Origin of the sequence: Nocardia asteroides (assembly GCA_019930625.1) — a bacterium.
Taxonomy (GTDB): Bacteria; Actinomycetota; Actinomycetes; order Mycobacteriales; family Mycobacteriaceae; genus Nocardia; species Nocardia sputi.
On sequence record CP082844.1, the window covers coordinates 5,516,673 to 5,574,343 of the forward strand.

Below are 57,671 nucleotides of genomic sequence, written 5' to 3' on the forward strand. Positions count from 1 at the left end.
AGTTCCCGCGAGGCGCTGCTATTGGTCACGGCACTGCGCTATCACTGGTGCGCCGATGGATTCCTCGGCTCCGGGCGACGCTGGATCGACCGCGCCCTACGGATTGCCGCGGACTCGGATGCCGGGCGGATCTCCGCACTCTGGGTAGCGGGATGGGTGATGGTTCTGCAGGGCGACCTCGACGCGGCTGAGTCGGTGCTCGATGAATGCGTGGCCCTCGCCGCAGAAGCCGGAGACCGCCGTGCGCTCGGCTGGGCCAGTAGCCTGCGCGCCACTGCCGCGGGCTTCCGTGGAGATCTCGCCGCTGCCGTGACAGGTTTCGAACGAGCGGTCGAGAGCTTCTCCGAGGATGACGAGCTGGTCCGGATGACCCTCTTCCAGCTCGCGGTCGCCTATACGCACGCGCATGATCCGAGAGCATGCGCGACGGCTCGGCGAGCGATAGAGCTGGCAGACCGGTGCGGCGAGCAGTGGACGAAGTCGTACGCGGTCTGGGCACTCGGCTACGATCAGCTGGTCCGGGGCGACTACGACCAGGCGATGGCTTCGGCTCACGCCGCCCTCGAGATCCAGCGCGAATTCAACGACCATGTCGGTGCAGCGCTGATGATCGAGCTACTGGCCTGGACCGCGGCCGCCCGCGGCGAGCACCGCCATGCGGCTCGACTCCTGGGAGCGATCCACACGATGTGGCGGCGAATCGGTACCTCCATCGCAACGTTCGGGCCTTATATGTCCGAGCGGCACGCAGCGTGTGAGCACGTCGTGGCCGATGCGCTTCCTGAGGCGATCGTGCATGCGGAACGGGTGCGGGGCGAAGGACTCGATCACGGCCAGGCGATCGCCTACGCCCTCGACCGGAGTGCGGGCGCCCCGCAACCTGCAACGGTGCAAGCGGGGGTGCTGACAGCACGCGAGCGGCAGGTCGCCGAGCTACTCGCACAGGGCCTGAGCAACCGGCGGATCGCCGAGCGACTGGTGGTGTCGCCTCGAACGGTCGATCGGCACGTCGAGAACATTCTCTGCAAACTCGGCTTCTCTTCTCGCGCGCAGGTCGCGGCCTGGACCGCGCGTCCGCACTGAGCCTGTTGTTCTGGCGCACCGGGGCACTCTACGACGCCCTGCCCCCGGCTTCTCACCAACGAGATCGGCGCCGGACCGGGTCGTCGTTGCCGGGCACATGACGCTTCAGGCGCCCTCGAGCTGCGCAAATGGGTAATCGAGTGGGTGTTTCCACCCATGCCGTGCGGTGCCGGATCTGTGATGCTCGACAGATCTCGACGAGCAGGAGGTCGGCTTTGACAGTATTCGACATCGCCGCGGAGCGCCGTCGGCAGCCGAATGGGGCCGGAGATGAATGACGTCCGTCGAACCGAGGCAGAGGGCCTGGGCGTCACGTGGCGCTTGCTGCAGGACCATTTGATTTCGATTCTTGCGGTGCATAATGCATGCGATACAGCGCCGATCGTCTCCTTCGGCCCCGACACCTACCCAGATCTCGTGCAAGCACGAGAACTTTTTCCAGAATTGACGAATTTGTGGGACGCGGTGCGCCACGAATTCTGGGCATGGCTCATTCCGCCACCACCTCGATCGCCGCAATCAGGGCGATAAGCGCATATAGTGCCTACCTGCCCGGTGGCCGGGCAAACAGTGATTCGCCGCCCTCGATGGGGGAGCGGTCACGGGGCGGTCCGCGTCGGCGGCCCACCCCGTGACCGCTCCTCAACGGCTCGGGCTACCTGGAGTCGCTGATGAACGAGTTGAAGCCGCCCTCACGGTGGCCGTCGTGGGCATGCGCCAACTGACGTTCCAGTGCGGAACGCAGCGCGGGGCTGGCGACGGTGCGTCACCCTGCGGTGACCTGCTCTGAGCAACTGCACCACATATTGCTCGGGAAGCTCGGTAACGGTCCGATCCCAGTCGATCACGCGGCACGCCGAATGGCGACGAGTGCCCACAGCCTGCAGCGGGAACTGGCGGGCGAAGGCACCACATGGCGCCGCGAACTCGACCGTGCTCGCCGGCATCCGCGACCACACCGAGAAGCGGCCCAGCACCGGCCCCGCCTGCCTCACCACGCTAGAGCCCACTCCCATCGCTACCTTTCGCAGCTTGCCGCTACACCCGAACACCACGCTGATGGGATTGCTACCGACTGGCCGATCGACCCCCGCCTGAGCGTAGATGCCCAGCGCCCTGTTCGAAACGGCCCACACCGAAAATTAACTTTTCTGACAAAAACAAACTCGGGATAGCGAGAACCGCTCTCTTCGCCCGGCACCTCGGCCTGGACGGCTGGCAGCACTGTCCGGCCGATCATTCCAGCCGGTCCTCCCGGGCAAGCCGGATCAGATGACACCCGTCCGTGCGGCAGTCCTGGTCTTGCGCTGGTTGGCATTGAAGCGCGCCTTCTTCTGACGATTCCCGCACGTGTTCATGTCACACCATTTGCGGGTGCGACTCTGGCTGGTATCGAAGAAGGCGGCTCGGCAGGTTGGCGATGCGCACAAGGCCAATTTTCCGTCTCGTTCGCCTGCGATGATGCTGATCGCGTCGGCGGCGATCACGCCTAGGGCATCTTCTACGCTGGAAGCCGAGCTGAGTCGCCATCGACGGCTGCCCTCGGGCGTCAGGACGGCCGCCGCCCGACCCTGAATGCTGCAGTCATTGATGACTTGAACAGCAGACGCAGGAAGACCGTCTCCGATCGCGGCCGCTGTCGCGGCGGCGTGAATTGATTCCCTCAGTTCCCGAGCGAGTTCGAGCTGGGCTGCGGTGCAGGCGTCCACGGCCAGGCCGTTCACGACCAGCCAGTCGACGAGTCGCTGCGGCGTGGGAATGCGTTCCACCGGGTCGCCATGACGCTCCGACAGAGTCCCCGTGAAGCTGGTCGCTAGCACGTTACCGAGGCGAAAGTCAGGGAACCCAGCAGGCATGGAACCACCTTAGCGGGTTGCCGGCCGCCGCCGGGGCATGTTAGAACCGTCTTAGCCGGTTCCAGGTAAGCCGTTGCCGGTTCCGCGATGACCAGGAGGTCTCATGCCCACACTTGGCCACCTCGACCCCGTTCTCACGCCCGCCCCCGTAGTGGTGCATGCATTCGAAGCCCACGCACCTGACGCCGACCTCGACGATCTGCGCGCGCGGCTGGCCGTAGCGCGGCTACCGGAGACCGAGACGGTCTATCGCGCCGCGCCCGGCCCTCGCCGATGGGAACAGGGCGTCCCTCTCGCCGACCTCGTCGATGTCGTGAACTACTGGCGCACCGGGTACGACTGGCGTTCGTTCGAAGAGCGCCTCAACCGGATCGGCCAGTTCCGCACGACCATTGATGATCTGGGGATCCACTTCCTGCACCGCCGATCCGCGCGCGCAGACGCCACTCCTTTGATCTTGACGCACGGCTGGCCAGGCAGCATCGCCGAGTTCATCGATGTGGTAGACGAGTTGGCGGATCCGAAAGATGCGGGCGCGCCGGCATTCCACGTCGTGGTCCCATCGCTACCAGGCTTTGGTTACAGCGATAAGCCGGCCACCACCGGGTGGGGAACCGAGAAAATCGCGGCCGCATGGGTGGAACTGATGGGAAGGCTCGGCTACAGCAAGTTCGCAGCCCACGGTGGCGACTGGGGAGGTGTGATCACCACAATTCTCGGCGGCAGGTTTCCAGCGCATGTTCTCGGCATCCACACAACGCTCGCGCAGGCACCGCCCGGTTTGACAACGGACGGGCTGACGGCGGTCGAGCGCGAGTGGACCGAGGAAACCCGCGATTTCTGGCGGCACCGCGCGGCGTACGCGAAGCAACAGGCGACCCGACCGCAGACCATCGGCTACTCGCTCGTCGACTCACCGGTCGGGCTTCTTGCCTGGATCCTCGACAAGTTCGCCGAGTGGACAGATACCGAAGACAGCCCGTTCGAGGCGATTTCCATAGACCGCGTTCTCGACGACGTCACCCTGTATTGGCTGACGCGGACCGGCGCATCGGCGGCCCGCATCTACTACGAAAGCCACAACTCGCTGGACCCCGAACTTCGGGTCGACGTCCCGTCAGCAATCACCATGTACCCCCGCGACATCGAGAAGTGTCCGCGCCCCTGGGCACAGCAGCGGTACCGACAAATCGTCCGATGGAGGTCGCCCGAAACCGGGGGACATTTTCCGTCGCTGGAGGTTCCCGAGTACTTTGTCAAGGACCTGCAAGAAGGCCTCGCGGCAGTGTTGGCCGCTAATCGGTGAACGCGGCTGGGTACCGGGCACTCGGAATCGGTCCGAGGATCCGAGCTGTGCGCCGAATGCTCGTTCCGGCGAGCGTCCCAAATCCTAGCCACCCGTAGATCTGGGAAGAACCGGTCGACCGTGCCGGTCCCGGCGGTCTGCGGCCCGGCGTCCCCGTAGCGAACGGTTACCGGGCCCACACCGCTGAAGCCGGCAGCAACGACTCGACCAGACCTCGCAGGTCGCCGGGCACAAGACAGCTCGATGGCGAGTCGAACATCATGCGGCATAACCGGTCCGGCAAGATCCGTTGCGCCGCCGAAGATGTCGGTGCCCTGTGCGAGTATCTGGGAACATATGACGCGAGGAGCTCGGTATGGCGACTGATTTCGCGGTGATTTCGGATGACTTCTTCCGATTCACCTCCGACATCGTCTGGTGCACAGTCACCACGGTGGACAGTGACGGGAGGCCCAGATCGCGAATTCTGCATCCGATCTGGGAATCTGTCGACGGCCGCCCGGTCGGCTGGATCGTCACCGGCAAGACGCCGGTCAAGGTCGGACATCTGGCCGCCAACCCGGTGGTGGCGTTCTCGTACTGGTGTCCGGATCAGCACGCCGTGCAGGGGGAAGCGACTGCTACCTGGGTCGAGGACCCGGAGGACAAGAAGCACGTGTGGGAGCTGTTCATGGACACGCCGCCACCGCTCGGCTACGATCTGCGCGCCTTCGGCGTTCCAGGGCCGGACAGCGTCACCGCCCTGCGCCTTGATCCGGACAGGATCCAGGTGCTCGACGGCACCCAGATTCCGAAGAACTTCACCCCGCGTGTAGCCGTACTCTGAGCGTCCCGCGCATTCGTTGTTCGAACAGAAGCCAGCTGATCGATGTTCGCCTCGCGTTCAGCGCGGGCAGGGGCTGGAGTCTCGCATCTCGATGATCACCAGGCACGGCCAAGGCCTGCTACAGCGCTGACCGGCCGTGCCGAATATGCCAACCGGGACGTGTTCGGCGAACATCTGCTTCACCATCTCGAGGGAAGTCCGCACAGCGGGATCGTCACGGTAGCCGGGTTCGTGCTGCTGAATCAAAGCCCACACTTCCGCGCGAACGGCCCGGCTGCGCTCGTCAACCCTCTTTCTTGCTCACCGGTTACGCCGTCTCTGCGGCCGATTTGTTCAGCCTCTTTTGGTGCAGCCGATTCTCGCGTCCTCGAAGCCATTGCGCGACAACAGCCATAGCGGAAAGTGTAGATCGCAGACCATGTGAGGCTGTAGGTGGCGTAGGAGACCTGGCGGAACTCCGGTGCCGGATAATTGTCGTGGCCTCTGGCCCATCGGATCAGCAATCCGATCTGGGTCCGCGGGTCCCGGGCCGCGCCATAGGAAACCACTCGCGTCAGTTCGTCGCCCTTGCTGTTCAGGTAGAGCTCGGTGGCGATGGTGAAGATGGCGACGAATACCGTGGCAACGATCACCAGGTGCGTGAGCGCCGCGGTGCGGGCCACACTGTTGACCGCCACGCTGCACACCGTGATGACAATCGCGACGCTGGTGAGGATGCCCCACGTTCCGCTGGCTTTCGGATTCGGTACCGATGTTTGCGCCCAGAGATCAACCCAGAAGGTAGTGACGTGAATTCGTCCGAAGGCGTTGGCGTGGATCACACCGTCCGTCCCGCCGGTGCCAGTGGTCAGCCACGGCTGAAACAGAAGGACAAAGGTGATCACGCTGCCGACCGCGGCACACAGATAGACCCAGTTCCCGCGGAATGTAGCCACCCGCCACTTTCCTCCGAGGGCTGGTCAAGGAATTCGGCGTCCGCCGCGAAACTGTCTACGCGTAAATGCGGGCCGATGCCGCCAGGGCCAGATCTGCGGATTGTCCCGTTTCAAAGAGTCTGCCTGTTCCCTGGCCTGGGCCTCTCTACATCCTCGCCTGTTCTTCCCGCGGCTCCTACCGCTGCCGGGCACCAGCCACCGCGCCCGCACTGGCCGGCCAGTCGCAGTACTGGCCAGTCGGGTTCCAATTCAGGCCGTCCGGACACCTCTGAACGGTCGGGACGTTGTTCGAGCACTGAACGTACCTCGTCACGTCCCCGGGGTAAGGGAAGAGTCCGTCGGGATGGGGACAGCTGAAGGCCGCGACGTCGAGTCCGGGGCCTGCAGCGAGGGCGGAGGACGAGCCGGCGAGCATGAGGCCCGAACCGAGCAGCGCGACGGCGGGCAGAACCAGAAGGCGGGTGAGTCGCACTGTTGTCTCCTTCGGGTGAGCGTCAGGCCGTCCGAATCGACCGTCGAGCACGGCAGCACAACGGACCGAGCCACGCGCGTCTTGCGGTCAGCAGTTGAACGGGAAGCACGACTTCGGCGGGGGAGTCGGCTGCGCGGGCGCGAGAGACGAGGGCACCACAGCGGTGTCGGCCGGCCTATCGGGAGATCCCATGTGGGTGAGCGCCAGCACCACCAGCACGAGGACCGGGACGCCCACGAGCGCCGCGAGGCCCCACAGGATCGGCATAGGCGCCGCACTGCGGTAACCGTGGAAGTACGGGGATCGGTAACGCCCCGGCCGCTGCGGTGCGCGCCGGTCGGTAAAGCGGACCGACCCCCTCACGTAACTCCCGCCTACCCGTCCTCTGCGTGAATGCCCCCGCACGGTTTCGTACCCCATGACCGTCAGTATGACGCGAAGGCCCGACACGATCAGCCAGTCAGCGAACCCGCACTACGGATCTTCTGGATCCGCAGATCGGTTTTCTCGGGGCGTCAGCCGATCAGTCTGGGTCCGGGGGCGTGGGGATGAGCATTGAGACATTCATCCCGTTGTGTGGAGTGGCATTTCATGCCCTGTGCTGGAGAGTTGGCCCACTGCCGACGCTGTGACCTGGAGTCGGCCGTCCTCGATGGCAGAACGGGTGCGTGAATTCACCAATGCAGGTGGTCCGTTCGACTTTCCCGTTGTGCGAAGCACCATTTTATGTCCTCTGCCGCAGGCTAATAGCGTCGAATTCATGGAGCGGAATTTTCAATCGGCCGAAGAACTCGCGGCTGCTTTGCGTGTCGGTGCGGTGACCTCGGTGGAACTGACCGACGAGGCGATCGCCCGTATCGAGCGCGACGACAAGATGATCAACGCGATCTGTGTACCGGACTTCGACCATGCGCGGGCTGCCGCACGCGATGCCGACCAGGCGCGCGCCAGCGGCGAGGATCGGCCGCTGCTCGGTATTCCGGTAACGGTCAAAGAGTCCTACGATATCGCTGGCCTGCCCACGACCTGGGGCATGCCGGCGCAGCGGGACTATGTGCCGGCCGAGGACGCGGTACAGGTGTCGCGGTTGAAGGCGGCCGGCGCGGTGCTGCTCGGTAAAACCAATGTGCCGTTGATGCTGCGAGATATCCAGAGTTTCAACGAGATCTACGGCACCACCAACAATCCGTGGGATCACGGTCGCACGTCGGGTGGGTCGTCCGGCGGTTCGGCGGCGGCCCTGGCGGCCGGATTCGGCGCGCTGTCCATCGGCTCCGACCTCGCCGGTTCGCTGCGCACCCCCGCGCATTTCTGCGGTGTCTACGCGCACAAGCCGACACTCGGGCTGGCGGCGACTCGCGGCATGGTCGCGCCGCCCGCGCCGGCCTTGCCGGTCGACCTCGACCTCGCCGTCGTCGGCCCGATGGCGCGCACCGCCCGCGACCTCGCGCTGCTGCTCGAGGTGATGGCCGGACCGGACCCGCTGACCCACGGCGTCGCCTACGACGTCGCACTGCCGCCCGCGCGCCACGAGCGGCTGTCGGACTTCCGTGTCCTGATCATCGAGGACCATCCGCTCATTCCGACCGGATCGGCGGTGCGGGCGGGCGTGAACCGGGTCGCCGAGGCGCTCGTCGACGAGGGCGCCCGCGTCGAACGGCGCAGTCCGCTGCTGCCCGATCCGACCGAAGCGGCGACGCTCTACATGCTGCTGATGCTGTCGAACGCCGCCGCAGGTATTTCCCTCGACGCGTACGAACAGCTGCAGACCCACGCCGCCGCCCTGAGCGCGGACGGCCGGAGTCTCGATGCGGCGCGGCTGCGCGGCATGGTGCTGAGCCACCGCGACTGGGTCGAGGCGAGCAACCGTCGCGAACTCCACCGCCACGGCTGGCGGCAGCTCTTCGCCGAGTTCGATGCCGTGGTGTGCCCCATCACGCCCACTCCCGCCTTCCCGCACGACCACAACGGAGGTCTGGAGAACCGGCACATCGACATCGACGGCGTCGAGTGCCCGTACTTCGACCAGCTCGTCTGGGCCGGTGTGGCCACCATGCCCGGCCTGCCTGCCACCGCCATACCCGCGGGCCGGTCGCCTGAGGGGCTGCCGGTGGGAGTGCAGCTCATCGGTCCGATGTTCGAGGACCGCACCCCGCTGCGGCTGGCCGAACTGCTCGAGCAGAAGATCGGCGGCTTCCAGGCGCCGAAGTAGGGCGCACTCCCGGGGTGTCGACCCGATGGACCTTCGGCGCCGTGCGGTGGTGCGAGCCGGACTTGCACTGCCGCACGCGGCTGCTTAAGCTCGGTGCCGCGACCTCGCTCGCCGTAAGCGTTTCACGTCAACCAACGCACCGGCCCGCCACCAGGCGGCGTCGTTGACTGACGAGATGTTTACGGAGCGACCGATGAATTCCGCGAATCCCCAGTCCCGCACCGGCTTCGGCAAGCTGCCCGCCCGCTACACCTCGGTGATCATGCCGATGCTGTTGTCGATCCTGATGACCTGCATCGTCTCGTTGATCAGCACCCTGATGAGCGACGGCCTCGCGATCGGGGTCTGGTTGCGTTCCTGGGCCGTATCCTGGCCCATCGCCTTCCCGACGCTGCTGCTGGTATTGCCTGCGGTGCGGCGTATCACCGCTGCACTGGTGCAAGCACCGTAGGCACCATGGACGGCCGGCCCATCACACCGTCCGATCGCGTCCCCTCGTCCGCGCGAAGTAGCGTCGCTGCCACGCCCGAGTGTACGAACAGAGCCAGATGGGCCGGGTCGTTGGTGGCCCGGTAGTCGGTGTCGACAAAGCACCCGGCGCCGCCGCTGCACCATCACCAGTTCCTCCCGGCGGCATCGGTGCGGCGAAATGCCACACCGACAGCAGATTCCCCTTTCCGCGAGACATCGTGCCGTCACCGAGACCCGGCCGCCACCGGAAGTGCACCAGGTCCGTTCATCCGGCGCTCCCACAGACCGTAGGGTTGGCGACGGTGACCCTTCCCAGCGACAGCAGGCAGGAGTATTTATGCCGTCGAACAGTGGCACCCGTCGTCCGACACAGGAGCGCGCGAAGGCGACCCGGGAGCACATCCTCGACAGTGCCGCACGCCTGTTCGGAGAACACGGGATCGCCAACACCTCGGCCAACCGGATCGCCGCCGAGGCCGGAGTGAGTGTCGGCACTGTCTACCGTTACTTCACCGACCGCACGGTCATGGTGGACAAGCTGATCGAGCGGCTGCTGGAAAATGCCGAACAGCGCTTCACCCAGCGTGTGTTCGGCCTCGCCGGACAATCCACCGCGGAGCTGGTGGCGTCCATTCTGGAGGTCATCACCGACGAGTTGGTGGCCAACGCCCAGTTGATACGCGCGCTCTCGGGCGGGGTCTCGTTCTATGACACCGGCATCCCCGAACTCGAACTCCGTCTACGTCTTTTCGCCAAAGTGCTGGTCATCCAGCTGCTCGGCCCAGGCGACGACCACAAATACGACATCATGAGCATCGTGTTGATCAACACCGGGATCGCGGCAGCGCTCCGCGCGTCGGTACTGGAGATCGACGACCAGCAACGTAGACGGGCCCTCACCATCACCGCGCGTGCGGTCGCTGCGTGGATCGAATCCGAACGCACGAGAGACTCGGCATGACGCAGGTCGAACGCGCAACGATTGGCCCACCGTCAAGCCGCACAACATCGAGCCTCCCGGGCCGGCAGACAGGAGCGGGTAGGTGACCCCGCAGAAGAAGGCGACTCGTCGTCCGACACAGGAACGCGCGAAGGCGACCAGGGAGCACATCCTTGATACTGCCGCACGCCTGTTCGGGGAACGCGGGATCGCCAATACCTCGACCAACCGGATCGCTGCCGAGGCCGGGGTGAGCGTCAATACTGTCTACCGACACTTCACCGACCGTGGGGTCATGGTGGACGAACTGCTGGAAAGGCTGCTGGAAAGTATCGAACAGCACCTTATTCGCAGCGTGTCCGATTCCGCCGGCAGAACCGTTCTGGAACTGGCCATCACCATCCTCGAGGCCATCACCGACGAACTGGTGGCCAATGCTTCACTGGTGCGGGCGTTGGCGGGAGGGCTGGCCTACTACAACAGCGGCCTCCCAGGATTCGAACCACGCCTGCGCGCACTACTGAAAGTTCTGCTGATCCAGGTGCTCGGCCCCGGCAATGGAAATGCCCACGACGCGATAGCGTTCGTTCTGATCAACGTCGGTTTCGCGGCGGCAGTCCGCGCCGCGCTACTCGACGCTGACACCGGCGAGCGCCAGGAAGTCATCGTCATGACCGCCCGCCTGATCGCGGCAGGGGCCGAAGCCGAAATCGAGGCATCGACAAGCTCTGGATAGCCACTGCGCACTATCAGTCACCGGAGCGGGTAACGGCCGCTCGGCTGGTAGCGGTCACATTCAGCGACTGACACCGCGCCGACGATCCTGCTCACAACAGGAGCAGACAGATGAATTGCCGCGTATGTCCGCCTGAGACATGGATCGCCGAGTCACCGTCCCACCTTCGATCACGGCATACGGCTGAAGCTGAGCTGGCTGGTCTCCGGCTGAGATCGCGATGTTCGTGCAACCACACAACTTCGTCACACTCGAATATGAAGCGGGCGTGTCCGAATGGTCGGAATTCGCAATGGCAGTTTTACACGGCGTCGACCTGGATATCGGGTTGGCTGCGCTTGCTGAACGTGCGGGCGATGAGCGCCGAACGTAGCTGCCACACACCCGACGTAGTAGTGGGATCGAATCCGGTGAGCTGGCTGACGCGCTTGAGCCGATAGTCGACGGTGTTGGTGTGGATCTGCAACGAGCGGGAGGTGCGTTGGCGATTGAGGTTGTTACCGATATAACACTGCAAGGTTTGGAGCAGTTCGGGGTGATCGTCGAGGGGGTCCAGCAGCGACCCGAGACTTTCACGACCCGGACCCGGCCGGGTCAGCTGGTACTCCAACGCCACATCGGTGAAACGGTACAGGGTGGGGGCACACTGCAGCCGCCGCACCGTGTCGAGCAGTTCGTGAGCGCGGTCGGCTGCACCGGGCACTTCAGTGGCCGATGCTGTGACAACGGCCGCTGTCAGGGGTACGCGCGCGGCGGCCGACAGCTGGGCGAGCAGTTCGTCGAGACGCCCGCCGCTCAGCGTCGCAGTCGGGATCAGGATCGTCCCACCGTCCACACTGAGCAGCGCGAGTGCGTTCTCGCCGCAGCGGGTAGCAAGCTCGGCCTGCAGGCGGCGCAGTTTGCGGCGGGCGACGACCTTGCCGTCGAGCATCGGATGCTGCTCGTCGGGGTGTTTTGGAATATCCACTGCCAGAACCGAATACTCGTCGGCAATGCCTATTCCGTGTTCGCAGGCCGTTGTTGTGGTGGCGTATCCCCCCAGCAGCGCGGAGGTCAGAGTGTGTACGGCGGTGTGGTGCTCACTGACTGCCGCCTTGTACTCACGGACATAGGCACGGGCGACAGTCGCGCTCATGATGTCGAGCATTTCCACCACCAGCTTCACGCCGTCTACCAGATTGGCGTAGTCCTTCACCGTCACGTTCGAGAAGATGACATCCATACCGAGTTTCAATCCTTCGTGGATGGAATGCAGGATCGTGTCGATCGACACGCCCTCCCGGGCCCAATCGGCCGCCGCTTCGGCCAGCCGGCCGGTCTTCGCCGGAAGATCCTGCCCGTCCAGCATGCTGGCTGACAGCTCGAAACAGACCCTGGTGATGGCGGCGGCGTCACCAGGGACGACGTCACCAGGGGCCAGCTGCCGAGACACCTCCCGCACGCCGTGTGTGGGTAAGGGCATCGGTTTGCCCGAGACGGTCAATCCATTCCCAAGTGCCCCGTCGGCTGTCATCGTCGACTCCCTTCCGCCTGGTTGCTGCGGCTCTACCGGCCGATGGTGCGGTCGGCAGCCGTGCGAGGCGGCCGAACTCCCGGCGAACGCATTCGACCTGGCCCTACATCGGTCGTGGTCCAACGATAAGAGGATCCCGAACTCACCTTCCACTCTTCTTTGCCCGACCCCTCGATGTCGGTGAACCATGGCGATGACATGCGGCGGAAGACCATTCATCACACCGTCAAAAGGAATTCTTCGGTGGTTACGCGACACGTTTGCTCACTATTTGCGATGGCGCTCACAAGCCGCGCGAGCAGCGAACGTCGGCCAGGAGTTGCGCGATCCTTCGGCCACTGGATCCAGCGGTGGACGCCAGTCGTCGGAGGTCGATCAGGGTGGAATGCCCGATTCGGTGCGAACAACGAATCGTCAATCAGTCGCAGAAGATGGAGCGGCCGGCAATGAACGCATGGAGCATTGGATCGCTGACAAGCCGGTCTGGCGCTCGAGCGGTTTGTTGCCACGCCATAAGCCTCCGAAGAGGCGGTGAGCTGGGGCACACTCGATTCCAGCCGATCGGCACACACTCCCGGGATTACCGGCAGGACGCGCTGACACAGTCCTGAGCTTCGCTCGCTTCAACTTCAGCTGTCGTATATCACTGCCGCTTGTTGTAAGTTGTTAGACCGTTGAAGTGACGGCCGACGTTGCGGGAACGGCCGAAACCAGCGACGGGATACAGGTCATGGGTCGGCCCACGGAGGTACTGATGGCGGCCGGTCAGCTGCCCAGAGGTCGACTGGCGCGGGGCAGTCGGCTGGGCCGACTGGTCGCGGGGCAGGCTGCGCGTGGAGTCGGGACTCGGTTGTCCATGATCGGTCGGCCTGACGAAGCCCGGCAGATACTCGCTGAGCGTTCCGCTCTGCAAGCCGCGCAGCAAATGGTCACAGTGCTCGGCGGCATGAAGGGCGCGGCGATGAAGCTGGGCCAGATGCTGTCGGTTCTCGATGTCGACCTCGTTCCCGAATCCCACCGTGAACTGTTTCGGGTGAAGCTCGCCGAACTTCGAGATCGCGCACCGGAGGTTCCGTTCAAGGCGATGCGGAAGGTCATCGAGAGTGATCTCGGGCCGATGTCGCGAGTGTTCGCCGATTTCGAGGAGACGCCCGTGGCCGCAGCCTCGATCGGCCAGGTGTATCGGGCGAGGTTGCATGACGGGCGCATTGTCGCGGTGAAGGTGAAGTACCCCGGTGTGGATGAGGCCGTTCATGCGGACATGCGTAACTTGCAGTTGTTCGCCAAGGTGTGGAGATCCGTGCTGCCGAGCGCGGCCGACGTCGCCGTGCTGGACGAGATCGCACGCAACATCGGCGGTGAACTAGACTACCTTCGCGAAGCGCGGACTCAGCATGCAGTCGCGTCGCGCTTCCACGAACATCCCTTCATCACCGTCCCCGACAGTGTCGGAGAACTCTGCACGCACCACGTTCTTGTGACAGAGTTCGTCGAAGGGAGGTCCTTTCAAGAGATTCAGGCTCTGCCCGCGGCCGACCGGGATCGGATCGGTGAGCTGATCTACCGCTTCTACATCAGTTCGCTGTTCTCCGACTACGAGTTCTGCGGTGACCCGCATCCCGGCAACATCCTACTGGACGGGGGCGGTCGACTCGCCTTCGTGGATTTCGGGCTCTATTACCGGATGAATCCCGCGGACGCCGAGTTCGAGCGTGCGTCCCTGCTAGCCGCCGGAGAACACCGGGCAGGGGATCTGTACCAGGCGTGGGTCGGACGCGGCATCATCGACCCGGACGCGAGCGTCACACCACAGGAATGTCTGGAATACGTATGGGCTGCCTCGGGTTGGCATCTGCTCGACGAGCAGATCACGATCACCCCCGAGCTCGCCACCGCGGCAGTGGTGCTCGCCGTCGACCCGAGGGCGGACGAATTCCGGGGTATGCGCCATCAGCTGCTTCCGGCTGAGCACGTGTTCTCCAGGCGGGCGGAGTTGTTCACCTTCGCTGCGCTCGGTCAGCTCGAGACGACCAACAATTGGCATCGCCTGGCCCGTGAGTGGCTCTACGGCGAGCCTCCGGTAACTGATATCGGGCGGGCGACGGCACGGTGGCGAGCCGGGCAACTGTCGGGGCCACCTTACCGCCGCTGACCAGGTCATCACCGCGCTGCGCGGAAGTTGATCTGCCTTTCGACTCATCCTCGCCGATGTTCCTGGCCCGGCAGATGACGGCGGGCAGTGCCACGCACTCGCGCGGTGTGCCAGAACGGCGGGGCCCCAGTGGAGAAAGGGTAGTGGGCGGGCTCACCTTGCGGCGGCGTACGCGGGAATTCGGCGATCGACGTGTGGTCCGCATGGTGTCGGCACCACCACGCAGCGTGAGTTCATCCAACGGACCGGCGAACTCGCACCCGACCGGTCACGATGACCGGTTCGGCGACCTGGTCGGTGATTTCGCTGATGCCGTCGGTGGTGACCTCGAGCACGCGGGCGGTGGAGATGTCGAAGAACAGGCCCGATACTGTCAGGCCGCGGGCAGCGGCAGCCTGGCGGATCACCGGGTGGCGTCGCAGGGTCTCGAGCTGGACGGCGACGTTGACCATGCTCAGCTGGGCGGTTTCGTCGTATCCCGCGGCCGCCGCAGCGGCTCGCACCGGGTGCCCGGCACGGTAGGCATCCAGGCTTGGGCGGGCATGGGTGAGCCAGGTGTCCAGTCCCGGTCCCGCGGAGGTGCCGGCCAGCAGGGCCTTCATGGCACCGCAGGAGGAGTGGCCGCACACCACCACGTTGTGCACCTTCAGGTTGTCCACCGCGAAGGACAGGGCCGCCTCGACCGAGGCGTCCGATCCGTCTGCGGGGTGCAGGTTGCCGACGTTGCGGACGGTGAACAGGTCACCGGGACCGCTGTTGGTGATCACATTGGGCACGATGCGTGAGTCGGCACAGGTGAGGAACAGCGAGTGCGGATCTTGCCGGTCGCGCAGCTGATTCAGGTGCGGCCGCATCACGTGGGCGTGGCTGCGATGGTAGGCGACCACGCCGGCTGCGACCGCGTCGCCGTCGCGCTCGCGCCACGGGACGAGCACCTCGTCGAGAATGCCGCGCGCCCGGCCGCGCCGAGGCGGGCCGGTCATGGCGTGTTCCATGCGCGCGGTTCCGATCTCGACGAATTCCACGTTCCCGCCGGTACTTTTGTGCTGGCGGACCCAATCGCGGATGGCCTCGTAGCCGGCGTGGTCGAGGAAGTCGACGGTCAGCTCGACAAGTACGTCGGAACCCGCCGGCACCGTGGCCAGCTCCTTGGTCAGCTTCGGCAGCGCCAGGAACGTGCACGTGCCGTCGACGCGGACGATCCAGCGGTCGGTGCCCGCCACCGGTGTGGCCTGTACCGATACCTTCACCACTCGCCACAGCAGAATCGAGAACGCCATAGCCAGGCCGATCAGCACGCCCTCGAGCAGGTTCAGAAACACCACGCTGACCATGGTCACCGCGTATACCGCCAGGTCGCCGGTGCGATGGGCGAGCTGGATGTGGGCCAGCTTCACCAGCTGGACGCCCACCACGATGAGTAGTCCGGCCAGCGCCGACTTCGGGACCTGCTGTACGACGCCGACGAGCGCAATGGAGAACACGAGAATCCACACACCGTGCAGAATCGTCGAGGCCCTGGTGCGCGCACCGGCGGCCACGTTGGTGGAGCTCCGCACGATCACACCCGTGACCGGGAGGCCACCGAGCATGCCGGAAGTCATGTTGGCCGCGCCCTGGGCCAGCAGCTCGCGGTCGAAGTTGGTGCGCCTGCCAGTGTGCAGCTTGTCCACGGCCACTGCTGACAGCAGGCTCTCCACGCTGGCGATGAGGGCGATGGTAAGCACCGCCGACACCACCCCACCCCAGTTGCCGCTCGGCAGGTCGGGCAGGCCGATGGCGGTGAACAGCGAGCTGTCGATCTCTATGCGGTCCGGATTGCCAGGCAGCACCAGCGATAGCACCGTACCCACCAGCACCGCGGCCAGCGGGCCGGGGATCAGGCGAACCTTGTCGGGTACCCGGCGCCAGGCGACGATGATGCCGATGACGATCAGGCCGATGACGAAGTCGTCACCGTGCGGGTTGAGCAGCTGACCGGGTAGTTCGCTGATGTTCTCGAAGGCCGAGCTACGCGATGCCCCGCCCAGCAGTACGTGCACCTGCTGCAGTGCGATGGTGACACCGATACCGGCGAGCATGGCATGCACGACGACCGGTGCTATCGCCAGCGCGGCACGCGCGATCCGGCTCACTCCGAACACGATCTGCAACAGGCCGGCTGCGGCGGTAATGAAACATGTTGTCTGCCAGCCGAACTGGTCAATGATATCGGCGACGACCACGGTGAGGCCGGCCGCCGGCCCACTGACCTGCATCGGGCTTCCACCGAGGAAGCCGACCACGATGCCACCGACCGCGGCCGCGATCAGGCCGGCGGCGAGAGGAGCGTCGGAGGCGATGGCAATGCCCAGCGACAAGGGCAGGGCAACAAGGAACACCACGATCGAGGCGGGCAGATCATGGCGGGAGATCGACGAAAGCCGTTCGGGCCAGGGGCTTCCCGGTGGGGTGTCCGATATAGGGGTCGCATCGGTGTCGGTGGACATATTTCTCCTTCACCAGGCCTACGGGCCGGTCCGGTCGGTGGAACATGTTCTCCAGGCATCGAAAGCAGCTGCGGGACGACGGTTCCGAATGTCCGGCAGCCTCTCAGGCATGAGGAGTTTTCCAAGATCAAAGTACTGGCAATAGCGCAGCGAAAAGCGGGCCGAACGGATTTTTGTGACAGGCTCTATTTCGAACGACAGCCTCTTCCCTGGCGTCACAACGCACCACCGACAAAAAGTCGGTTTCAGGAGCAAGTTTCTATGTGACGGCGGGCGCGGTGACAAACCAGGGGAATGCTGCACGAACAACATCTGCACAACTGCCGTGTGGTCCGCATCGCGTCCACTGCGGACGTCCGCATGCGACGAATGGGCGGGTTGGCACCCGCCGCCGTGCAGAAGTTCCCCCTATCAGCGCAGGTCCGGGGTGTGACACGGCAGGGCTCCTGGCGACCACGGAGATATTCGATGCCAGCGACGAAATGCCACAATCAATGGACCGAACTATCGTGTACATTCGGGTCACAGCAAGTGTGAATGCCACTTGATACTGTGATGATCCACGACGGGTTCGGAAAGAGTTGATCTATATATACAGAGTCTGGAAAACGACGTGCAACGGCTCCCGAGTTCGTGATCTGATCGTTCCGTCCCGAACCCGGGAATTCCACATGAACACGACTGAGGATGACTGTATGAACTCGAGAATTATTCGCCCGCTCACCGTCGTCGCATTCGCGCTGTCCGCCACCGCCCTCGGCGTCGGCACGGCCTCGGCGGATACCTCCGCGGCAACCCCGGTCGCGGGCTCGGTGGAAGTATGCATCCCTATCCCGGTCGGCCCTGTCGAGTTGAGCTTCTGCCTGTAACCGGCCAGCCCGAGTAGCACGCGGCGGTGGCGGCATGGTTCATGGTGAGCACGACGGCGTGTTTTTAGTTCGACGTCGTCACCGCCGCGCAGCCTGCACAGCGAGATCGATCTGGCGTCCGGTCGAGCGACTGTCGGCAGGGCGCCGGAGTGGCCGCGTGGGTTCGATACCACCCGCCGGGCGGGTGCTGCAGAGCCGGGATCCGGCGAACAACTCGCGCACCCGCACGGCATCGAGCGCGATCAGGGCTCCCTGTGGCCGCCCATCGTCCCTCGACGACGACCAAGCACTCGTCGCGACGTTGCCGAGGCCGGACGCCACCCATGGATTGTCCCGCTCGGGTGAGTAGGAGTTTATGTTGGCCGTTGATACCACGGACGCCACAGCACTGGCCGCCACGGCGGCGCGTCTGCGCATTGCATTGACCGTAATTCTGCGGCGCACCCGGAGGGATCCGAACGAGTGTCGATTGTCCGCGACGCAGTGGGCTGTGCTGGGACGCTTGCATCGATGCGGAGCCATGGCCGCTGTCGATCTGGCTCGCCTGGAGATGTTGCGCCCGCAGACGATGCGCAATGTCGTCGACGGGTTACGAGATCAGGGACTGATCGTCGGCGTACGCGACCCGATCGACGGACGCCGGGTGAACCTGATGCTCACCGACGATGGCGTGGCCTGGGTGCGCGGGCAGCAGGGGTCACCGAACAACGCTCTCGCGCAGGTTTTGTCGGAGAGCTTGCCGTCCGGCGAACTGAACAAGGTGGACGAAGCGCTGGATTTGCTGGAGAGAATCGCCTACGGGTGACTATCCATGCCGTGCACCCGCCTACGGCAGGCGAGCGCAGGGCCGACAGTGTGCGCCGCACTGTTCACCGGCCAGTCGGTAAATCAGGTCGTCACGATCCCGCTGCACACTTCGTGACCAACCACGGGTGAACACTCACCCCAGCAGTAGGTTGCCCACCGCCAGTGCCACCGAAAGGTCCGCGGAAGCCGCACACATCACCGCGGCCCACGCCCCGAACCGGGTGTGAAATCGAAACGCCGGTGGGTCAGCCGATTTAAACTTGGAGCTTGTCTGTTTCGGATCTCGGAATGGTCGCTTGGGTAATATGCGAATATTGTAGAACGTGCTCTCTCGCAACGCCTTTCCCCGATACTGTGACGATGGAGCACCTGAGTGATTTTTCACCGAGCAATGGCTTGGAGCCCACTCTCGCGGGGCAGGCAACGATCGGCGACGCTGCCATCGCAAAGAGGCCGTCGAGCGTGCTCGTAGTGGGTGCGGGTATCGCGGGATTGACTGCGGCACAATGTCTTCAGAAGCGGGGCCATGCGGTGACCGTGCTGGAGGCGCGCAGCCGGATCGGCGGCCGGATCTGGACCGACAGCGACGGTGTCGACCTGGGCGCGCACTGGATACACGGTACGGAGGGCAATCCGATCACAGAGTTGGTCGAACAACTCGAAATCCCGCATAGCTATGTCGGCGGCGACAGTTCCTATACCGGTGGATTCGATAGCCTGACGCTGTTCGGACCCGATCGGCAGATCAGCCCCGCGACGGTGAAGAACCGGACACTGGAACTCGCCGACGAATTACTCCACGAACTGGAGCGACGCGCGGAGATCGCCCGGCGCAGCGGACATCCCGATGTGCCGCTCGCTGCGGTCATCGACCAAATCATCGCTGAAGCGGGCCACACTGACGACGATGAACAGGGCATCCGCTATCACCTCAATGTGATTCTGCGCGAGGACGTCGGTGAGGATCCCGGCGGCCTCTCGTTCAAGTTCTGGGAAGACGGCTACCGCGTCTACGGTTATGGCGACAGCGTCCTGCACGGCGGCTACCAGGCGGTGGTCGATGCACTCGCCGAGGATCTGACCATCGAACTGGAAACCGTTGTGCGCCGGATCGAGACCGGCGACGGCTCGACGCCGGTGCGGGTGACAACCGACCTCGGCGTCTACGAAGCCGACAAGGTTCTGGTCACCGTACCACTCGGCGTCCTCAAGTCGAATGGGATCGAGTTCAGTCCGCTACTGCCGGAAACCAAACGTCATGCCATCGACCGCGTCGGGTTCGGCGTGCTGAACAAGATCGCCTTGCATTACGACCGAATCTTCTGGCCTGCGGAGCAATACGTCTTCGGTTATTTGTGCCGTGAGACCGACAGTTACCCGACCGTTGTCATCAGCATGTGGAAGTCGCACGGTAAGCCGATTCTGGTGCTGCTGCTCGGCGCATCGCTCGGGCGCGACTCGGAGTCTTGGACCGATTTCGAGGTCCAGAATTACGCTGTCGGCGTCGTGCGGGATATCTTCGGCACGAACACTCCGGAGCCCAGGCATGTTTCCCGAACGGCGTGGTCATCGGATCCCTACGCGCTCGGTTCCTACGCCTGCATCGGTGTCGATGCTTCCCCGCGCGACCTCGACGCGCTCGCCGAACCCGTCGGCGCGCGCCTGTTCTTCGCGGGCGAGGCGACCAACAGTTACCACTGGGGTTGCGTCCACAGTGCCTACGAGTCGGGTCTACGCGAAGCGGCCCGAATCGCCGATGACCCGTCGATCTACAGCCCGCCGAGCACCGAGACCTCGCGCCGACAGCGCCGCGATATCGACCGCATGAAACGCTTCGCGCGAATGCGTATGAAGCACCTCGGCTTCGACTGTCTGAGAGCTCGCGTGGCGTGCCTCAGCGATGGTGTGGACCCCTTCGGCGTGCCGTTGTTCGCGCCCCTTGTCGACGCCGACCTCGAAACCCTTGCCTCCATGTTCGATGAACTCACCTACGCCCCCGGCGACCCCATCTGCCGCGAAGACGACACCGCCCACGGCGTCTACGTCGTCGCCGAGGGTGACGTGGAGGTCGATTTCGGCGGTGTCTACGACCGCGCCGTACTGGCCAGAGGCAGTATCCTCGGCGGCCACGACCTGTTCTTCGACGCCAGAACCGCCGCCGTCACCGCCGTGACCGCAGTCCGTCTCTACTACCTCGACCACTACCGTTACAAAACGTTCCTCTACGCATTCCCGGATGTCATGATGATGATGCTCGCCGACCTCGTCACCCGCTGGGAGCAACTGGAACAGGTCCTCGGCGCCGCGGCACTGACGGGGGCACGCCGAATGCTGCAGTCCAGGCACAGCGGCGACATCGCGTTCTGACGCACGCGCCGTCCAGAGGAGCAAGCCCGTTTCAGGTGTAGCGCCGGTCCGACCGCGGAGAGAGGTATAGCCAGCGTTGCTCGCCTCTGCCGCCTGGTCGTGTGCAGGCCCGGCCGGACTGCGAGTTTCCGGTCGTCTCCGCAACGCCGCGGGGCGTGGGGAACCGGTTCCGCGGTCGGTAGCCGGTTAATGTCTGGAGCGGACGTCAGGCAAGCAGGAACGACCAAGGAGACGCATGTTCACTCGATATCGTCTGGCCGGAGCCGTTGTTCTCGCAAGCGCGTCGCTCGGGGTGATCCCGTTCGCAGCCCCGGGCATCGCTGCGCCGCCCGGTGGCACTACCGCGGTCCCCATCATCACCTGCACCGAACACGGCACTGTGAACTGGGCCGGATCGGGGTTGGGTTCGTTGCCGTCGAAGGTCGAGTGGACGGCTACCGCCCAATTCACCGACTGTACGGGGACTGCCGTCGACGAGGGGCAGCCGTACCCGGTGAGCATGGACGAGCAGGGCTTCGAAGTCGCATCGTGCGACGGGAAAGTCAACATCCACCAGGGCACCGGGACCATCACTTGGTCCGATGGCAGCACCAGCACGATCAGCAGCGCGGCCGCGGGCAATCAGAGCAAATCCAAGGGCTCGGGTCCGGCCTTGTTCCCGATCGTGATCGTATCGGGTACCTACGCGGGACATACCGCATCCGATGACAACACCGTGACCACCGACCAATCCTGTCCCGGCGTCACCGAAGCGGAGCTGGTCGGCACATTCACCGTCTACTGAATGCCCGAGATGGGTGAGCACGCCGCCGAAGGGTGCTTCGGCGGCGTTCACGTACGCGGTGTCCAGCGCCGCCGGACCGGACTGCTGTGATGGCGCCGGATGGTCGGCGTCACGCGGGTGCACCGCTGCGTCTCACCCTTCCGCTGCCGACGACCTGGCGCCGCGTGAACCGGCTGGCAATCGGGCCAGCAACGAGACAGTCGGCCGGCAGTGGTGGCCGAACTACCCCCTCCGGGGCAACGCGGCATCACCGCGGCCGAGTCAGTATCGTGCGCTGCCAGCGCGTTCACTCAGCAGCGCCCACGCGGCGGCGACATGCTCGCCTCGGGTGGCAGTGCCGCCGATGGCCAGCCGAAGTGCGAACGCACCACGAACCCTCGTGTGTGACAGAAACACTCGTCCGGTCGCGTTGACCGCATCGAGCAGTTCCCGATTCGCCGAATCGTCTCCGCGCAGCCGGAAACAGATCAGCGACAGCGGATGCGGAGCCAGCACTTCGAAGCGCTCATCCGTTCCGACCCAGGAGGCGAACTGCTGGGCCAGTGCCACACTGTGCCGAATATGCTCGCGCAGCCCGGCCGCGCCGTACCAGCGGATCACCGCCCACAACTTCAACGCCCGGAACCTACGTCCCACCGGCACCTGCCAATCCCGGTAGTCCACTACTGCACCCGATTCGCTCGCACCGTTGCGCAGGTATTCCGGCAGCACCGACAGCGCGCCGGTCAGAGCGCCGCGATCCGCGACGTAGCAAGCGTCGAAGTCCAGGGCGGTGAGCAGCCATTTGTGCGGGTTGGTCGCATACGAATCGGCGAACTCGGCCACGCCGGCATGGATCCACCGCAGCTCCGGACAGATCGCCGCGACGCCCGCATACGCGGCGTCCACATGCAGCCAGGCGCCGTACTCGCGACAGACCGGGCCGATGAGTTCCACCGGATCTATCGCACCAGTGGACGTCGTGCCTACCGTCGCCATCACCAGCACGGGAGTGAACCCGAGACCCACGTCGTGTTCGATCGCGGCACGCAGTGCCTGCGGGTCCATCGACAGGTCGGCGCTGGTCTCGATGAAACGCACCGCCGAGGAGCCCAGACCGGTGGTGCGCGCGACCTTCTCGAAGCCACAGTTGGCCTCGGCGGAGGTGTAGACGACGTAGCGCCCCAGGCCGATACCCTCCTGGGCCACCTGCCCGCCAGAGGCCCGGTGCAGCGCCGCGAGCAGCGTGACCAGCATCGCGGTGGAGGCACTGTCCTGAACGACGCCGCCGCCGGTGCCTGCGAAGGTGAAGCGTTCGGGCAGGCCGATCAGCCCGGCAAGCCAGTCGAGGACATGCTGTTCCAACCCGGTACAGGCCGGACTGGTCTGCCAGAGCATCCCCTGCACGCCCAATCCGGAGGCCAGCAGATCGGCCAGCGCCGCGGGACCCGACGCGCCCGTCGGGTAGTAGGCGAAAAAACCGGGATGCTGCCAATGCGTCAAGCCGGGCACGATAATGCGATCCATATCGTCGAGCAGGTCGGGAAACGGCTCACCCAACTCCGGTGGCGATGACGGCAGTTGCGCACGCACCGCACCGGACGGCACCGTCGACAACACCGGCAGGGACTCCAGCCGCTCCCAGTAGTCGGCCACCCAATCCACCACCGCGCGACCGTGTTCCCGAAACTCCGCCGCAGTCATATGCCGAGGCGGCGCATGGTCCACGGGCTGTGTGCACAGGGCGCAGGACGCACTCACGTCCTGGTGGGTGTGGAACTCCGAACGGGTGGTCGCCACAGTCAAAGGGTAGAGCTCGGCGCACAGATCGGTGCCGAGCGGTGGCAATGCGTGTCGCTCGGACGAAACCGTTGCCCGCCAGACTCGACACGACCCGCCACACACGTCGGCGCAATGAGCGCCCAGTACGTTCGTTGAGAAGCAGCAGCATCAAGTCTCCGGCGAGCAGGTTCATCACTCGTCCTCGGCTTCCGCGTCGGGGCGGGTCCAGGCCAGGATCATTGTTGGGGTGCAACCGCCGACAAGCAGCGCGGTCAGCAGCATCACCCCGCCCGCGTAGGCGGACTGGATATTGTCGAGGTCGGTGAATCCGCCCACGACGATCAGCCAGATCGCAGGAATCATCGCCAGCGTCTGGGTGAGGGTGAGCCCCACTGAGCGAGCCGCGTTGCGCTGCTCGATCTCCCATTCGTCCAGAGCGCCGACGGGCGCGTCGGCTTGGCGTCCCGAGACGATCTGCAACGATATCCACAGCGGAAAGAACAGCAGACATATCGGCGCCCACAGCAGGGGTCCCCGCTCCAGACCGCACGCGATCAGCACCGCGACGACCGTCAGAGCCAGGAACATCGTCGCGAGGGCCACCACCAGCAACCGGCGGCGGCGCCGCGTCCGCCACCGCGGCAACATGTGGGCCCAGCGCTCGGCGTAGACCTCGAACCGGCGTGTCCGGCGAGCCTGGTAGCGCTCCAGCAGGTTCGGGTGCGTCATCGAATATCCCCTCCGTCGTTCCGGTAGACCGCCGTGGACAGCGGCGCGAATTCTTCCCGCGAGAACACCGCCTCGACCGGCAGGCCGAACACATCGCAGATCCGCAGCGCCAGATCGAGACTCGGATAGTGATCGCCTCGTTCCAGCGCCCCGACCGTCTGCGGATTCACCTCGATCGCCTCGGCAAGCTGGGCCCGGCTCATTCTCCGCTCGGCGCGTAACACCCCGATGCGGTTGTAAATAGGAAGATTTTTCCCACGCTTCACAGGGGTCATACAACTAAATGTTGCATAAACACAACAGTTCGTCAAGGTTGGAAGCAGCCCGCTGACGGTGAGCTACGAAGGCGTCGGCAGCCGCGAGGGCGTCGCGTGATGCTCACAATTGTTCTCTGAACCAGCATTTCGCTGACTTGTCGATACCCCGGCAACCTCGGTGCTCAGATGCCGCAGCGCAGCAGGGCTTCGCCCAGGGTTGCGGCTGGGGACGTCGTCGAGGACGGCGAGCCCCGAAGGGGAGGCCGAGGGTGTGACAGATTCCTATCTCGTCGCCGCCCGTAGCGTGATGACCATGTTCGACACCAACGAGCCGGCCAGGCGGTGATCGTCGGGCCGGCCGTGATGGTCACCGAGCAGGGGCCGTCTCGCCGCGTCCGCAACTCCCTCGATAGCTTTCCCGCAGACATCCCTTCACCAGGAGCTGGAAGTTGACACCTGATCCGACGACCGTCCATCCCCTGCCTGCGCACGAGCGGGTGGTTTTCCTCGCGCCGCTGATCAATTCGCCCAAGATCGTGGTCGGCGACTACACCTACTATGACGACCCGGACGGCGCGACGGAGTTCCAGTCCCGCAACGTGCTTTACGCCTACGGTCCGGAGCGGCTGGTCATCGGCAGATACTGCGCGATAGCCGCTGGCACGCGGTTCCTGATGGCCGGCGCCGAGCACCCGACGGTGGGCGTGTCCACGTTCCCCTTCACCATGTTCGGTGGTGAGTGGGCTGACAAGACTCTCGACATCGTCATGGGCATGCCCAGCCGGGGCGATACCGTGGTCGGCAACGACGTGTGGTTCGGCTACCAGGCCACCGTCATGCCCGGTACCACCATCGGGGACGGCGCGATCATCGCGACCGGCGCGGTGGTCACCGCGGACGTGCCGCCGTACACGATCGTCGGCGGGAACCCGGCCCGTCCGATCCGCCGACGCTTCGACGATGCCGACATCGAGCGCCTGCTCCGCGCCGCCTGGTGGGACTGGCCGACCGAACTCGTCACCGAGCACGCCCGCACCATCATGGCCGGCTCTCCTGCCGACATCGTCCGCATCGCGGAGGGAATCCGATGACCACTATCCAACACAACGCCGTGCCCGGCGGTGGCCCGTACGCGATCACCACGGGCCCGGATGACGCCCTGTGGTACACGCTTGTCCGGAGTGGACAGATCGGCAGGTTGGTGCCCGGCGGTGAACCGGAGAACCACCAACTCGACCTGGACTGCGGGCCGACGATCATCGCGTCCGGCCCGGACGGTGCGTTGTGGTTCACGGAGTACCAGGCGCACCGAATCGGCCGGATCACGACAGGAGGCGAGATCACGGAGTTTCCGTTGCGGGAGTGTGGGCCGTTCGGCATCGCCGCCGGACCCGATGGTGCGTTGTGGTTCACCGAGACCACCGCCGATCGCATCGGCCGGGTCACCACCGAGGGTGCGGTTACGGAGTTCCCGCTCCCGACCACGGGCGCGTTCCCGTCCGCGATCACCGTCGGCCCGGACAGTGGAATGTGGTTCACCTTGAACCAGACCAATGCCATCGGGCGGATCGACATGGACGGCAGCATCACCGTCCACCCGCTACCGACCGAGGCCGCCGCGCCGGTAGGGATCACCGCGGGGCCGGACGGCGCGTTGTGGTTCGTCGAGATCGCCGCCGGACAGATCGGTCGGATCACCACTTATGGCCGAGTCACCGAGTTCCCGCTACCCGACCGGGCGGCCCGACCGCACGCCATCACCGCCGGACCGGGTGAAGCACTGTGGTTCACAGAGTGGGGCGGCAACCGTGTCGGGTCCATCACCACCGATGGCGTGATCGAGACATACGACCTGCCCATCCCCGGCGCCGAACCGCACGGCATCACCCTCGGTCCCGACGGTGCATTGTGGACGGCACTCGAAACCGGCGCACTCGCCCGCATCACGGTTTGACCGCCGACTGCCGCACGAAGGTGCGCCTGCCTGCACCCCACCGCCGACCACGCCGGTTCGGCCACGTCGACAAGCGTCCGGGCGCACCGGCTGTCGCAGTTCCCCTTCCGTGTGGCGCTGTCACCGGGGAAGTCGGGGCCGAGAGACGCGGTGGCTGTGGGGTCGCGCCGACAGGAGTACTCCGCTGCCGTGTGCTCGCTGAACGGGGCAACCAGCCGAGCCGGCCGCACCGCGTGCGCCCGCGTTGACATGTCGGTGAGATCGTTCGGATGCAGTTGGCGCGTGGGTGGAAGCAACTGAAGGTCCATTGAGCCCGGCAGCGATAGCGCCGGGGGAGCGGCTTCGGCGCAATCGGCTAGGGGCCGGTGCTGAGCGGGACAGCGCATGTAGTCTCGCGCAGAGGGAGGGGGCTGCTCAATGCTGATCGACTTTGTTCCCGATGGGAACCTGTATCCATTCGCGTCGCGCTGGTTCGACTCGTCCGTCGGCCGCGTTCACTACATCGACGAGGGGGCCGGACCAACGTTCCTGTTCTGTCACGGCGCTCCGGCGTGGAGCTTCCTCTACCGCCACATCGTGCAGGCCCTGCGCGATCGGTACCGCTGTGTCGCCGTCGACTACCCGGGCTTCGGATTGTCCGAACGGCCCATGGGTTTCGGTTACACCATCGCCGAGCACACCGCGGTCCTCGGCGAGTTGATCGATCATTTGCAACTCGATGGCTTCGTCGTGATGGGACACGATTGGGGCGGACCCATCGGTCTGGGCGCGGTCACCGCGCGGGCGGACCGGGTGAGAGGGATCGTTCTGGGCAATACCGTGTTCTGGCCGATCGAGGCAGTCGCCAACCGGGCGTTCAGCATGATCATGAGCAGCCGTCCGATGCAGTGGCGGATACTCGAACACAACTTTCTCGTCGAGCGCGTGTTGCTCGCTGAGCTGAAGTACAAACTCACCGCGGCCGAGGCCGATCACTACCGCGCGGTGCAACCCACCGCCGAAGCCCGTCGCGGACTCGCCGTCATGCCCGGGCAGATTCGTGCCGCGCGTCCACTGCTCGAGCGACTCGCCCGGGACGTACCTGCCCTGCTCGGCGACAAGCCGACCCTGTTGGTGTGGGGAATGCGTGACATGGTCTTCCGGCCGAGCGCCTGTGTCCCACGAATGCGCGCCGCCTTCGCAGATCTCGAAGTGGTCGAGTTGCCGCGCACTCGTCACTTCATCCAGGAACACGAACCGCGTGCGATCACGGAAGCGATCGCGAAGCGTTTCTCGTAAGTGGGATCCGATCACGAGGCGTTGACGCCGGAACCCGGCCAATGGCGGCCCTCTCCGAGCAGTCGGCCCGTGCGTACACGCGCGATCTCCCACATGTACCAACCGGTTTCCGCCTCGTCGGCGTGGGTAGTTCCGCTGGACGCGCGAAAGTACGCGCTTGGTTCGGACTTCGGCCGTGGGAGACGATGCGGATGTCGAGTTTGTCGACGGCAGTACCGGGTACGGCACGCGCCGAGTCGCGGGCGCTCTGCTCGGTCCGGTTGGAGGAACAATGACTCATTCGCTGATGAAGGTTGTCGCCACGGCGGCGCTGGCGTGCGGCCCGGTCTCGGTCGGCGCAGGCGCGGCAGTCGCTGTTCCGCAGCTACCGCTGCCGCCGATAGGCGGTGGATCGGGAATCGTGATCGACGACGAAGCCGAGTGCACGCTGACCACTATCGGCCACGACGCAGACGGCCGGTTGGTAGGTCTGACGGCGGGCCATTGCGGCGAACCCGGGGCGCGCGTCACGTCCCTGACCTATCCCAGCTACGGGGTGCTGGGGCGCTTCGTCCACGCCGATCACGAACTGGATTACGCGATCATCGAATTCGATTCCGCACGTGTCGTTCCCGCCCGGGAGGTCGGTGGGTTCCGCATCGACGGGCTCGGCGCTCCCGCGCAGTTCCCCGACGTCGTCTGTAAGAAGGGCCGCACTACCGGTCGAACCTGTGGTGTCGCCTGGGGCGACATGATGGGCGACAGCAGGGACACCTGGACCCAGATGTGCGTGCTCAAAGGCGATTCCGGCGCTCCGGTGGTGATCGGTTCGACCCTGGTCGGCATGGTCAACGCCTACTTGGGCATGGGGTGTCTAGGGCCCGAGGTAGGAACCGACATCAACGCCATCGTCACCGACATCGACTCCCGCAACGACATAGGCGCCGGATTCCGCCCCATCTGATCCGCACGAATCGATCGACGCCCGGCCCGCCTGAGGGTATCCAGCGAAGGCGATGCGCACCGGATCGGGAATACGTCGAGGACGAATGCGCGGCGTAGCCAACGGCGCCGCTCCAGCATGGTGTCGCGTCCCCAACGATCGCACCTCAGTAACAACATCTGCCGGTGACCCGACAAACCGTCCATGACTCTCACTCACGGGCAGCTGCAACAGTTTTCGGTCCGCGCCGGTGTCATCGCAGCGGTGACCGCCGCCGGGGTGGTCGGGCTCGCGGCGCCGTCTACCGCCATTCCGCATGATCCGGGCTTTCCGTTCTCGCCGACCCTGACACGCCTGGTTCCGACCAGCTGCTCCGCGATCATCGACGCGGTCACCGTGCGGCAGGAGAAGCCCGGCACGTTCGGCGTGCGGGTGAACGTCACCCAGACCGGGGAGAGCTGCTCGGACTGGAAGGTCGCTGTTCGCTTCAAGAACCTGGATACCGGGTACGCGGACGGGCAGCAGCACCGCGTCGTGAACGGCGTCGTCCAGAACACGGTGGACGGCGTGATCGTCGGTTTCGGCACTGCGCCGGGCGCCGGCCGGGTGGAGGCTCGCATCGTCGCGCTGGACGCGAACGACAGGGAGATGGAGCAGATCTCGGGGACGGCGACGTTCACGCTGAGCTGAGCGCGGTGACCACCAGCTGCCTACGCGACTGTGCGCGATCAGGTCAGTAGCTCGAAGGCTCCGACACGACCGCACGCTCTCGGCCTTGTTCATCAGCGACAACGGACGGCTCCGGCTGGGCGGCTCGATCCACGCTCACAACGGTGAGATCACACGACTCGCACTCAGCGCGGATAGCCGGACGCTGTACACCATCGGCGCAGACAACACCCTTCAAACGCTGGGATCTCATCCGCCTCGTCGACCTGCTCGACGACCCGATCTCTGGCATGTCAGCTGCAGTGAGGAATGGATCGCGAAACCTGAAATCCGTTCGTGGTCGACCAGCCGCACCGTGATACCTGCAACTGCACATCTCGAAGCCGCCGACGTGCGGCGCGGAAGGTCGCCCTCACAGCGGCTCGGAACACTCCCGATCGCGCTCGACTCGTCCATCGCGTGGCTGCATGCCGGCTGGTGGCTCTGATCGGCCGGAGATCACGGTGAAATGGCTCGACCCCGGCATGCTCGCCGATCTCCGCGAGGTCGGCGCCATACGGATCTGCGGGCCGGATAGCCAAGTGAGCAAGTTTCCAGGTGGCTACGCGGGACCTACCGTCCGGTGCTCGTAGACGGTGCTCCGTGTTTCATCCGGAAGGTGGGAAGCGCAACTCGATCAATTATTCGTACGCTCTCTTTGTTCTGCGCGTAGTTCGGCGCAACGGGTTCCTGGAAATTTCAGGAGGATTCAGCTGCAACGTCAGGTCCCGGACAGGCAGGTGATTCGCCCGCATGGGTGGTGAGTCATCTGGACTCGTATCAACAGCTACCGGTACGGGATGTTCTGTCCCCGATACGGACGTGGCGTGTGAATTCGCGTCAACGCTTTTCTCCTCTCTGTTTCGGGTGAAACTCATACGGCAAGGAGCGGAACATGACTGCACAATCCACGACGATCAACGAGCCGACTCTGCAAGACAAGATCACATACCAGCTGTGCGAGTACGCGAATCTGGTCAACAGCATCAGCAAGGAAGACAGCGACCTGGAGGGGACGCTCTATCAGAAGATACAGCAGTATCTCGACACCAACCAGGAGGTCATCGGAGGGTGGGAGATCGTCTGGGGTCCGGGAGTCGCGTTGTTCGACACCGACTTGTACGCGGTCAACGCCCTCTACATGGTGCGAAGCATCGAGGATCGCTCCCGGTACGTGATCGCCATGGCCGGCAGCAGTGATGCACTGGTCTTCGACTGGCTCGTCGAGGACTCCTTCATTCTCCAGACCCCGTGGTTCGCGAATAGCGCCGCCATGCACACGATCGGCACGGCCATCGGGGTGAAAACCCTCATAAATCTCAAACCCTCCGGGCCCCGTCCCGGTGCCGGTCACACCTTGCCCGAGTTCCTGAGCACGCTCGGCGACAAGGCGATCGAGCTGACCGTCACCGGCCACAGCCTCGGTGGTGCCCTATCACCCACACTGGCCCTGTTCCTGCGCGACACCCAGTGGCTATGGGACAATTCCGAGAAAGCCAGGATCAGCGTGCTCTCGACCGCCGGACCGAGTTTCTGCAATCAGGAATTCGTCGACTACACCAGCCAACGCCTGCAACGAGTGCAGCGCTACGCCAACGACCTCGACATCGTCCCGCACATGTGGAACCCGCCCGACATCGATGGCGCCAAGGCTCTCTACTCCAAGAACAACCAGCCTGCTCCCGATGGTATGAAAGTTGTCTTCGACTTGCTCAAGACGCAGGCGTCCGTATCAGGCCAATACGCACACTTCGACCCCACCAGCGTGTTCCAAGGCACGTTCAACAATGAGATAAGTCAAGCGCAAGGCTCGACGCCGGATGATTTGTACTTCGGACAGGTGGGGTACCAGCACATAGACGGCTACCATGATTTCTTCCAAATCAAAGGCGTTCAGTGGCCGCAGGGCGTCGTAGCCCTCCCGCCGGTCGGCACCGACACCGTGATGAACCGCATCCTGGCCTTGGCCGGTCTACCGCTCGGCGACGGTGCCGGAAAGGTACTGGCGAACCGTCGGCCGGTGACCATCCCGATCAACGGACAGCCCGTGGAGCTGCCCACCGACCACGACAGCCCCGAAGCCAAGAAACTCGCGGACCGCGTCACCGCCGAGTTCGACCCCACCGCCGCATGAACTGATGCCCCGGGCCCCGCACTCGGTGGCACGCGAGCTTCGATCCGGTGGAGCGTGAAAGCGCTCCACCGGAGGCAGGACGTGGCGGTAGACTCCGGCGACAACAGAAAGGTCGACGAGGTCGCGCGTCGGGGCGAAGTGCTCCTTACAGAATCCGATACATCCGATGGTCGATGCGGCCGTGACCGTATTCGCCGTAGCCGACCACGACCAGTCCGCACAGCCACGAGTAACGCTCGTCGGAGGTCTCGAACCTCGGCGTCGGTCGCACATAGCTCTCATCGACCGATAGCCGGTGCCCGTCGGCCAGACGCTGACGACCATCGGGCGGGAACCGGAGTACTCCGTTCGACTCGTAGTGGATGAGGACACCGTCGTGGGTGCGCAGGGTCGCGCGAACGTCCATGCGACTGATCCCGTCGGCTCCCAGCCACACCCAGTCACCGCCCCCGGGCAGCATTTCACCCCGGAAGCCCGGCCCGTTGAAACGGCCGCCCTTGGTCACGAAAGTCATACGGGTACCGAGCGGGGTCGAAATCACCTGGGCTGGTTCCAGGTCGATGCTGAGATCGCAGAGATGCTCGACCGGCAACGCATCGAGCAACGGCCGGTCGAATATCGGCGTGGTCGTCTCGGCGGTGGTCATGCGGCCTCCTCGAACGCGGCCTTCAGCTCGGCGAAGTCGAAGAAAGTGTCCTTGCGCGTGACGAGGCCGTCGGATGCCACCTCGACGACGTCGAGGCAGTGGACGCCCCGACGATCTTCCCCGGGCCGCTGGAAGGTCAGCGTCCAGTCCAGAACCCAATGCCCGCTGCCGAACAGCAAGCGTCGCTGCTCGAAGCCGAAGCCCGGGTAGAGCTCGAAGACGTACGCGAACTCGCGCCGCAGGGCTTCGCGGCCATGGACTGCGGCACCGCGTCCATGGGCCTGGAACTGCGAATCGGGGGTGTGGAGAGCGACGATCGCGTCGATGTCGTGCGCCTCCCAAGCGGCGAAATAGCGCTTCGCGATCGCGGAAGGATCCAGTGCCGTCGATGGGGTTGTCATGGAACTCCTCAGGTCGAATACGACGACGCTAGGGCGATACGATCGTATACGTCAATACGTCCGATCGTATAGTCAGGTACGATCGTATTCATGACTCGCACAGGTGACGCCCGCCGCGGCGCGATCGTCGATCGCGCGATGCACATCGCGTCGGTCGAAGGCATCGAGGGTCTGACGCTAGGACGCTTGGCGGAGGCTGTGCGCACCAGCAAGAGCGGCATCCAGGCCCTCTTCGGCACGAAGCAGGAACTCCAACTCTCGATCGTCGCGGCGGCAGCGCGGGTCTTCGAGCGTGATGTACTGCTGCCCGCCGAGCGGGAGCCGGCCGGGCTCGCGCGACTGCGGGCGCTGATGTCGTTGTGGATCGACTACCTGGAGACATTCGAGGGCGGATGCCTCTTCGTCGCTGCCGCAAGCGAACTCGACGGCCGGTCTGGACCCGTCCGAGACGCGGTCGCGGACGCCGTCGCCCGAGCCGACGCCCTGCTCCAACGCGACGTCGAACTCGCCGTGCGCCTTCGGGAGCTTCCACCAGGCACAGACGTCGAGCAGCTCGTCTTCGAACTACATGCCATGGTGCTTCAGGCGAATCACGATCGCCAGCTTCTCCGCCGCGAGGACGCCCTGACGCGCGCCCGCAAGGCGGTCAACCGTCTATTGGACGGCAAGCAGCAATCGGGTGATGCAGCGTCGCCCAGCCGATAATTGCCCCGGAACGATACAAGGCCACGCGATGCCGTCTCACGAAGTTGAGGCGCCCCAGGTGGAACGACGCCATGCCTCAACTACTTGCAGCTCGTGGGCGAGGAGTTGAGCAACCTTGGAGACCATCGAGCAGAAGCCGGACACTGCAGCGACGGACACCAGCACGGCGTTCGCTGAGCTGGTGCGGGTAGCCGCCGGTGCGATCCGTTGCCGAGTCCGGCGAATTCCGCGATGACAGCCTCGACGGACTGCAGCAACGCATCTCCGCCGTTCAGCAGAGCGGATCGTCCAGCTCGTGTTCAACCAGTTCCCGCAGACGCGACTGGCTACTGCTGGGCACCATGGTGTCACTGCTTTCCACCACCCGGAGCGGCATCGGGTGAGTTGATCGCGGTTCCCGCTGCACAGGCCCCGCTGGAATTGGTGACCGGCCGTATCTCTGTGGCGGCAGTCGCCTTCCCACGTCACAGGGCGTCGCGGGCAGTAGGGTTGCCGACTGGGCAGGTGGCGGGTCGCTGGCGTCCGGTCCGTGCACTGTCGGAGAGTCGTGTTCATCGGTGGGCGCCACCGCGAAGCCAGTCGGTCCACGGGATGCTCCAGTCGCCGTTGTGCCAGATATCGAGGGGGTCGCCGCCGGTGTTGCGGACCTCGACGACGTCGCCGGGGATGACGAAGTCGTAGAACCATGTGGCGTCGGCAGGGGAGAGGTTCAGGCAGCCGTGTGAGACGTTGGTATTGCCTTGGGCCCACATGCTCGCAGCCAATTCGTGCACGAAGATTCCGTCGTGGCTGATTCGGACCGCGTGGTTGATGCTCGTGCGGTAGCCGAGCGCGGAGTTGGTGGGCAGGCCGTAGCTGGCGGAGTCCATGATCACCGGGTCATTCCGGTCCAGCACGGTGTAGATGCCGGGGCGAGTCCAGAACGACATGACTGTGCCGTCGACGACCGCGGTGCCGCCCATGCCCATCGAGGTGGGCATGGTGCGCACGAGGTTTCCGTTGTCGAAGACCTCGATCTGCTTGGTGTCGTCGTCGGCGATCGCGACGTGCGAGGGCCCGATGATCACCGAAACCCGTTGGTCACGCAGGCCGTAGCGGCCCTCGCCGAGCGCGCGGCCGAAGAGTTCGGCCGCGACCGTGATCCGGGTTCTCGGTGCGTGATAATGCTCCGGCCGCCAGTGTGCGTTGTGATCGTCGAGCCAGTACCAGGCACCGGTGACGGCCGGCTGGGTGGTGACCTTCAGGTGGCGTTCCGCGGCTGCCCGATCGACGGGTTCATCGAAATGGGCGACGAGCACGAAACCTACTCCATAGATGTGGTTTTCGGCCAGCTCGATGAGATTGGCGGAGCGGAGGGAGACGTCGATGAGCTGTTGCGGTGCCACCGTGGTGCAGGTTGCCGTCGCGGTGACGTCGCCGGTTTCGCCGTGAGCCACCGCTGTGGCGGTGTAGGTGTGTCCGTAGCCGAGTGGTTCGGTGCTCGTCCAGGTTCGCTGGTCGGGTGCCGCTGCGCCCGGCAGCGATCTACCCGTTTCATCGATCCATTCGACCGACCGCAGCGTCCCGTCGGTGACGGTGATCGTGCCGGGGTGGCGCGCTTCGACATCGTGGGTGCCGGGTGGGGGATCGAATCGGATGGTGGCGGGTTTGGGTGGTGACGCGAGTTCTCGTGACCATCCCCATCCGGCCAGGGTGAGACCGCCCGCACCGGCGAAACCGATCAGCAGCCGACGACGTCCCAATGCCACCGTCCATCTCCCTTCTCCGGGTGCTGGGCCGACCTCTGTCCGCCCAGCATGCGGCTGCTACGCGCCGGCCGTGGTACCGACGACCACCATCTCCACCGATCCGCCGCACAACTGATACCGTTCCTCGATCGATCCGGGCCCCGTAAAACGGGATGTGGCGGCGGGCGCGGTGGCGGTCGGCATCGAGCCGGGCCGCTTCGACTGCGCAGAAGGCGGTGGTTCCGTAGGTGTCTCGACCTCGGAGGACTCCCCGCGTCTGCTGACCGTGGTGGTCCACGGCGTCGAGCAGATAGGTGAATCACTCTCGGCCGTCCTGCTGGCCGGTGCCACGAATCTCGGCCTGACCAGCGGGCATCTCCTACGGCATCCGCACCTGGACCAAGGAGTGGTACGTGCGGGAGGAGACGCTGCGGGCAGCGAACCTGGCGCTCATTGGCTACCAACAGCGGTCTGCCGCGGGCCGCGACCTTCTGGGCGGGAACTCTGTCCTCGAGCGACGGGCAGCGGTTCCCCACACGCGGCAAGTCGATCACCGCCAGAGTTCTGAGCAGGTAGTTCGCGACACCCTGTTCTGAGTAACGGCGGGCCCGAGACCTCGAAGGGGGCGCTGATGACTTCCATACCGCCCCTGCGGGCCATGTTGCTCGATCAGCTCATCGACGCCAGCCGTGTGATGGCCACTCTCGTGGCCGACCGCAGTGGCACCACTGCCGACGATCCAATGGTCCGCGCGAGCGTTGGTGCTGTCGTCGGAGCAGGTTTCGCTACCGTCCTGGCGGCACAGGAGAACCCGCAGGCTGATTTCACCACCCTGCTCGACGAAACGCTCAGCGGGCTGGCCGTCGTCACGGCCGATCCAGGATGACATGGCCGACTGAACCCTTCATCGTCTTATCGGTGACACCAGGCCGGTTCGAGGGATCCGGCAACGGAGCCGACCACGGGTGTCGGACCTCGGATGGACACTCCAGGACCGGGTTGAAGGGTTTGGGCCACCCAAACTCCGGATCCTTCGATGTCGTCGAATGACCCGTTGACGACATGTCGCCGAGGTGGTTCCGGCCCAGCCCGGACCTCGCGTGGATGCTGTTTCTCGACTGGGCGGCTACATCGAATCCCTGCGGCGCTGTCGCTGAGCATCCCCATCGAGTCCCCGAGTCGATGACACCGGGTTGATGTGGCTATTCGGCGACCACCGCTATCTGCGCCGCATCGACCTGAACATCCGCCGTGGTCGGGTTGGCCTCGGCCTGCACGGTGATCCGCGCCTTATCGATGCCTTCGGCCTCGAGCTCCGCCGCGATGTTGTCGCCACGGGCTTTGGCCAGGGATTTGGCGGCAGCTGCATTCGAATCCTGGGCGTAGGTCGTGATCTTTACCCTGGTGTCGTTCCCTTTCAAGGGGATCGCGACTGCTTTGATGGTCGCGACATCCACCGCGCTGAGATCCGAGCTGCCACTGTCGAAGGTGATCGGCACGGCGGCAAGCGCCGCGTTGATGCCGTCCTGAACCTTTTGCTGCGCGGTGTTCAGAACCGAACTCACGACAGAGGACGCAGTCGTTGCGATACCACTCCGCATACCGTGCGTACTGTCGTTCGTCGGCGTCGTCGAATCGGATCCGCCATTGGACCCGCACCCGGCGGTCATGATCAAAACGATCGCCGTCGCGGCAATCCCGCTGACACTTTTCCTGGATGTCATCGGCCTACTCCTGCGTTCGGTGGGGAATTCCGTTTGCGTCATAACGCGATGCTCGATTTCGGCACTTCCGTAGTCCCGACCCTCATGGGTCCGCGCGCGTAGGTAGAGCGAAGCTGCCGACACAGTGATCCTCACCCAGGTGCACCCGTCGGGGTGTCGTTTCGCAGTCGATCGGTATACAGGGCAAGGCTCAGTCGGGCTTTTCCCACGGAATTGATATAAGTCGACATCGTTGCCTAGATGACGGCGTAACGTCGATTCGACAGGATACGTGCTTCTGGTGATCCAGTCAGGCGGCGACCGACTGCGGGCGAGTCGGACATCGAGGTGGATGGAATCCTTCGTTGATCAGGCTGCTGGCCGCGCCGGTGCGTCTGAACCGGGACCAGTCACGAGAATCCGATCTTTCCCGGCTGAACGAGCAGAAGGACAGTGAAGCGCGGTGCGGTCCGTGAAATTGTCTGTGGCGTTGGCCCGAGAGGTATCGCTCGCGCGAACGCACGCCGCGACCGGCTGGCTACGAGGAACTCCGTACGGTCGCACGCTGCGCCGCGTGATCGAGGGACTCGCGGAGATCCAGATCGTGGATCGGTCACTGGCGCTTGCCGCGCAGATATTCACCTCCGTGCTTCCGGTGATAATTGCCGCATCCGTTTTCAGTGGCTGGCATGGGGCGGCGAACACGATCAAGGACCAGTTCGGCTTCGATTCCGAATCGCTGGTCGTGGGCGGGGAATCCACACTGACCGATCCGTCGGTGGCCGCCTTCGGTGTGGTCGGACTTCTGATGGTCCTGCTCGGCGGCACGTCGTTCGCTCGGGCGCTCGCGCGCGTCTACGAGGCGGTCTGGAAGGTGCCCGTGGTCGGTCCGCGAGACGCGTGGCGGTGGCTGGCCGCGCTGCTGGCCGTCGCTTCGGCCGCGGGCCTGGTGGGGCAGACACGCGAACTCACACAGATCCGTTACGTGGGTCGGCCGCTGGCCCTGCTGAGTGAGGTGGCCATCTGGGCGTTCGTCTGGATGCTCGCCCCCTTCCTTCTCACCAAGGGAGCGCTGACCGGGCGTCTGCTGTGGGTGTCCGGCGTGCTCACGGCAGCCGGTTTGACCGCCGTACACCTGGTAGGCCGCTTCGCCTTGCCTCGCATCACAGCGAACGCGAAGGAGCACTTCGGCCCGCTGGGGCTGGCGTTCACCTCGGTCAGTTGGCTTTTCCTCATGTCGGTCGTGATAGTGGGGGCGGCATCGGTCGTGAAGGGGCTCGCCCTGGACGAGACCCCTCTCGGTCGCTACCTCCGGGGCCCGAATGGCGACGACCGCGAATGACGCTGTGGGTTGCGGTGTCGCGCCGGCGTTCGGAGGCGAACCCAATCGACGGTGGGTTCGGCGGGACGGACCCCTGGACGGTGGCGTGGAACCCGGACCCGCAGGACGGCGGGCTCGATCGTGAAGCGCACCGGGGGTGGAGAGCAGGGGTGACTCACCGTCGACGCCGACCGGGGCGTCGGGTCCGTCGGCGTCGATGACCGCGAACGCTGCCCGCGCCCACCAGCGCTGAGATCGGGTGGCTGGGTCGGGAGGAGGAGGGGCGGTTGCTTGTCATCGGTTACACCCCGAACTGGGCAGTGACCATGCCGTCGTCGATCGCCTTGCGTAACGCGGCGTGGTCGCGTGCGTTCTGGGCGGCGTAGTCCTCGGCGAACGCGGACATCGCTTCATCGAAGTCATCGTCGGAGTCGAGATAACCCGCGATCGCGAACCGGTCTCCTGCGCGTGCGTGCGCCTGGGCGAGCACGCGTGCGCACAGGCGGCCGTACCGGGCCATCAGGTCGGGGGACATGGTTTCGACGACAGCGGATCCTTTACCGTCGCGGAGCTGGCGGACATAGAAATCCCGCACCACTCCGTCGGTGTCGATGCCTTGCTCCCAGCCCACGAAAATGTCACCGGCGGCCTGCATCAGCCGCTGACCGGCCACGACACGTTCGCCCTGGTTGGCGAAGGTCGGGCCCTCGAGGTACCCCGCGAGGACGGACGGTAGCGCTTCCTTGGCCTGTAGGAACAGCGGGTCGTCGCTCGGCCCGCGGAGAAGGATGATCCAGGCCCGGGTCCCCACGCTGCCCACACCGACGACCTTCCGTGCCGCCTGGACGTATTCGAATCGATCGAACAGGACCCGCCAGTTGGGTTGCAGCGTGTCGCGGTAGTGACGGAGCCGTTCGATGAGTGTGCGGTCCAACTGCTCGGCCTCGGCGTCGGTGAAGATTTCCTCGATCGGGACGATCAGCGGCGGCATGCTCACGATCCTCGGCCGCCCGTCCACGACAGTGGTCAGCTTTGCCAGCGCCTGAACGCTGTCTCGGCCCCACGATTTGTCGATCGTCTTCTGGATGCGTTTTCTGGTCGAGGAATCGAGGACCTCGCGCAGCTCGTCCATCTGGGTCGCGGCGTCGACGCGGGAGTACCAAACCGCCAGCTCTCCGTGTCCGGCTTGGTCGGTCATCGTTTCGCGGTACTCGGCGGCGCAGGCGCGGGTGCTTCTCCTTCGCTGTTTGCCACTGTGGTTGTTGTCGTGCCCGGCGACCGCGAGGCTTGCGACGAGTCGTTTGACATCCCATTCGAACGGGCCGGGATAGGTTTCGTCGAAGTCGTTGAGATCGAAGGCGAGTTTGCGTTCCGGTGTAGCGAAAAGCCCGAAGTTGCTCAGGTGCGCGTCGCCACACAGTTGGGTGTACAGCCCGGTGGTCGGGGCGTGCGACAAGTCGTCGGCCATGACCAGGGCGGCGCCGCGGTAGAAGGCGAACGGCGAAGCGGCCATCCGCCCATACCGCACCGGGACGAGTTCCGGAATCCTGGTGCCCGCCTGGATTTCGAGCAGGCCGATCGGGTCGCGGTCGCGAATGGCATCGTGCTCGGCTATGGCGCCGAACGGTGTACGGCGCTGTGCCGTCTTGCCGTATTCGATGCGGTCGGCCCGCGTCCGTTCGCCGGTCACGTCAGCGCGCCCGGCGTGCCGCGCAACGGAGGGATCGTTTTGCGCTGTCATGACTTATGCACCGCATCGAGTATTCACGCAGAGAAAATTCGACTAAATGCGTTCGGGTCTCCACGTCGCGACCGCCCAGATCACAACGACATCGAGTGCGATGATCAGTATCGACCACCAAGGGTAGTGCGGCAGCCAGAGGAAGTTGGCCAGGATCGACAATGCGGCAATAACGATCGCGGAGACACGGGCCCAGCCCGCTCCGGTGAACAACGCGAAGCCGATGACCATGAGTAGCGCGCCGAGCACGATGTGAATCCAACCCCAGGTCGTGAAGTCGAACTTGTATACATACTCGACACCCGTTATGAAGACCTCGTCTTCTGCCACCGCGGAGATCCCCTGGAACAACTGGAGAAGGCCCACGGTGACGAGGATGATTGCGGCCCCTATAGAGGTTCCTGCCGCGACGCCCTGTTTGACCGACGAATTCTCGGACATAATCGCTCCTATCCTCGACCGATCGAATACCGACGATTCTCCGCCGAAAGCACGCGCCGGTGTGCTGGATCACGGATATGCCGTCACCACCTGCAAGAGCCCGCGCCGACCGGGAGCGCCTGAGGCCGAACGACCGGGCTCAGCACCCAATGCGATACGAGGACACACTCCGGTAGGTCGACGCGCGCGAATCACATCGTCCACACGTATCAGTGGGTGAGGATCACCTTGATTCCCACGACGGTGGTGGCCGCGCAGACCAGCAACACCGCCGCGAGCAGCGTCCAACGATTGGGCCGCTCCCCGTGGAGTCGACCGACGACGAAGACGATTCCGCCGATCCGCACCAGCATGGCCGCCTCCGCGAGCAGTTGCGCTGTGCGTGGATCGATCCACCCGATCGCCGCGGCCGCGAGAATCGCGCAGGGCAGCACCGCCGAGCTGAGAATGGGCAAGGAGTCACGCAGGTCCGCCCACCGCTCCTGGGCAGAGAGCGCGTGGCTCTGGCGCACCGATTGACCGATACCTTCCGCGAAGGCATGCGCGATGAACGTGGACAGGGCGGTGCCGAGGACGACCCAGATGCCGACATACTCGGCGGACGGCGTGACCGGTATGAGTGCGGCGAGGATCAGCACGTTGCCGTAGATGTACGCGCTGATCCGGCTGGCCGCGTTTCGGCGGTCGAGCGGAACGTTCCGGGAGAACAGTGGCCCGTGCAAGAGCGCTTGTCTGCTGCGTTCCATCAGTCCTCACAGTGTTCGTCGAGCGACACCGGTCTCATCATTGACGAATCTCGAGGGTTGTCGAGTAGTTGCTGATCCCGCCGGCAGTCGAGTGAGGTTCGATGCCGCCGCATCGAAAGTTCGATCGAGATGCGGTTTCCGGGGCTACCCAGAATGTCAGTCCGATCGCCACAAGTTTGCCTCATGGAACAGATGTACTTCGTCAGCCCTCTCCCTTTCGCCGACGGCGCGGCGCACACTGAGAAGGACAGTCCTTCCGGAGAGGAGGTGCAGGCGCTCGAGTGGGCCAGTTCGGCCATTCGGTTTATGCCCGATTTCCCGGTATGAAGGAGTACTCGTGAACGCCTACCCATCGATCGCCGAGCACGGCATCGTCGGCGATCTGCAGACTACGGCATTGGTCTCGTCTGCGGGCACGATCGACTGGTGGTGCACACCGCGGTTCGATTCACCCAGCCTCTTCGCGTCGCTACTGGACAGCGAGCGGGGCGGACATTGTCGCCTGGCCGCCGATGTCACAACGGAGGATATGGCTGTCCGCCAGCTGTATCTGCCGGATACAGCAATCCTCGTTACTCGGTTCATGGCGCCTGAAGGGGTCGGGGAAGTTGCCGACTTCATGGAGCCGATTCGCGATTCCGCGCCCACCGACCGACATCGACTGGTGCGCGTGGCCCGGGTGGTCCGGGGGAGTTTGGCGCTTACGCTCGATTGCCGCCCACGATTCGACTACGGACGCGCCACGCACACTCTGGAACGGCTCGGCGACCGAGCCGCGGTCTTCCACGGCCCCGGCACGGATCTGCATCTGCAGACCACCGACCCGGTGTTGCTGCACGCCGAGGACGGAGACGTCACGGCCGGGTTCACGCTTTCCGAAGGGGAGACCGCTGTGATCGCGTTGACCAGCGTGGCGAGTGGCGGCCCGGCGCCAGCGCATCCGTCGCGGGAGGATGTCGCCACCGCCTTCGAACAGTGTCGGGGTTTCTGGCAGTCCTGGTTGCGTTCGTCCACTTACCGTGGCCGGTGGCGGGACATGGTCAACCGTTCGGCGATCACCTTGAAATTGCTCACCTACGCACCCAGTGGAGCGCCGATCGCCGCCGCCACGATGGGCCTGCCGGAGCAAATCGGCGGCGAGCGCAACTGGGACTACCGCTACACCTGGATCCGGGATGCCTCCTTGTCGGTCCGGGCATTGATCGATCTCGGCTTCACCGACGAGGCACTGGCTTTCCGGCGCTGGCTGCGTGACCGCCTCGACGCCCACGGCACGGCCTCCGGTGAGCCGCTGCAGATCATGTACCGAATCGACGGTGATCCCCATTTGGACGAGGAGGTACTCGACCATCTGGAGGGCTACCGCGGTTCCGCGCCAGTGCGGGTCGGGAACGCGGCGGCCGATCAGATCCAACTCGATATCTACGGTGAGGTCGCCGATGCTCTGGCTCAATCGTCGGATATGGGTGGCATCTGGGGTTGGCGGTCCTTCGCGAACCTGACCGACTGGCTGGCCGAACACTGGGACCGGCCCGACGAGGGAATCTGGGAAACGCGAGGCGGCCAACAGGAATTCACCTATAGCCGACTGATGACGTGGGTGGCGTTCGATCGCGGTATTCGATTGGCCACCGAGTACTCCCGGCCCGCTGATGTGGCCCGCTGGACGCAGGCGCGGGACGCGGTCTTCGCCCAGATCGTCGAACGCGGCTGGAGTGCGAAACGGCAGGCGTTCGTGCAGCACTACGCCACCGATGTGCTGGACGCGTCACTGCTGCTGATGCCACGCATGGGGTTCCTGTCACCGCGGGACGCGGCGTGGCTGAGCACCCTGGATGCCATGGACGACGAGCTGGTGAGGGACAGCCTGGTCTACCGCTACGATCCCGAGGCATCCCCGGACGGTCTGCGCGGCGTCGAAGGCACCTTCAACCTGTGCAGCTTCCTGTACGTCGAGGCGCTCGCCCGTGCGGGCCGGGTGACCCAAGCCCGCTACGCCTTCGACAAAATGCTCACCTACGCCAATCACGTCGGGCTCTTCGCCGAGGAGATCGGCCCATCCGGCGAGCAACTGGGCAACTTCCCTCAAGCATTCACCCACCTGGCCCTGGTCGCGGCCGCCATGGCCCTCGACGAGCAACTCGACCGCGCCGAGGCCCAGCCCGCGGCGACGCCTGGATAGGCCGAGCAGCCGGATGGCCGGTACCGGTGTGTCCAGCCCACCCCGCGGTGCGCTCGTTCCGCTGGCGCTCGCGCAGTTCATCTGTAGCTTCGCCGGTTCGAACATGAACGTGATGATCAACGACATCAGCGCGGACCTCGACACGACTCCGCAGGGCGTGCAGATTGCGATCACGATCTTCCTGCTGGTCATGGCCGCGCTGATGATTCCCGGCGGCAAGCTCACCGATCGCTACGGCCGCAAACGGTGTTTCGAGCTGGGGCTGATGATCTACGGTGTCGGCGCCGTATTGAGCGCCCTCGCGCCCGGCCTCGGTGTGCTGATCCTGGGCAACTCGATCCTCGAGGGTATCGGCACCGCCATGCTGATTCCGCCCGTCTACATCCTCACAACCCTTCTGTTCACCGAAACGACCTCGCGCGCAAAGGCATTCGGCACGATCATGGCGCTGGGTGGCATCGGTGCCGCGGCGGGACCATTGCTCGGCGGTGTCATCACCTCAACGCTCGGCTGGCGAGCGGCATTCGTGTTCCAAGCATTGGTGGTCGCGGTGATCGTGCTGCTCGGGCGGCGCATCGTCGACCCCTTGCCGCCGGACCCGACTCGGACCTTCGACGTGGGTGGCGCGATTCTCTCGGCGGCCGGACTGATCCTGCTCGTGACAGGCATTCTGGCCGCCGACGACAACGGCTGGCTCATGCTCGCCCTGCTGCTACTCGGCGCAGGGGTCCTGCTGTGCTTCTACCTCTTCATTCGCGCCAGGGAGCGAGCCGGCCGCGAGCCGCTCATCTCGAGCAGCCTGTTCCGCAACCGTACTTCCAACTTGGGTCTGGTCACCGAGCACATCCAATGGCTGCTGCTGATGGGAACGTCGTTCGTGGTGGCGGCGTATCTGCAGGTTGTGCGGGGATACAACGCGATCGAGACCGGCGTGATCTTCACCGCGGCCACCCTGGGACTGCTGGCGTCGTCTCTCGCGGCCGCCCGGCTGGCGCGACGGCGGGCCCAGCGCACCCTCATCATGGCGGGCTTTCTGGTGACCATCGCCGGCATCGGCGTGCTGCTCGCGCTGGCGGGCCGCTTCGTGAATCCCTGGGCGTTCGCGCCCGGATTGCTGCTGATCGGATTGGGCCTCGGCGTCATGCTGACCCCGGCGGTCAATGTCGTTCAGTCCAGCTTCGGCGAGGACCAACAGGGCGAAATCTCCGGGCTGTCGCGCAGCGTGTCCAATCTCGGCTCCTCGCTCGGCACAGCCATCGCCGGCACTATCCTCGTCGCCGGGCTCTCCGCCCACGCCTACGCCGCCTCGATGATCGTTCTGGCTGTCATCGGAGCCGCCGGATTCCTCGCCGCAGCGTCGCTACCTCGGCAGGCCACTGCGGCTGCGGAGAGCCGTGGGGCCGGGTGAGGAAGAGTCACTCCGTGCGCAAGAGCCGCCGCGCCTGACGGTCTGCGCTGATGCGGTCGCTCGCGTGTTGCGCATCGGGACGGAAGCGGTGAGAGTACCGAGCGCCGCATGGTGCGCGGCAGAGTGTCTCCTCACGTTCGCCGGCGACGACAAATTTCCGGTCGAGCGCCCGGGGCGCCGAGAGCGACCCCACAATACAAGCGAGCGATGGGCAGCATTCACTATGCCTGCAACAGGTCAGCAATCCTGATTCTGCCGCTAAGCTTGTCAGCGTGCCGACCGATGTGATCGACGGTGCAGCCGACCGCGAACCCGGTTCAGTCCGCTCCCGCAGCCATCATCACTGGCTGCCGAACCGATATGCCTTCGGCGGATGGGTTGTCGCGGTGCTGTTCGCATGGTTCTCGTTGACGCCCACACTTCTGCCGCGCGGCCCGTTCTTTCAGGGGCTGGTCACTGGCGTATCGGCAGCAATCGGCTATGGCATCGGGTTCCTCGGCTCGAAGTTGGTCCGCTACCTTGTGCAGCGGGAGCTGCCGGCACGGGTGAAAACCGCTGTGCGTCGTACGGCGGTGGTGATCGCGTTGGCCGGGACCGTGGTGATGCTCGTATGGTTCGGCGACTGGCAATCGCGTCTGCGGGAACTCATGAACGCCGCTTCCTTCCCATGGTGGGGTTATGTCCTCATGGTGGTGCTGGCGGTCGTGTTCTACGTCGGGTTGGTGGCGCTCGCGCGCCTGCTCCTGCACGCGGTGCGGTGGGTCGAACACAAGGTCAGCCGGGTGATACCGCGGCGGATCTCGGCGACGGTGATCGGAGTTCTGGTGGTAGCCCTGCTGGTTGCGCTCGTCAACGGGGCGGCGGTGCGCGTGATCATGTCCGGGCTCAACAATTCCTTCGCAGCACTCAACCAAGAGACCAAGGCCGGTGACGACCCGCCGGCCTCGTCGCTGCGGTCGGGCGGCCCGGGCTCGCTGGTCAGCTGGGATTCGCTCGGGCGTCAAGGTCGTGCGTTCGTCTCGCGCGGCCCGACCGTCGATGAACTATCCGCCTTCCATGGCGGACGGCGCGCGACGGAGCCGATCCGTGCCTACGCGGGGCTCGCCAGCGGTGGTGACTCGATCCGGGAGAATGCCCAGTTGGCGGCTGACGAACTCGAACGTGCCGGCGGCTTCGAGCGCGCCGTGGTCGCCGTGGCGGTCACGACCGGTACGGGGTGGATCAACGAAAGTCTCGCGTCCTCGCTGGAATACATGTACAACGGCGACACCGCCATCGTGGGGCTGCAGTATTCCTATCTGCCGAGTTGGCTGTCGTTCCTGGTGGACAAAGAGCGGGCCGGACAGGCCGGCGAGGCGCAGTTCGAGGCGGTGTACGACAAGTGGAAGAAGCTGCCGCCGGAGTCGCGGCCGAAGCTCGTCGTGACGGGGGAAAGCCTCGGCTCTTTCGGGGGCGAGAGTGCTTTCGGCGATGTCGACGATGTCGAGCTGCGGACGGATGGTGTGCTGTTCACCGGCCCACCCAATGCCAACCGGATATGGACCGACGTCACGACGAACCGGGACGCGGGCTCCCCGGAACGGTTGCCGGTCTACGAGCAGGGCCAGACCGTGCGTTTCGGTGCGCAAGCGCCCGCGGACCTCGCACGCCCTGATGCCCCTTGGGAACGGCCACGGATGGTCTATTTGCAGCACGCCTCCGATCCGATCGTCTGGTGGACTCCGGAACTTGTATTGCGCAAGCCGGATTGGCTTCGAGAGGACCGGGGCGCGGATGTGCTCGACAACACCCAGTGGTATCCCTTTGTGACGTTTCTGCAGGTGGCGGCCGATATGGCAGTGTCGACCAGCGTTCCCGACGGGCACGGACACACCTATGTCGTCGACATCGCGGACGCATGGAGCGCGATACTCTCGCCCGACGGCTGGACCGCAGCGGACAACGACCGCCTGAGAACCACACTCGCCGGTATCGGCGGAGACGGCTGACCTATTTGCTTCACATTTGTCGTCACCGTTCGAGCGCCGGCTGGCCTCCCTCGGTGATTCGGCATCCCTCGGTTGTCAGGTGTGATGCCGTGCCGAGGACCGCCATGAGGCCGTCGGTGCGCAGAGCGCGGCGCTGCCGCATGGCGCCATTGCCACCGGCGAGGACCGCCGCAATCGCATCCCGGGTGTGCGCGTAGTCGCCGGATTCCTCGAGACACGGCCGGGTGTAGGAGAGCAGACGATTCAACAGTCGGACTGCCGGTACCAGGCGCCGTGTTGCTATGTCGAATCCCGAACCCGCGAGGCCGTCGCGTGCTGCTCGCCAGCACGCCGACCGCAGCTGCCCTTGGTCGATCGGATCAGCGACCCGACCGCTGTCCACTGCGGCCACGGCCGTGACGACCAGTGCCCGGACCAGCGTCGCCAAGAGCACGGTTTCGGCGACAGTGGCCGGAACGTCGCTGATACGGATCTCGATCGTGGGGAAGTGCGCGGACAATCGCACGTCCCAGTAGACCATTGCGGTGTCGAGGATGCTTCCGCTCTCGCGAAGCATCTCGACTGCGTCGTCATAATGGCCGGCCGACCGGAAATACGGCGGTGGCCCAGCGCTGGGCCACCGCGACCATTGAAGATGACGCCAACTGGCGTAGCCCGTGTCGGAGCCGCCGGTGATGGGGGAGTTCGCAGTCAGCGCCAGGAGGGTCGGCAACCACGGCCGCAGATGGTTGCTGACCTGAACCGCAACCTCCCGGTCGGGCACACAGACGTGGACGTGGCAACCACAGATCACCTGTTCGGTGAGTTCCCCGAACCACTCCGCCATCCGCCGATACCGCGGTGTCTCGGTCAGGGATCTGGTCGGCGGAAGCCACAGGGGGACACCCAGGGCAAGCAGCCGGGCTTCGGCCCGCGCCGCCGCCTGCGCTGCCAGAAGCCGCGCCCTACCCAACTCGTCCCGCAACGCCGGAATAGTCGTGCACACGGGGGTAGAGGTCTCGAGCTGGCATTTGGAGAGCTCCAATTGCACCTCGATGCCCGAAGCTGCGGCTGCGACAGCGGTGCTGGTCAACGAGGGACGACCAGTGACCGGATCGACCAGAACGAACTCTTCCTCGACGCCGACGGTGAATTGCTCGATCCCGTTACCGCACCGCGGACCGGACGAATTCATCGACACAGCAGTTGCCATGGCGACCTCCGACCGAACAAATTCCGACCGTCCGACCCGCCGATTCCGGTGCACAGACGTCGAGACAACACCATTCGGAGTTCGGACTGTGATCCTCGCGGTTACTCCGCACCGCATCGACCCGCACTCTGACCGAGGATAAAATTCCGTTGCCGTAGAGCAGTGGCGTGGAAACAACTTACTTCAGGATCGGAGAATTCTGGCCTTCTCGGCTTCGAACTCGGTATCGGTAAGCACACCTTGCGCTTTGAGCTGGGCGAGTTCCTTCAGTGCGGTGATCCGGTCCATCCCCGCACCGGGGCCGGATTGCGGTGCGGGCGCGGGTTGCGGTGCCGCATACTGCGCGTCAGGAGCGTACTGCGCATCCTGCATGGCCCACCGCTCTCCCTGCCGTCGGGAGACGCGGTTGGAGACAGCGGTCGCAGTTCCGGCGACCATGGCGGTGCGGGCTACGCCGCGAAGCAAACCGGGCATGATGCTCTCCTTGATCGGTCGAGCTGACGACGCGATTTTGCGTTGTTGCTAACGGGTTTCCGTCTCGATAGCGCCGAGCGACGACAAGATGCTCTGCATTGGGATGCGTCCGGTGGCCACGAGTTCGGCGCCGTTGCGGCGCAGCGCGGACGCGAAGGGCGCCGCCCACCTGTTCTCGTAGATCAGGATCGCGGCCGAACATCCCGGCTCGAGCGCTCGGCCCGCTTCCCTGCGGTCGGCATCGTCGAGCAGGCCCGATCCCGCCTCCGCGAAGAGGGCGATGTCGATATCCCCTTCGAGACCGACGTCAGCTATGTCGATTCCGGAGAGGGAGCCGTCGACATCCTTGCGGACGAACGCCAGGTCCAACACTCGGATAATGCCGCGCTCGACGAGGTCGCGCAGCAACGGTAGCGCCGAACCGTTCGGAGGCCTATCGGCTGGGAATTCGATCACGAGATAATCGACGGGACCTAATGCGTCGATATCGGTTTCGGTCACTGTAGCCTTCTTTCTGTAACGAATAAGAGTCGTATCAGCGACTCTCACAGAAGCTGCTTCCAGTTCACTGCGGGATCGAGTGCCGTCGATTCGAGAAATCGTCGGCGTCAGTGGTGCTAATCTGAGTCCTAGCGTACGCCCTGACCGTCACCAGGTCGCTGATTCCAGCCGGACCTCGAAAGTCCTGGCCCGTATTGATCCGGCGTTGATAGCACATGCTGCTTCTATGCAGAGTTCTACTGGAACGGGACCCGCCTGGCGGTTAGGACGCAGGTGTGATCCGGCGCTGTATCAACCCCTGTGGCGGACCCGAATCATCGCCCTCGGCGTAGGGGCGATCCGGTCCGTCTCGACCTGGAACCTCGCGCCCTCGGCGGACCGCACCGCCGAGACCGGGGCGGCGCCGTCCTCACCCGAGACCGGGCCGGCGCCGCCAACCCCGACCGCACGACAGCGGTTGCCGCAGTTGCTCGTGGCCGACGAAAAGTAGGTGCTGAGGCACGGACAACCGCCACCATCGTCTCAGTGGATGTCGGACCACTGCCCGTATTCGTTCGCGAAGTGAGGGGTACCGATGGCTCCCGAGAACACGCACGGCGGCAAGTTGAGCGCCGACGAACGCGCCGAACTCGAGCGGCTGCGGGCAGAAGTGGCCGCACTGCGGACGAAGGGCCCGGCCGCGGCGGCGCCGGTACGCCGGCCGCCCCGACATGGGTGGCGGTGGACCGCGGTGGCGATCTTGACGGTGCTGGTCGCAGTTCTGGCGATCACCACCGTAGTGTCGCGGTACGTACGCGGCGAGGTCCTCGACACCGACCGGTACCTGAGCACAGTGGCGCCGCTGGGCTCGAATCCGATACTGCAGACCGAGGTCTCCGACACGATCACCGACGAGATCTTCACCCGCGTCGACATCGAGGGCCTCACCACGGACGCGCTGGCCGCCCTCACCGACGCCGTCCCGGCGACCGCGAACCGGCCGCGGGTGGATCGCGCGGTCGAAGGGCTGGCGCCGGTGATCACCCAGCAAGCCCGCAGCTTCGTCAACGACACCGTGCTGTCGTTCGTGCGCAGTGACCAATTCGAGGACCTGTGGCTGCAAGCCAACCGCGCTGCCCACACCGCCTTGGTGGCCGCGGCGACCGGGCACGTCGGCCCGGAGTCGGTGACCGTCGACGAGAACGGCACGGTGACCCTCTCCCTGGCCACGGTGATCGACAACGTCAAAGCCCGGCTGCTCGACCGCGGCTTCACCTTTGCCGAGAAAGTCCCCGCGGTCGACAAACAATTCGTGCTGTTCCGATCTCCGGAACTCGTGCGGGCTCAGCAGGCGGTCGACGCGCTCGACAAAGCCTCGGCAGTGCTGCCGTGGGTGACGATCGCGGCCGCGATCGCCGCGATCGTCACGCCACCGCCGGGTCATCGACGCCGCGCCCTGGCCTTCGTCGGACTCGGCATCGCGGCGGGCATGCTCGTCCTGGCCATCGCGCTGATCGTCGCCCGGGCACTGTATGTGGACAAGATTCCGCCTGACGTGCTGTCACCGGGCGCTGCCACGGCGATTATCGACACGATGCTGGTGCCGCTGCGAAGCGCGTTGCGCGCGGTCGCCGTACTCGGCCTGGCGATCGCACTGGGCGCTTACCTCACCGGAAACTCGGCCTCCGCCGTCGCGGTGCGCAGTGGGTTCGAACGTGGCGTGGACGCGGTGCAGCGCATCCGGCGATCGCGTCCGCCCAACCCGGTCGAAGCTTGGGCTTTCCGGGCCCGCACCGCGCTGCGATGGGCGATCATCGGTGTCGCCGCGCTCCTACTGATGTTCTGGCGCTACCCCACCGGACTGGTGGTGGTGTGGGTCCTCCTCGGCGCGCTGCTCGCGCTGCTCGCGCTGGAACTGCTGATCCGGCCCGCCCGTGCCTGGCAGGACAAGTCCGATGCGAACAACGCCACCGGGACACGGCCGGGACCGGTCGGCGCCTGACTCGACCGTCCTCGCCCTCCGGTGCAGGGTTTGTCGCGGTTGCCCTCCTTGCCGGGGCCGAGAGAGTTGTGCGGTGCGAATCGGGTCAGACGCGGCGGGGATGCCACGTCGTCACCGCCCAGATCACGACGACGTTCAAGGCGATCACGACGATCGACCACCATGGGTAGTAGGGCAGCCACAGGAAGTTCGCGAGGATGGACAGCGCTGCGAGGAACACAGCGATCACTCTCGCCCACATGGCCCCGGACATCAGTCCGGCCGCCGCGATCACCAGCAGGATCCCGAGAACCAGATGGATCCAACCCCAGGTGGTGGTGTTGAACTGGTAGGTGTATCCGGGCGTGGCCACGAAAACTTCATCCTTGGCGATGGCGGAGATTCCTTCCAAGATCGACAAGATGCCGACTGCCATCAGCAGGATGGCGGCGCCGATGGATGTACCGGCCGCGACCGCCTGCCCAACGGAGCGCTGATCGGTTGCTGACATGGTGAATCACCTTTCATCATTTCGTGCGGCATTCGGTTTGGCCTCGGCTGACTGTTCGATGCGGTGTCACTTCATGAGTGCGACGTTGCGCCAGAAGTTGATGAGGCTGTCGGTTCCTCCGAACAGGGTGGTGAAGTTGGTCGAGTCGACTATGAGGATGTCGCCGGCGCGTCGGTCGGTGGGCGGCAACCAGATAAGGGTGTTGAATTCGGTATTGCCCTCGGCGGTGAAGGGGTGGGGCCGGTCGAGGTCGATGGGCTGGCGGGCGAGCAGCCGCACGGATTCGCTCGCGGGTGCGGTGAGGTGATAGTGCGGTAGGTGGGGGTGGAAGTTGAACGTGGTGACGTTCTCGAGCAGATGCAGGGCGTCGAGGTCGCGGAATGTTGTCAGAGGCGCGATGGATTTCGTGTGTCGGACGACGGCGGGACGGAGCCCGTACATGTTGCGCACCGGAATGTCGAGGGCTCTCATCAGTGAGCGGGTGTAGGCGCTGAAGCGTTGTTGGCGTGGTGTCAGTGTGTCGCCGTGGTGGTCGTATTCGACTTGGCGTTGCTGGAGGTCGTCGGTGCGGCCGACGTCGTGGTGGGGCGCCAGGAGCAGACAGGTGTCCTCGCGTCGTAGCCAGTCGTCGATGGCTGCGATCTCCTCGGGGGAGGCTGCTGCCTGACCGACTACGTGGTCGAGACCGAAGACCATGAGGGTGTCGGTGTCGGCGAGGATTCGTTCGTCGATGGGTAGTTCGAATCCGGCTTGATCGATACGCTGGAAGACTGGGACGGGGTGGCCGGTGGCCTCGGCGGCGAGCTGCTGGAAAGTGAGAGTGGAGCGGTGGAACAGCTCCAGTGTTCCCGCGATGCCTTGCAAGAAGTGGGCGGTGTCGTATTCGGGTGCCTCGTAGGCCGGCCAGGTGGCCTGGCGTACTTCGGTCATGGTGGAGAAGCGGTTGTCCAGCGCGGCAGGGTCGCGCTGGGCTTCCCAGGGGTAGCTCCAGGTCCAGTAGATGCTCAATCGGCGTCTACCGGGAGTGTAGGTGCGTGGCAGCTGGGATTGGTTGTAAGTGCGCGCCGGGGTGATGGTGCTCATGGTGCTACCTCGTTGTCGGTGAGGGTGCAGAGGTAACGCAGGGCGCGAAGTCCGGGCAGGAAGAAGTACGCGCCACCCATGAGGGTCGTGAACGCCGGCAATCCTTTGATTGTCTTGCGAATCGGGCGTTTGGGGATCTTGTATTCGAGGGTTCCGTCTTGATTGCCGATGATCGGGTCGCGCTCGTTGCCGAGTTCGTGGAAGGTTTTGTCGTTGATCCACACGTTCTGGGCGAACTCGAATTGGCGTACCAGGCTTGCACACAGCACGAAGGCCGCGATTCCGCGCTCGGCGCCATCCTCGGGTACGCCTTCCGGGAGGTGCGGTCCGTAGGTGGCGCCGCGGCGGATCAGGCGTCTGCGTCGCATGTTGACCGCGGTGTCGCGGGGATTCAGTCTGCGGATGTGCGAACCCAGTGGCGCCGCGTAGCCGTAGGGGTCCATTTCTTTGTAGTTGAAGTCGTTGTTGCGCTGCATGTCAGCCCCGAGTTCGGGGTCGTCCTTCTCGGGGGCGAGCACCAAGGGGGCGCCGCTTCGCCAGCGGCCCATCAATTTCGCGGCCAGCAACTCTTGCTCCTCAGGGGTGTCGGTGCGCTCGGCCAGGAAATCGCGAAATCGCCCGACGTGTTCCTGCAGGCGCCGGTAGGCCATGTAGCTTCCGTTGCGCGACAACCCCTCCGGTTGCGGCAGTCCGGCCGGAGGGCCGTCCTCGTCGGGATATCCCAGGATGAACTCTCCAGCTTTGATCGGGGCGCCCGTGCCCGGCGTCGGCTGTTCACCGGAGTCTTCGATCACCGGCTGCGACAACCGGTCGCGGTAGCCGAAATGGTCGTGCGCGTATTCCAACGGCGGAACGGCCGCAACATCCAGCGACGAGAGCACGGTTACTCCAGCGCAGCGGTCGACCAGTTGGTCGTGAGCTCGGCTGCCGCGAACACGTTCGGCGTCGTCGCGGGCGAACAGTATGGCGATAGCGTGCAGATTGTCACCGGCCAATCCACCGACCCAGTGGTCGGGGTGATCGAGCCCGATGTCACCGAGGATGTCTGCCCGTGCTGCCATGCCTTGCCGGAACTCGTCGGGGAACGTCGCCAGCGACCGATGGGGCACGCCGAGTGCACGCAGCCCGGTCCAGGTGAACGCGAGTGTCACCCAGCTGCGGTCGGTGCTCACGCGGCGCTGTGCGGCGGCCGCCGAGGCGACACGGTCGACCATGCCGGACAGCCACGCACGCCCACCGTCAGCACTGTCGAACGACAGGAAGTCGTAGCGTCCGGTCAGCGCGGGGACGCGGGTCAGCAGAAGGTGCTGGATGTCGTCGATTTCGAGCATCAACGTACCTCGTGGTGCTACTGCATCTGGTCGAGCATGTCGGAGAACGCCGCCTTCACGCGCAGTGCCTTCTTGATCTCTTCCGCGGTCACATATGGGTACTCGCCGTACTCCAGGAAGCTTGGAAATTGATGCTCACGGAAGAACTCGACGACCGCGTCGGTATCGGTTTTCCAGTCCTCGGGGAACCCCTCGAGGTTGACGAAGACGGTCGTGATACCTGTCGACAGGAACAGGGCGATGGCGTCTTCGACGTACTTGTCGAAGTCGGTGTCGAAGATCCCCTGATACTGGAAACACAGCCCGTCACCGAGGTCGAACAGCACCCAGCGCAGGTAGTGCAGCCGCAGCGGCGCCAGCACAGTGGGGTCTTCTTCGACTGCGGCCGCGAGCTGTTCACCGTAGTCCCGGATCGCCGCCTCACGGCCGGGTTTGACCTTCGCGATGATCGAGAAGCCGTAGTTGGCCGGTGTGCGGGGGAATATCGGCCCGTACCGGCCCTGCTCGAGTTCGAAGTATCCTTCCTTCGGAATGGTCATCGCCCTCGGCTTGGACCAATCCCCATTACCTGTGGTCATGTCCACCTCCGTCTCCAGCGGTGTGGCTCCAGTGGCAGGGTCACGAACAAGTGGTCCCATAGCGGCCGATCTGCCACAAACGACCCCATAATCAATGATGTGTTCGGCGAACATAGTGAGCATCATCGTGGGCGTGGGGCCGCCCAGCCAGGCGAGCGAGTCCTGTCACTTCGGCAGTTGGAGAAACCTTCATCGGAATCGCAATCAACGCGGTGTGAAAGGAATCGCGCAGAACACACCGCGGCCAGTGGCGTGATGGGTGGTATCGACAACTGGCGCAGAGATGGTCCGGCCACCACAGACCGCCTCACGGCGGTTCTCACGCGTCGAGTCTAGCAGGCGAGCTATCCCGTGATCATGTTCCGTACCGATGTTTACTCGACACTCGAACAGTCCGTTGCACCTCGGAAGGAGTCGCTACTCAGGTACTATTTGCTCGGTGTTTACTCGTTGAGTGCGGCGTCGAAGACCCACAGTGCTCATTTCGGGCCGGGTCCCCAAGCTGTCACCAAAGTGCGATGTGGAAATGAGCATTCGCAAAGAAAACAAAAGTTCGCTCTTCGACCGAGGGACCGACCAGCGGTCCGATTCAGGTCGCGATCGGCCGCGACTGCTGACAACGACACGGGACAGACCCGCCCGAGGAGGTTCACAGCATGGATTCGTTTTGGGATTACGTGTGGTACACGATCTTGGTGTTCGCCTTCGTGGCGTATCTGATCGTGCTGTTCCAGATTCTCGTGGATCTGTTCCGTGACCACTCCGTCTCAGGCTTCGCCAAAGCCGTGTGGGTGATCGCCCTGGTGGTGTTGCCGTACTTGACGGCGCTGGTGTACCTCATCGTCCGCGGGCGGGGCATGGCGCTGCGCGCCCAACAGACGCAGGCAGAAGCGAAGCAGGCCACCGATCAGTACATCCGGCAGGTCGCGGGCAAGTCCCCCGCCGAGAACATCGCCGACGCCAAGGCCCTTCACGACTCCGGTGTCATCAACGACGTGGAATTCGAGCAACTGAAGGCCCAGGCATTGGGGCATCCGGCTTCGGCGCGCAACGCGTCTACCGGCTAGTGACACGGCGGCGTTCCCCGTTGCCCGGCGTCGGTTGGTAGTCCGACCCCATGACCAGCTACCGCGGCAGGGCGGAGGGAAGCACCCGGTAGCGGTGGCCGGTAGGGTCTCGCGCCGCGGCGATGGTCTCCGCGGCCCACACGAAGCATGAAAGCCGCTTGCCTTGGGGAACCGGCTGGTTCGAGCGGCGGCAACGAGACCGACAGCGCCCGGCGTTGCGCACGTTGGTCAGTATGTAGCGTCTGGTGCCGGATGGTCGTCGACTGGTGGGTGGCGGTGTAACCAGGTGGCGTAACGCTGGGCCAAGGGCGCGGCGGTGAGACCGTGGGTCAAGACCGAGAGCCCGATCGTGACGACGGCGGTGGCGAGGAGCAGATTCTGGTGGGGTAGTTCTTGGTGTTCTTCCAGGATCAGGATTACGAAGACGATGGTGGCCAGCCCACGAGGGCCGAACCAGCCGACGAAGGCGACGGTCGAGACACGGGCGTGTGTGCCGAGCATCGACAATCCGACGGGGAATATCCGGACCGCGGTCAGGCTCAACACGGCGTACCCGAACACGCTCCAGGACAGGTGCCCGAGGGCGGGGCCGAGCAGCACGGCACCGAACACGATGAAGGTCACGGCATTGAACAAGTCACCGGCGTCGTCGAGTAGGTCGGCCGGTACATCGCCGTTCACGTTACGGCGGCAGATCCTCCCGAAGGCCAGGCCGCCGACGAAGGCGGCGATGAAACCCGACCCGCCGACCGGTACGGCGACGGTGTAGGCAAGCGCGGCGGCGGCGAGGGGAACGATCTGCGTCCATGCCCGGTCGATCGTGTGGTGCCGCCCGGCAGAGATCAGAATTACCGCGGCGATTGTCCCGGCACCGACACCGGCCGCGATGCCGTACCCGACTTGTTCGCCGACCAACCGAGCGGCAGCGCCGTGGCCGATGGCGTCGGCTTCGGTCTGGGCGAGTGCCAGCACGATCAAGAACAAGGGCACGCAGATTCCGTCGTTGAGGCCACTTTCGACGTTCAACCCTTGCCGCACTCGCCAGGGTAGGACCGGCAGCGTGACCACGGCCTGCCCGAGGGCAGCGTCGGTGGGGGCAAGGACTACCGCAAGCAGGAGCGCTTCGGACCAGGTGAGTTCACTCAGCACGATAAGCGCCGCACCGAACCCTGCCACGATCGTCAATGGCAGACCGATGCCGAGCAACCGGGCCGGCAAGGAGATCGCGGCCCGGAGCGCGGTCAGGTCCACTTGCGAGGCGTCGGAGAACAACACCAACGCGAGCGTGATCTCGGCCAGGAGTTTGACGGTCTCGGCGGTAGCTTCCACCTCGATCAGCCCCATCGCCGTGCTTCCGAGTACGAGACCACCAGCGGTGAAGATGATCGGCGCGGTGATCGGCGTACCCGTGATACGCCCGGAGATCGCCGCGAAAGCGAGCAGCATCGCAGTGATCGCGGGTAGTGCCCACATCACCGTGACATCGCCTCACCCCTGTTCGGTGAACCTCGCCGGATGTCCAGACGTTGTCGAGGTAGTACAGCAGTGGCTGGCCGCAGAACCGCGAAGACGTCTTCACCGCGAGAACTCCGGATTCCGTCGCCATCGCATATCTTTCCGGTTCGACGAGGCGCCATGGATCTTGGTCGATCCGTAGGTACAGAGGTCGGACGACTCCCACCCGAGCCAGGCGGTATGGAACCTCGATCGACAACAGACTGCTCCGGCGCCGGCTGCGCGCGCATCACCCGCAACAGGTGATGGCGGGAGATGGACGAAGCGCAATGGCCTGCCCGCGGCTCGACGGTCGCGCCCCTGCTTCTCACCGGAGTTATCGCCGTGTCCCCGGTATTTCGGCGTCGAGGGAGGACGATGATTTCGTTGCGGGCCCGAGTGCATCTACCGGCTCGACCTCGCCCCGTGGCGTCGGCCCGGCGAGCCGGAGCTCCAGGGCATTCTCCCCGAAGCAGAATTCAACGCGCATGTCACTTCACCCAGAACTAGTGATTCCCGATAATATTCGTACTCGTGACCCGGCGGCTGCGGTTTCTGGGCGAGCGAGGTCTAGCGCGGATAGTGTCGATTCTGTTTGAATTGTTGTGTGTGCCGGTGGATGGCGTATTCGGGTGAGCCGATCCTTGCCGAGGATCTGTTGTTCCGCCCTGAACATTCCCTGATCGATCAGAGTCTGCACTCACGTCTGGGAGAGACCACCACCAACGGTGACGGCTTCGGTGTCGGCTGGTACGGCTTGGGCACCGAACCGGCGGTCTACAAGGGCATCGAACCGGCCTGGAACGACAGCAATCTGCGGGAAGTCGCCGGTCAGATCCGAACATCGATGTTGCTCTCCCACGTGCGATCCTCGACGGGGACCGCCGTGCAACGCAGCAATTGTCATCCG

At 64.8% G+C, this 57,671-nt stretch carries 52 protein-coding genes (2 of these 52 cut by a window edge); 28 read left to right on the forward strand and 24 right to left on the reverse strand.

Features of this window, described 5'->3' with window-relative positions; all coding sequences use genetic code 11:
* A protein-coding gene (locus K8O92_25125) for a LuxR C-terminal-related transcriptional regulator (protein ID UAK31106.1) crosses the window boundary here: on the forward strand, positions 1–1,083 show its 3' portion. 294 nt of this gene lie to the left of the window's left edge; only the last 1,083 of its 1,377 coding nucleotides appear in the window; its start codon lies beyond the left edge, outside the window; it ends in the stop codon at positions 1,081–1,083.
* A gap of 1,268 nt (positions 1,084–2,351) precedes the next feature.
* Here the strand turns inward: K8O92_25125 and K8O92_25130 are convergent.
* Positions 2,352–2,939 (reverse strand): CGNR zinc finger domain-containing protein, encoded by a 588-nt coding sequence (locus tag K8O92_25130; GenBank protein UAK31107.1) that lies wholly within the window; start codon positions 2,937–2,939, stop codon positions 2,352–2,354.
* A 103-nt stretch (positions 2,940–3,042) separates the two neighbouring features.
* Between K8O92_25130 and K8O92_25135 the strand changes: the two genes are divergently transcribed.
* Both K8O92_25135 and K8O92_25140 read left to right on the forward strand, forming a co-directional pair.
* Positions 3,043–4,245, forward strand: a complete 1,203-nt coding sequence (locus K8O92_25135) for an epoxide hydrolase 1 (GenBank protein UAK31108.1) — start codon at positions 3,043–3,045, stop codon at positions 4,243–4,245.
* Positions 4,246–4,600: 355 nt separating this feature from the next.
* The gene (locus K8O92_25140; protein ID UAK31109.1) at positions 4,601–5,071 is read left to right on the forward strand and encodes a pyridoxamine 5'-phosphate oxidase family protein; all 471 of its coding nucleotides are present in this window, start codon (positions 4,601–4,603) and stop codon (positions 5,069–5,071) included.
* Between the two features lie 242 nt (positions 5,072–5,313).
* Here K8O92_25140 and K8O92_25145 read toward each other — a convergent pair whose 3' ends face one another.
* From K8O92_25145 to K8O92_25155, 3 genes are all read right to left on the reverse strand, one after another.
* Positions 5,314–6,006, reverse strand: a complete 693-nt coding sequence (locus K8O92_25145; protein ID UAK31110.1) for a hypothetical protein — start codon at positions 6,004–6,006, stop codon at positions 5,314–5,316.
* A gap of 175 nt (positions 6,007–6,181) precedes the next feature.
* A complete protein-coding gene (locus K8O92_25150) occupies positions 6,182–6,478 on the reverse strand; it encodes a carbohydrate-binding module family 14 protein (protein UAK31111.1) in 297 nt (98 codons plus the stop codon).
* An 87-nt stretch (positions 6,479–6,565) separates the two neighbouring features.
* Entirely contained in the window at positions 6,566–6,745 is a 180-nt protein-coding gene (locus K8O92_25155; protein ID UAK31112.1) for a hypothetical protein, read from the reverse strand.
* Positions 6,746–7,238: 493 nt separating this feature from the next.
* Between K8O92_25155 and K8O92_25160 the strand changes: the two genes are divergently transcribed.
* The 4 genes from K8O92_25160 (at position 7,239) to K8O92_25175 (ending at position 10,837) form a co-directional block, all read left to right on the forward strand.
* Positions 7,239–8,690, forward strand: coding sequence for an amidase (locus tag K8O92_25160; GenBank protein UAK35932.1), 1,452 nt, complete (start codon positions 7,239–7,241; stop codon positions 8,688–8,690).
* 193 nt (positions 8,691–8,883) lie between these two features.
* Positions 8,884–9,141, forward strand: a complete 258-nt coding sequence (locus K8O92_25165; protein UAK31113.1) for a DUF2798 domain-containing protein — start codon at positions 8,884–8,886, stop codon at positions 9,139–9,141.
* 357 nt (positions 9,142–9,498) lie between these two features.
* Positions 9,499–10,122 (forward strand): TetR/AcrR family transcriptional regulator, encoded by a 624-nt coding sequence (locus K8O92_25170; protein ID UAK31114.1) that lies wholly within the window; start codon positions 9,499–9,501, stop codon positions 10,120–10,122.
* Positions 10,123–10,204: 82 nt separating this feature from the next.
* Positions 10,205–10,837: a TetR/AcrR family transcriptional regulator gene (locus tag K8O92_25175; GenBank protein ID UAK31115.1), complete on the forward strand. Its 633-nt coding sequence runs from the start codon at positions 10,205–10,207 to the stop codon at positions 10,835–10,837.
* 301 nt (positions 10,838–11,138) lie between these two features.
* Here the strand turns inward: K8O92_25175 and K8O92_25180 are convergent, their stop codons facing one another.
* Positions 11,139–12,350 carry a helix-turn-helix domain-containing protein gene (locus K8O92_25180; GenBank protein ID UAK35933.1) on the reverse strand — a complete coding sequence of 404 codons (1,212 nt, stop codon included), beginning with the start codon at positions 12,348–12,350 and terminating at the stop codon, positions 11,139–11,141.
* 754 nt (positions 12,351–13,104) lie between these two features.
* On the opposite strand from K8O92_25180, the gene K8O92_25185 reads away from it, so the two are divergent.
* Positions 13,105–14,502: an AarF/ABC1/UbiB kinase family protein gene (locus K8O92_25185; GenBank protein UAK35934.1), complete on the forward strand. Its 1,398-nt coding sequence runs from the start codon at positions 13,105–13,107 to the stop codon at positions 14,500–14,502.
* A 233-nt stretch (positions 14,503–14,735) separates the two neighbouring features.
* On the opposite strand, the gene K8O92_25190 is transcribed toward K8O92_25185, so the two are convergent.
* Entirely contained in the window at positions 14,736–16,991 is a 2,256-nt protein-coding gene (locus tag K8O92_25190; protein UAK31116.1) for a bifunctional SulP family inorganic anion transporter/carbonic anhydrase, read from the reverse strand.
* 695 nt (positions 16,992–17,686) lie between these two features.
* On the opposite strand from K8O92_25190, the gene K8O92_25195 reads away from it, so the two are divergent.
* The 4 genes from K8O92_25195 to K8O92_25210 all read left to right on the forward strand — a co-directional run bounded on the left by K8O92_25195 (position 17,687) and on the right by K8O92_25210 (position 21,818).
* A complete protein-coding gene (locus tag K8O92_25195; GenBank protein UAK31117.1) occupies positions 17,687–17,860 on the forward strand; it encodes a hypothetical protein in 174 nt (57 codons plus the stop codon).
* Between the two features lie 469 nt (positions 17,861–18,329).
* Positions 18,330–18,665, forward strand: coding sequence for a MarR family transcriptional regulator (locus K8O92_25200; protein ID UAK31118.1), 336 nt, complete (start codon positions 18,330–18,332; stop codon positions 18,663–18,665).
* 269 nt (positions 18,666–18,934) lie between these two features.
* Positions 18,935–21,034, forward strand: a complete 2,100-nt coding sequence (locus tag K8O92_25205; GenBank protein UAK31119.1) for an FAD-dependent oxidoreductase — start codon at positions 18,935–18,937, stop codon at positions 21,032–21,034.
* Positions 21,035–21,269: 235 nt separating this feature from the next.
* The gene (locus K8O92_25210; GenBank protein ID UAK31120.1) at positions 21,270–21,818 is read left to right on the forward strand and encodes a hypothetical protein; all 549 of its coding nucleotides are present in this window, start codon (positions 21,270–21,272) and stop codon (positions 21,816–21,818) included.
* Between the two features lie 261 nt (positions 21,819–22,079).
* On the opposite strand, the gene K8O92_25215 is transcribed toward K8O92_25210, so the two are convergent.
* From K8O92_25215 to K8O92_25225, 3 genes are all read right to left on the reverse strand, one after another.
* Entirely contained in the window at positions 22,080–23,597 is a 1,518-nt protein-coding gene (locus tag K8O92_25215; GenBank protein ID UAK31121.1) for an aminotransferase class V-fold PLP-dependent enzyme, read from the reverse strand.
* 174 nt (positions 23,598–23,771) lie between these two features.
* A complete protein-coding gene (locus K8O92_25220) occupies positions 23,772–24,308 on the reverse strand; it encodes a hypothetical protein (protein ID UAK31122.1) in 537 nt (178 codons plus the stop codon).
* Positions 24,305–24,583, reverse strand: a complete 279-nt coding sequence (locus K8O92_25225; GenBank protein ID UAK31123.1) for a helix-turn-helix transcriptional regulator — start codon at positions 24,581–24,583, stop codon at positions 24,305–24,307. Before K8O92_25225 ends, K8O92_25220 begins: the two co-directional genes overlap by 4 nt.
* Positions 24,584–25,014: 431 nt before the next feature.
* Here K8O92_25225 and K8O92_25230 point away from each other — a divergent pair, with 431 nt between their 5' ends.
* The 7 genes from K8O92_25230 (at position 25,015) to K8O92_25260 (ending at position 31,561) form a co-directional block, all read left to right on the forward strand.
* Complete coding sequence (locus K8O92_25230) at positions 25,015–25,656, forward strand: CatB-related O-acetyltransferase (protein ID UAK31124.1); 642 nt, start codon at positions 25,015–25,017, stop codon at positions 25,654–25,656.
* Positions 25,653–26,519 carry a virginiamycin B lyase gene (locus K8O92_25235; protein ID UAK31125.1) on the forward strand — a complete coding sequence of 289 codons (867 nt, stop codon included), beginning with the start codon at positions 25,653–25,655 and terminating at the stop codon, positions 26,517–26,519. The genes K8O92_25230 and K8O92_25235 overlap by 4 nt, the downstream gene beginning before the upstream one ends.
* A 417-nt stretch (positions 26,520–26,936) precedes the next feature.
* The gene (locus K8O92_25240; protein UAK31126.1) at positions 26,937–27,797 is read left to right on the forward strand and encodes a haloalkane dehalogenase; all 861 of its coding nucleotides are present in this window, start codon (positions 26,937–26,939) and stop codon (positions 27,795–27,797) included.
* 271 nt (positions 27,798–28,068) lie between these two features.
* Positions 28,069–28,740: a S1 family peptidase gene (locus K8O92_25245; GenBank protein ID UAK31127.1), complete on the forward strand. Its 672-nt coding sequence runs from the start codon at positions 28,069–28,071 to the stop codon at positions 28,738–28,740.
* Between the two features lie 234 nt (positions 28,741–28,974).
* On the forward strand, positions 28,975–29,409 hold the full coding sequence (locus K8O92_25250) for a hypothetical protein (GenBank protein ID UAK35935.1): 435 nt from the start codon (positions 28,975–28,977) through the stop codon (positions 29,407–29,409).
* A gap of 85 nt (positions 29,410–29,494) precedes the next feature.
* Positions 29,495–29,875 (forward strand): hypothetical protein, encoded by a 381-nt coding sequence (locus K8O92_25255; GenBank protein ID UAK31128.1) that lies wholly within the window; start codon positions 29,495–29,497, stop codon positions 29,873–29,875.
* Positions 29,876–30,322: 447 nt separating this feature from the next.
* Positions 30,323–31,561 (forward strand): lipase family protein, encoded by a 1,239-nt coding sequence (locus tag K8O92_25260; GenBank protein ID UAK31129.1) that lies wholly within the window; start codon positions 30,323–30,325, stop codon positions 31,559–31,561.
* A gap of 145 nt (positions 31,562–31,706) precedes the next feature.
* Here the strand turns inward: K8O92_25260 and K8O92_25265 are convergent, their stop codons facing one another.
* A complete protein-coding gene (locus tag K8O92_25265; protein UAK31130.1) occupies positions 31,707–32,207 on the reverse strand; it encodes a DUF3237 domain-containing protein in 501 nt (166 codons plus the stop codon).
* Positions 32,204–32,608 carry a nuclear transport factor 2 family protein gene (locus K8O92_25270; protein UAK31131.1) on the reverse strand — a complete coding sequence of 135 codons (405 nt, stop codon included), beginning with the start codon at positions 32,606–32,608 and terminating at the stop codon, positions 32,204–32,206. Before K8O92_25270 ends, K8O92_25265 begins: the two co-directional genes overlap by 4 nt.
* Positions 32,609–32,698: 90 nt before the next feature.
* Between K8O92_25270 and K8O92_25275 the strand changes: the two genes are divergently transcribed.
* The gene (locus tag K8O92_25275) at positions 32,699–33,313 is read left to right on the forward strand and encodes a TetR/AcrR family transcriptional regulator (GenBank protein ID UAK31132.1); all 615 of its coding nucleotides are present in this window, start codon (positions 32,699–32,701) and stop codon (positions 33,311–33,313) included.
* A 551-nt stretch (positions 33,314–33,864) separates the two neighbouring features.
* Here K8O92_25275 and K8O92_25280 read toward each other — a convergent pair.
* The gene (locus K8O92_25280) at positions 33,865–35,061 is read right to left on the reverse strand and encodes a L,D-transpeptidase family protein (GenBank protein UAK31133.1); all 1,197 of its coding nucleotides are present in this window, start codon (positions 35,059–35,061) and stop codon (positions 33,865–33,867) included.
* 610 nt (positions 35,062–35,671) lie between these two features.
* Here K8O92_25280 and K8O92_25285 point away from each other — a divergent pair.
* Positions 35,672–35,926 (forward strand): hypothetical protein, encoded by a 255-nt coding sequence (locus tag K8O92_25285; GenBank protein UAK31134.1) that lies wholly within the window; start codon positions 35,672–35,674, stop codon positions 35,924–35,926.
* A gap of 316 nt (positions 35,927–36,242) precedes the next feature.
* Here K8O92_25285 and K8O92_25290 read toward each other — a convergent pair whose 3' ends face one another.
* Positions 36,243–36,764 (reverse strand): OmpA family protein, encoded by a 522-nt coding sequence (locus K8O92_25290; GenBank protein UAK31135.1) that lies wholly within the window; start codon positions 36,762–36,764, stop codon positions 36,243–36,245.
* A 463-nt stretch (positions 36,765–37,227) separates the two neighbouring features.
* On the opposite strand from K8O92_25290, the gene K8O92_25295 reads away from it, so the two are divergent.
* Positions 37,228–38,085, forward strand: a complete 858-nt coding sequence (locus K8O92_25295; GenBank protein UAK35936.1) for a hypothetical protein — start codon at positions 37,228–37,230, stop codon at positions 38,083–38,085.
* A 280-nt stretch (positions 38,086–38,365) separates the two neighbouring features.
* Here the strand turns inward: K8O92_25295 and K8O92_25300 are convergent, their stop codons facing one another.
* The 3 genes from K8O92_25300 to K8O92_25310 all read right to left on the reverse strand — a co-directional run bounded on the left by K8O92_25300 (position 38,366) and on the right by K8O92_25310 (position 40,992).
* Positions 38,366–39,805, reverse strand: a complete 1,440-nt coding sequence (locus tag K8O92_25300) for a DUF2252 domain-containing protein (protein ID UAK31136.1) — start codon at positions 39,803–39,805, stop codon at positions 38,366–38,368.
* Between the two features lie 42 nt (positions 39,806–39,847).
* Positions 39,848–40,246: a hypothetical protein gene (locus tag K8O92_25305; GenBank protein UAK31137.1), complete on the reverse strand. Its 399-nt coding sequence runs from the start codon at positions 40,244–40,246 to the stop codon at positions 39,848–39,850.
* Positions 40,247–40,455: 209 nt separating this feature from the next.
* On the reverse strand, positions 40,456–40,992 hold the full coding sequence (locus K8O92_25310) for a hypothetical protein (protein UAK31138.1): 537 nt from the start codon (positions 40,990–40,992) through the stop codon (positions 40,456–40,458).
* A gap of 337 nt (positions 40,993–41,329) precedes the next feature.
* Here K8O92_25310 and K8O92_25315 point away from each other — a divergent pair, with 337 nt between their 5' ends.
* From K8O92_25315 to K8O92_25325, 3 genes are all read left to right on the forward strand, one after another.
* Complete coding sequence (locus K8O92_25315) at positions 41,330–43,174, forward strand: glycoside hydrolase family 15 protein (protein UAK31139.1); 1,845 nt, start codon at positions 41,330–41,332, stop codon at positions 43,172–43,174.
* 13 nt (positions 43,175–43,187) lie between these two features.
* The gene (locus tag K8O92_25320; GenBank protein UAK31140.1) at positions 43,188–44,582 is read left to right on the forward strand and encodes an MFS transporter; all 1,395 of its coding nucleotides are present in this window, start codon (positions 43,188–43,190) and stop codon (positions 44,580–44,582) included.
* 272 nt (positions 44,583–44,854) lie between these two features.
* Positions 44,855–46,570 (forward strand): alpha/beta-hydrolase family protein, encoded by a 1,716-nt coding sequence (locus K8O92_25325; protein UAK31141.1) that lies wholly within the window; start codon positions 44,855–44,857, stop codon positions 46,568–46,570.
* Between the two features lie 22 nt (positions 46,571–46,592).
* Here the strand turns inward: K8O92_25325 and K8O92_25330 are convergent, their stop codons facing one another.
* The 3 genes from K8O92_25330 to K8O92_25340 all read right to left on the reverse strand — a co-directional run bounded on the left by K8O92_25330 (position 46,593) and on the right by K8O92_25340 (position 48,737).
* Complete coding sequence (locus K8O92_25330) at positions 46,593–47,762, reverse strand: glutamate--cysteine ligase (protein UAK31142.1); 1,170 nt, start codon at positions 47,760–47,762, stop codon at positions 46,593–46,595.
* Positions 47,763–47,945: 183 nt separating this feature from the next.
* Positions 47,946–48,236 carry an SHOCT domain-containing protein gene (locus K8O92_25335; protein UAK31143.1) on the reverse strand — a complete coding sequence of 97 codons (291 nt, stop codon included), beginning with the start codon at positions 48,234–48,236 and terminating at the stop codon, positions 47,946–47,948.
* Positions 48,237–48,284: 48 nt separating this feature from the next.
* Positions 48,285–48,737: a DUF6325 family protein gene (locus K8O92_25340; GenBank protein UAK35937.1), complete on the reverse strand. Its 453-nt coding sequence runs from the start codon at positions 48,735–48,737 to the stop codon at positions 48,285–48,287.
* A 574-nt stretch (positions 48,738–49,311) separates the two neighbouring features.
* Here K8O92_25340 and K8O92_25345 point away from each other — a divergent pair.
* The gene (locus tag K8O92_25345) at positions 49,312–50,718 is read left to right on the forward strand and encodes a hypothetical protein (protein UAK31144.1); all 1,407 of its coding nucleotides are present in this window, start codon (positions 49,312–49,314) and stop codon (positions 50,716–50,718) included.
* Positions 50,719–50,803: 85 nt separating this feature from the next.
* Here the strand turns inward: K8O92_25345 and K8O92_25350 are convergent, their stop codons facing one another.
* From K8O92_25350 to K8O92_25365, 4 genes are all read right to left on the reverse strand, one after another.
* On the reverse strand, positions 50,804–51,208 hold the full coding sequence (locus K8O92_25350; protein ID UAK31145.1) for a hypothetical protein: 405 nt from the start codon (positions 51,206–51,208) through the stop codon (positions 50,804–50,806).
* Positions 51,209–51,274: 66 nt separating this feature from the next.
* The gene (locus K8O92_25355) at positions 51,275–52,291 is read right to left on the reverse strand and encodes a hypothetical protein (GenBank protein ID UAK31146.1); all 1,017 of its coding nucleotides are present in this window, start codon (positions 52,289–52,291) and stop codon (positions 51,275–51,277) included.
* Positions 52,288–53,622 carry a peroxidase gene (locus K8O92_25360; GenBank protein UAK31147.1) on the reverse strand — a complete coding sequence of 445 codons (1,335 nt, stop codon included), beginning with the start codon at positions 53,620–53,622 and terminating at the stop codon, positions 52,288–52,290. Before K8O92_25360 ends, K8O92_25355 begins: the two co-directional genes overlap by 4 nt.
* A 17-nt stretch (positions 53,623–53,639) precedes the next feature.
* The gene (locus tag K8O92_25365) at positions 53,640–54,200 is read right to left on the reverse strand and encodes a hypothetical protein (GenBank protein ID UAK31148.1); all 561 of its coding nucleotides are present in this window, start codon (positions 54,198–54,200) and stop codon (positions 53,640–53,642) included.
* Positions 54,201–54,856: 656 nt separating this feature from the next.
* Here K8O92_25365 and K8O92_25370 point away from each other — a divergent pair.
* Positions 54,857–55,267: an SHOCT domain-containing protein gene (locus tag K8O92_25370; protein ID UAK31149.1), complete on the forward strand. Its 411-nt coding sequence runs from the start codon at positions 54,857–54,859 to the stop codon at positions 55,265–55,267.
* Between the two features lie 228 nt (positions 55,268–55,495).
* On the opposite strand, the gene K8O92_25375 is transcribed toward K8O92_25370, so the two are convergent.
* Complete coding sequence (locus K8O92_25375; protein ID UAK31150.1) at positions 55,496–56,743, reverse strand: cation:proton antiporter; 1,248 nt, start codon at positions 56,741–56,743, stop codon at positions 55,496–55,498.
* Positions 56,744–57,380: 637 nt separating this feature from the next.
* Between K8O92_25375 and K8O92_25380 the strand changes: the two genes are divergently transcribed.
* A protein-coding gene (locus K8O92_25380; protein UAK31151.1) for a class II glutamine amidotransferase crosses the window boundary here: on the forward strand, positions 57,381–57,671 show its beginning. It continues 531 nt past the right edge of the window; the window shows 291 of its 822 coding nt (coding positions 1–291); the start codon lies at positions 57,381–57,383; its stop codon lies beyond the right edge, outside the window.

What these genes read in the sequence shown, in the direction of transcription:
- K8O92_25130 (UAK31107.1), bottom strand. Translation starts at nt 2,939, where the DNA reads ATGCCTGCTGGGTTCCCTGACTTTCGCCTCGGTAACGTGCTAGCGACC.
- K8O92_25135 (UAK31108.1), top strand. Translation starts at nt 3,043, where the DNA reads ATGCCCACACTTGGCCACCTCGACCCCGTTCTCACGCCCGCCCCCGTA.
- K8O92_25140 (UAK31109.1), top strand. Translation starts at nt 4,601, where the DNA reads ATGGCGACTGATTTCGCGGTGATTTCGGATGACTTCTTCCGATTCACC.
- K8O92_25155 (UAK31112.1), bottom strand. Translation starts at nt 6,745, where the DNA reads ATGCCGATCCTGTGGGGCCTCGCGGCGCTCGTGGGCGTCCCGGTCCTC.
- K8O92_25160 (UAK35932.1), top strand. Translation starts at nt 7,239, where the DNA reads ATGGAGCGGAATTTTCAATCGGCCGAAGAACTCGCGGCTGCTTTGCGT.
- K8O92_25165 (UAK31113.1), top strand. Translation starts at nt 8,884, where the DNA reads ATGAATTCCGCGAATCCCCAGTCCCGCACCGGCTTCGGCAAGCTGCCC.
- K8O92_25170 (UAK31114.1), top strand. Translation starts at nt 9,499, where the DNA reads ATGCCGTCGAACAGTGGCACCCGTCGTCCGACACAGGAGCGCGCGAAG.
- K8O92_25180 (UAK35933.1), bottom strand. Translation starts at nt 12,350, where the DNA reads ATGACAGCCGACGGGGCACTTGGGAATGGATTGACCGTCTCGGGCAAA.
- K8O92_25185 (UAK35934.1), top strand. Translation starts at nt 13,105, where the DNA reads ATGGCGGCCGGTCAGCTGCCCAGAGGTCGACTGGCGCGGGGCAGTCGG.
- K8O92_25190 (UAK31116.1), bottom strand. Translation starts at nt 16,991, where the DNA reads ATGTCCACCGACACCGATGCGACCCCTATATCGGACACCCCACCGGGA.
- K8O92_25195 (UAK31117.1), top strand. Translation starts at nt 17,687, where the DNA reads ATGAACTCGAGAATTATTCGCCCGCTCACCGTCGTCGCATTCGCGCTG.
- K8O92_25210 (UAK31120.1), top strand. Translation starts at nt 21,270, where the DNA reads ATGTTCACTCGATATCGTCTGGCCGGAGCCGTTGTTCTCGCAAGCGCG.
- K8O92_25220 (UAK31122.1), bottom strand. Translation starts at nt 24,308, where the DNA reads ATGACGCACCCGAACCTGCTGGAGCGCTACCAGGCTCGCCGGACACGC.
- K8O92_25225 (UAK31123.1), bottom strand. Translation starts at nt 24,583, where the DNA reads ATGACCCCTGTGAAGCGTGGGAAAAATCTTCCTATTTACAACCGCATC.
- K8O92_25235 (UAK31125.1), top strand. Translation starts at nt 25,653, where the DNA reads ATGACCACTATCCAACACAACGCCGTGCCCGGCGGTGGCCCGTACGCG.
- K8O92_25240 (UAK31126.1), top strand. Translation starts at nt 26,937, where the DNA reads ATGCTGATCGACTTTGTTCCCGATGGGAACCTGTATCCATTCGCGTCG.
- K8O92_25245 (UAK31127.1), top strand. Translation starts at nt 28,069, where the DNA reads ATGACTCATTCGCTGATGAAGGTTGTCGCCACGGCGGCGCTGGCGTGC.
- K8O92_25260 (UAK31129.1), top strand. Translation starts at nt 30,323, where the DNA reads ATGACTGCACAATCCACGACGATCAACGAGCCGACTCTGCAAGACAAG.
- K8O92_25265 (UAK31130.1), bottom strand. Translation starts at nt 32,207, where the DNA reads ATGACCACCGCCGAGACGACCACGCCGATATTCGACCGGCCGTTGCTC.
- K8O92_25270 (UAK31131.1), bottom strand. Translation starts at nt 32,608, where the DNA reads ATGACAACCCCATCGACGGCACTGGATCCTTCCGCGATCGCGAAGCGC.
- K8O92_25275 (UAK31132.1), top strand. Translation starts at nt 32,699, where the DNA reads ATGACTCGCACAGGTGACGCCCGCCGCGGCGCGATCGTCGATCGCGCG.
- K8O92_25285 (UAK31134.1), top strand. Translation starts at nt 35,672, where the DNA reads ATGACTTCCATACCGCCCCTGCGGGCCATGTTGCTCGATCAGCTCATC.
- K8O92_25290 (UAK31135.1), bottom strand. Translation starts at nt 36,764, where the DNA reads ATGACATCCAGGAAAAGTGTCAGCGGGATTGCCGCGACGGCGATCGTT.
- K8O92_25300 (UAK31136.1), bottom strand. Translation starts at nt 39,805, where the DNA reads ATGACAGCGCAAAACGATCCCTCCGTTGCGCGGCACGCCGGGCGCGCT.
- K8O92_25305 (UAK31137.1), bottom strand. Translation starts at nt 40,246, where the DNA reads ATGTCCGAGAATTCGTCGGTCAAACAGGGCGTCGCGGCAGGAACCTCT.
- K8O92_25310 (UAK31138.1), bottom strand. Translation starts at nt 40,992, where the DNA reads ATGGAACGCAGCAGACAAGCGCTCTTGCACGGGCCACTGTTCTCCCGG.
- K8O92_25320 (UAK31140.1), top strand. Translation starts at nt 43,188, where the DNA reads ATGGCCGGTACCGGTGTGTCCAGCCCACCCCGCGGTGCGCTCGTTCCG.
- K8O92_25330 (UAK31142.1), bottom strand. Translation starts at nt 47,762, where the DNA reads ATGGCAACTGCTGTGTCGATGAATTCGTCCGGTCCGCGGTGCGGTAAC.
- K8O92_25335 (UAK31143.1), bottom strand. Translation starts at nt 48,236, where the DNA reads ATGCCCGGTTTGCTTCGCGGCGTAGCCCGCACCGCCATGGTCGCCGGA.
- K8O92_25345 (UAK31144.1), top strand. Translation starts at nt 49,312, where the DNA reads ATGGCTCCCGAGAACACGCACGGCGGCAAGTTGAGCGCCGACGAACGC.
- K8O92_25350 (UAK31145.1), bottom strand. Translation starts at nt 51,208, where the DNA reads ATGTCAGCAACCGATCAGCGCTCCGTTGGGCAGGCGGTCGCGGCCGGT.
- K8O92_25355 (UAK31146.1), bottom strand. Translation starts at nt 52,291, where the DNA reads ATGAGCACCATCACCCCGGCGCGCACTTACAACCAATCCCAGCTGCCA.
- K8O92_25360 (UAK31147.1), bottom strand. Translation starts at nt 53,622, where the DNA reads ATGCTCGAAATCGACGACATCCAGCACCTTCTGCTGACCCGCGTCCCC.
- K8O92_25365 (UAK31148.1), bottom strand. Translation starts at nt 54,200, where the DNA reads ATGACCACAGGTAATGGGGATTGGTCCAAGCCGAGGGCGATGACCATT.
- K8O92_25370 (UAK31149.1), top strand. Translation starts at nt 54,857, where the DNA reads ATGGATTCGTTTTGGGATTACGTGTGGTACACGATCTTGGTGTTCGCC.